Source organism: Streptomyces sp. NRRL S-1022 (assembly GCF_000720135.1).
Lineage (GTDB): Bacteria > Actinomycetota > Actinomycetes > Streptomycetales > Streptomycetaceae > Streptomyces.
Window position 1 is genome coordinate 57,672 of the sequence record NZ_JOIU01000026.1, and the last position, 57,671, is coordinate 115,342.

39 protein-coding genes and 3 pseudogenes (2 of these 42 cut by a window edge) are annotated in these 57,671 nt (G+C 70.7%); 11 read left to right on the plus strand and 31 right to left on the minus strand.

Annotated elements, in window-relative coordinates:
- From IG05_RS0131795 to IG05_RS0131825, 7 genes are all read right to left on the minus strand, one after another.
- Nucleotides 1-509, minus strand: partial view of an ABC transporter substrate-binding protein gene (locus IG05_RS0131795; RefSeq protein ID WP_030347505.1) — the 5' end (the start) only. 571 nt of this gene lie to the left of the window's left edge; the window shows 509 of its 1,080 coding nt (coding positions 1-509); its start codon is at nt 507-509; the stop codon falls past the left edge of the window.
- A 184-nt stretch (nt 510-693) separates the two neighbouring features.
- The gene (locus IG05_RS0131800; RefSeq protein ID WP_030347506.1) at nt 694-1,341 is read right to left on the minus strand and encodes a sigma-70 family RNA polymerase sigma factor; all 648 of its coding nucleotides are present in this window, start codon (nt 1,339-1,341) and stop codon (nt 694-696) included.
- A gap of 179 nt (nt 1,342-1,520) precedes the next feature.
- Nucleotides 1,521-2,207, minus strand: coding sequence for a hypothetical protein (locus tag IG05_RS0131805; protein WP_030347507.1), 687 nt, complete (start codon nt 2,205-2,207; stop codon nt 1,521-1,523).
- Between the two features lie 170 nt (nt 2,208-2,377).
- Nucleotides 2,378-2,899 (minus strand): copper chaperone PCu(A)C, encoded by a 522-nt coding sequence (locus tag IG05_RS0131810; protein ID WP_030347508.1) that lies wholly within the window; start codon nt 2,897-2,899, stop codon nt 2,378-2,380.
- A complete protein-coding gene (locus tag IG05_RS0131815; protein WP_030347509.1) occupies nt 2,896-5,169 on the minus strand; it encodes a heavy metal translocating P-type ATPase in 2,274 nt (757 codons plus the stop codon). Before IG05_RS0131815 ends, IG05_RS0131810 begins: the two co-directional genes overlap by 4 nt.
- On the minus strand, nt 5,169-5,414 hold the full coding sequence (locus IG05_RS0131820; RefSeq protein ID WP_030347510.1) for a hypothetical protein: 246 nt from the start codon (nt 5,412-5,414) through the stop codon (nt 5,169-5,171). The genes IG05_RS0131815 and IG05_RS0131820 overlap by 1 nt, the downstream gene beginning before the upstream one ends.
- 190 nt (nt 5,415-5,604) lie before the next feature.
- The gene (locus IG05_RS0131825) at nt 5,605-6,345 is read right to left on the minus strand and encodes a YcnI family protein (RefSeq protein ID WP_030347511.1); all 741 of its coding nucleotides are present in this window, start codon (nt 6,343-6,345) and stop codon (nt 5,605-5,607) included.
- Nucleotides 6,346-6,992: 647 nt separating this feature from the next.
- On the opposite strand from IG05_RS0131825, the pseudogene IG05_RS50715 reads away from it, so the two are divergent.
- Nucleotides 6,993-7,220 (plus strand): annotated as a pseudogene (locus tag IG05_RS50715) (hypothetical protein); the annotation flags it as partial.
- A 603-nt stretch (nt 7,221-7,823) separates the two neighbouring features.
- A complete protein-coding gene (locus tag IG05_RS0131840; protein WP_030347513.1) occupies nt 7,824-9,332 on the plus strand; it encodes a cryptochrome/photolyase family protein in 1,509 nt (502 codons plus the stop codon).
- A 123-nt stretch (nt 9,333-9,455) separates the two neighbouring features.
- Here the strand turns inward: IG05_RS0131840 and IG05_RS0131845 are convergent, their stop codons facing one another.
- The 8 genes and pseudogenes from IG05_RS0131845 to IG05_RS48035 all read right to left on the minus strand — a co-directional run bounded on the left by IG05_RS0131845 (nt 9,456) and on the right by IG05_RS48035 (nt 29,778).
- Nucleotides 9,456-10,217: a thioesterase II family protein gene (locus tag IG05_RS0131845; RefSeq protein WP_051790467.1), complete on the minus strand. Its 762-nt coding sequence runs from the start codon at nt 10,215-10,217 to the stop codon at nt 9,456-9,458.
- Nucleotides 10,214-11,179, minus strand: a complete 966-nt coding sequence (locus IG05_RS43880; RefSeq protein ID WP_051790469.1) for a phosphopantetheine-binding protein — start codon at nt 11,177-11,179, stop codon at nt 10,214-10,216. The genes IG05_RS0131845 and IG05_RS43880 overlap by 4 nt, the downstream gene beginning before the upstream one ends.
- Complete coding sequence (locus IG05_RS42665; protein WP_051790472.1) at nt 11,155-12,960, minus strand: type I polyketide synthase; 1,806 nt, start codon at nt 12,958-12,960, stop codon at nt 11,155-11,157. Before IG05_RS42665 ends, IG05_RS43880 begins: the two co-directional genes overlap by 25 nt.
- Nucleotides 12,957-14,231, minus strand: coding sequence for an MFS transporter (locus IG05_RS0131855; RefSeq protein WP_051790507.1), 1,275 nt, complete (start codon nt 14,229-14,231; stop codon nt 12,957-12,959). Before IG05_RS0131855 ends, IG05_RS42665 begins: the two co-directional genes overlap by 4 nt.
- A 2-nt stretch (nt 14,232-14,233) precedes the next feature.
- The gene (locus tag IG05_RS0131860; protein WP_030347516.1) at nt 14,234-23,593 is read right to left on the minus strand and encodes a non-ribosomal peptide synthetase; all 9,360 of its coding nucleotides are present in this window, start codon (nt 23,591-23,593) and stop codon (nt 14,234-14,236) included.
- Nucleotides 23,590-25,383 (minus strand): acyl-CoA dehydrogenase family protein, encoded by a 1,794-nt coding sequence (locus IG05_RS0131865; RefSeq protein WP_030347517.1) that lies wholly within the window; start codon nt 25,381-25,383, stop codon nt 23,590-23,592. The genes IG05_RS0131860 and IG05_RS0131865 overlap by 4 nt, the downstream gene beginning before the upstream one ends.
- 1,669 nt (nt 25,384-27,052) lie before the next feature.
- A pseudogene (locus tag IG05_RS42670) lies at nt 27,053-29,212 on the minus strand (TerD family protein).
- A gap of 104 nt (nt 29,213-29,316) precedes the next feature.
- On the minus strand, nt 29,317-29,778 hold the full coding sequence (locus tag IG05_RS48035) for a hypothetical protein (RefSeq protein ID WP_158839058.1): 462 nt from the start codon (nt 29,776-29,778) through the stop codon (nt 29,317-29,319).
- A 731-nt stretch (nt 29,779-30,509) separates the two neighbouring features.
- Between IG05_RS48035 and IG05_RS0131885 the strand changes: the two genes are divergently transcribed.
- The 5 genes from IG05_RS0131885 (at nt 30,510) to IG05_RS43890 (ending at nt 33,603) form a co-directional block, all read left to right on the plus strand.
- Nucleotides 30,510-31,025: a hypothetical protein gene (locus IG05_RS0131885; RefSeq protein WP_063760112.1), complete on the plus strand. Its 516-nt coding sequence runs from the start codon at nt 30,510-30,512 to the stop codon at nt 31,023-31,025.
- A gap of 41 nt (nt 31,026-31,066) precedes the next feature.
- On the plus strand, nt 31,067-31,546 hold the full coding sequence (locus IG05_RS0131890) for a stress protein (protein ID WP_158839060.1): 480 nt from the start codon (nt 31,067-31,069) through the stop codon (nt 31,544-31,546).
- Between the two features lie 21 nt (nt 31,547-31,567).
- A complete protein-coding gene (locus IG05_RS48540; RefSeq protein ID WP_051790480.1) occupies nt 31,568-31,993 on the plus strand; it encodes a hypothetical protein in 426 nt (141 codons plus the stop codon).
- 18 nt (nt 31,994-32,011) lie between these two features.
- Nucleotides 32,012-32,419, plus strand: a complete 408-nt coding sequence (locus IG05_RS0131900) for a hypothetical protein (protein WP_158839062.1) — start codon at nt 32,012-32,014, stop codon at nt 32,417-32,419.
- Between the two features lie 335 nt (nt 32,420-32,754).
- Nucleotides 32,755-33,603: an AraC family transcriptional regulator gene (locus IG05_RS43890; RefSeq protein ID WP_158839064.1), complete on the plus strand. Its 849-nt coding sequence runs from the start codon at nt 32,755-32,757 to the stop codon at nt 33,601-33,603.
- 143 nt (nt 33,604-33,746) lie between these two features.
- Here the strand turns inward: IG05_RS43890 and IG05_RS42680 are convergent, their stop codons facing one another.
- From IG05_RS42680 to IG05_RS48040, 4 genes are all read right to left on the minus strand, one after another.
- Complete coding sequence (locus IG05_RS42680; protein ID WP_234336097.1) at nt 33,747-34,376, minus strand: trypsin-like serine peptidase; 630 nt, start codon at nt 34,374-34,376, stop codon at nt 33,747-33,749.
- A 357-nt stretch (nt 34,377-34,733) separates the two neighbouring features.
- On the minus strand, nt 34,734-37,349 hold the full coding sequence (locus tag IG05_RS0131915; RefSeq protein ID WP_078894637.1) for an AAA family ATPase: 2,616 nt from the start codon (nt 37,347-37,349) through the stop codon (nt 34,734-34,736).
- A complete protein-coding gene (locus tag IG05_RS0131920; protein ID WP_030347526.1) occupies nt 37,286-39,724 on the minus strand; it encodes a LuxR C-terminal-related transcriptional regulator in 2,439 nt (812 codons plus the stop codon). Before IG05_RS0131920 ends, IG05_RS0131915 begins: the two co-directional genes overlap by 64 nt.
- Before the next feature lie 468 nt (nt 39,725-40,192).
- The gene (locus IG05_RS48040) at nt 40,193-40,546 is read right to left on the minus strand and encodes an RlpA-like double-psi beta-barrel domain-containing protein (protein ID WP_051790483.1); all 354 of its coding nucleotides are present in this window, start codon (nt 40,544-40,546) and stop codon (nt 40,193-40,195) included.
- Nucleotides 40,547-40,876: 330 nt separating this feature from the next.
- Here IG05_RS48040 and IG05_RS47215 point away from each other — a divergent pair.
- Nucleotides 40,877-41,334: pseudogene (locus IG05_RS47215) on the plus strand (FUSC family protein); the annotation flags it as partial.
- 450 nt (nt 41,335-41,784) lie between these two features.
- Here the strand turns inward: IG05_RS47215 and IG05_RS0131945 are convergent.
- The 12 genes from IG05_RS0131945 to IG05_RS0132000 all read right to left on the minus strand — a co-directional run bounded on the left by IG05_RS0131945 (nt 41,785) and on the right by IG05_RS0132000 (nt 55,562).
- Complete coding sequence (locus tag IG05_RS0131945; protein WP_051790485.1) at nt 41,785-44,142, minus strand: ATP-binding protein; 2,358 nt, start codon at nt 44,140-44,142, stop codon at nt 41,785-41,787.
- Between the two features lie 566 nt (nt 44,143-44,708).
- Nucleotides 44,709-45,209, minus strand: a complete 501-nt coding sequence (locus IG05_RS0131950; protein WP_037815091.1) for an Hsp20/alpha crystallin family protein — start codon at nt 45,207-45,209, stop codon at nt 44,709-44,711.
- 48 nt (nt 45,210-45,257) lie between these two features.
- Nucleotides 45,258-47,072 carry an FAD-dependent oxidoreductase gene (locus tag IG05_RS0131955; RefSeq protein WP_030347532.1) on the minus strand — a complete coding sequence of 605 codons (1,815 nt, stop codon included), beginning with the start codon at nt 47,070-47,072 and terminating at the stop codon, nt 45,258-45,260.
- Nucleotides 47,072-47,335 (minus strand): UBP-type zinc finger domain-containing protein, encoded by a 264-nt coding sequence (locus tag IG05_RS0131960; RefSeq protein ID WP_030347533.1) that lies wholly within the window; start codon nt 47,333-47,335, stop codon nt 47,072-47,074. Before IG05_RS0131960 ends, IG05_RS0131955 begins: the two co-directional genes overlap by 1 nt.
- A 5-nt stretch (nt 47,336-47,340) precedes the next feature.
- Nucleotides 47,341-47,787: a thioredoxin gene (gene trxA / locus IG05_RS0131965; protein ID WP_030347534.1), complete on the minus strand. Its 447-nt coding sequence runs from the start codon at nt 47,785-47,787 to the stop codon at nt 47,341-47,343.
- Nucleotides 47,784-50,423 (minus strand): ATP-dependent chaperone ClpB, encoded by a 2,640-nt coding sequence (clpB, locus tag IG05_RS0131970; RefSeq protein ID WP_030347535.1) that lies wholly within the window; start codon nt 50,421-50,423, stop codon nt 47,784-47,786. Before clpB ends, trxA begins: the two co-directional genes overlap by 4 nt.
- On the minus strand, nt 50,414-50,821 hold the full coding sequence (locus tag IG05_RS0131975) for a chaperone modulator CbpM (protein WP_030347536.1): 408 nt from the start codon (nt 50,819-50,821) through the stop codon (nt 50,414-50,416). Before IG05_RS0131975 ends, clpB begins: the two co-directional genes overlap by 10 nt.
- Nucleotides 50,818-51,768, minus strand: a complete 951-nt coding sequence (locus IG05_RS0131980) for a DnaJ C-terminal domain-containing protein (RefSeq protein ID WP_030347537.1) — start codon at nt 51,766-51,768, stop codon at nt 50,818-50,820. The genes IG05_RS0131975 and IG05_RS0131980 overlap by 4 nt, the downstream gene beginning before the upstream one ends.
- 6 nt (nt 51,769-51,774) lie before the next feature.
- A complete protein-coding gene (locus IG05_RS0131985) occupies nt 51,775-52,383 on the minus strand; it encodes a nucleotide exchange factor GrpE (protein ID WP_030347538.1) in 609 nt (202 codons plus the stop codon).
- An 8-nt stretch (nt 52,384-52,391) separates the two neighbouring features.
- Nucleotides 52,392-54,293 carry a molecular chaperone DnaK gene (dnaK, locus tag IG05_RS0131990; RefSeq protein ID WP_030347539.1) on the minus strand — a complete coding sequence of 634 codons (1,902 nt, stop codon included), beginning with the start codon at nt 54,291-54,293 and terminating at the stop codon, nt 52,392-52,394.
- 81 nt (nt 54,294-54,374) lie between these two features.
- The gene (locus tag IG05_RS42690) at nt 54,375-54,902 is read right to left on the minus strand and encodes a general stress protein (protein ID WP_030347540.1); all 528 of its coding nucleotides are present in this window, start codon (nt 54,900-54,902) and stop codon (nt 54,375-54,377) included.
- Nucleotides 54,903-55,112: 210 nt separating this feature from the next.
- Complete coding sequence (locus IG05_RS0132000; protein WP_030347541.1) at nt 55,113-55,562, minus strand: DUF1931 family protein; 450 nt, start codon at nt 55,560-55,562, stop codon at nt 55,113-55,115.
- Between the two features lie 636 nt (nt 55,563-56,198).
- Here IG05_RS0132000 and IG05_RS0132005 point away from each other — a divergent pair.
- From IG05_RS0132005 to IG05_RS0132015, 3 genes are all read left to right on the plus strand, one after another.
- Complete coding sequence (locus IG05_RS0132005; RefSeq protein ID WP_030347542.1) at nt 56,199-56,576, plus strand: DUF2267 domain-containing protein; 378 nt, start codon at nt 56,199-56,201, stop codon at nt 56,574-56,576.
- An 8-nt stretch (nt 56,577-56,584) separates the two neighbouring features.
- Nucleotides 56,585-56,860: a glycogen debranching N-terminal domain-containing protein gene (locus IG05_RS0132010; protein WP_030347543.1), complete on the plus strand. Its 276-nt coding sequence runs from the start codon at nt 56,585-56,587 to the stop codon at nt 56,858-56,860.
- A gap of 101 nt (nt 56,861-56,961) precedes the next feature.
- Nucleotides 56,962-57,671, plus strand: the 5' portion of a protein-coding gene (locus tag IG05_RS0132015) for an LLM class oxidoreductase (RefSeq protein WP_078894651.1). The gene runs 262 nt beyond the window's last position; the window shows 710 of its 972 coding nt (coding positions 1-710); it begins with the start codon at nt 56,962-56,964; the stop codon falls past the right edge of the window.

The following is a 57,671-nucleotide window of genomic DNA, read 5'->3' on the forward strand; positions in this document are numbered from 1 at the left end:
GCGCAGGCGGTGGACTTCAGGTAGATGTGCTTGATCCCGGCGGCCTCGAATTCCTCCGCCGTCGGCGCGTCGCCCATGCCCGAGCCGCCCATGCTTCCCATGGAGGCGAAGGTGTCGATGTAGAGGTCGGCGCCGGAGCCGAGCAGCTTCTCCTTGGGGATCACGGTCTGGCTGAGCACCTTGACCTTCTGCGCCTGTGCGTCGAGGGCGCCGGGCAGCGTGCCCTTGCCGGGCGGGAAGCCGGTGCCGATCACCTGGCCGCCGGCGCCGAGGCGGAGCAGCAGCTCCAGGCTGGAGGCGTTGCTGGTGACGATTCTCTTCGGGGCACCGGAGAAGGTCGTCTTGGCGCCCGTGCAGTCGGTGACGGACACCGGGTAGCCGCCGGCAGCCGCCTTCCCGGCCTGCCCCGCGTTCCCGTCCGCCGTGTCCTTCCCCCCGCCGCCGCAGCCCGCCACCAGCAGGCCGACCAGTACGACGGCCGCGGTACCGCCCCACACACGAGAACGCATCGAACAACTCCCGGATCCACTCGGTACACGGGCGAGCCTCCGCCACCCGCTCCAGTAGTCGGAGCGAAGGTGCCCCTGGTTCCCGGCCCGTTCGCGATCCGGCTGGGGTGCACCGCTCTCGGCGCTCCGGCGGCGAGGGTGCCGGTGCCGTTCTTCCGGCCGGCACCGGCACCCTCCCGGAGCGTCAGGCAGCCAGCGCAGTCGGCTGGTCCTCCCCCACTGCCTTGACGGCGTGGGAGGTGCCCCCATCGTCCAGGAGGTCCATCAAGGTCGCGCGGGCACGGGCCACGCGGGAGCGGACCGTGCCGATCGGGCAGTCGCTCACCTCGGCTGCCTCCGCATACGGCAGGCCGAGCAGCTGCGTGAGGGTGAACGCCTCCCGACGGTCATCGGGCAGTGAGGCCAGCAGATCCAGCAGGGCGATGCCGTCGTCAAAACCGGGCAGGTCGCACGGCTGGGCCAGTTCGGCGGCCAGCTGCCAGTCCGGTACGTCGGCCAGGCGCGGGCGAGCGGCGGCGTACCGGTAACTGTCGATCACCGCTCGGCGGGCGATGGACAGCAGCCACGCCCGGGCCGAGGAACGCCCCTCGAACCGGTGCAGGCTGCCGAGCGCACGCAGGAACGTGTCCTGCGCCAGATCGTCCACCGCCTGGGGATCGCCGCACAGATGGGCGACGTAGCGCCGGACGTCCCGGTGCAGGGCGCCCACGAACTGCTCGACCGCGTGCGCGTCACCGCCTCGGGCGGCCAGCGCCCACGCGGTGATCGATTCGTCGGGCGCCGCCGGTTTGTGGCTCTTGGCGCGCGACGTGGGCAGGGCAGAGGAAATCACCTGGTGTCCTTCTCGGGTCAACCGTGATCCGGACCAGGGCGCGCCGAAGCGCGCGGTCCGGTGAAAGTGGGAAAGACGGCCCTACGACGCCGCTGAGGCGTCACCACGCCTGTGCGGTCGTACGGCCGTGGCCCGAGGCGCACACGGGTAGCCGGGCAGCCTCGGGGAACCAGCTGTCTTCAGGCGACAGCCGTTCCCACGGGCGGACCCCGAGAAGTGATCGCGTGGATGAGGAGGAGGAGGCGCGGCGCCCGGTCCGAGCGGCGGCGCCTCAGGTGGACGCGCGGGCGGTCGGGGGTCTCGGGCAGGGCGAGCAGCAACCGCAGCGGTGCCGCCAGCCATCCGGCCGCCGCCCGCAGGATCCGGAAGGCGGCCTTCTCGCCGTACGCCAGCCACAGGCCGCACAGCACCGCGGCGAGCAGGTGGGCGGCGAGCATGCCGAACGACGACGAACCGCCGTCCATGGAATGCCCCATGTGATCCATGGGGCTCATGCCCGTGTGGTCCATGTGCATGGCGCCCATGTCCATGGAGCCCATGCGCATCGAACCCGTACCCATGGAGCCCATGTCACTCATGTCCATGAAGGCCGAGCCGTCGGACGTGCCGGACGCCGACTGGGCGTAGGAGAACGCCTCGTGCAGCACCGTCTGTGCGGCGACCACGACCGTCACGACCAACGGCAGCCCGCGCTCACGCCCCGCCAGACACCAGCCCACGGCACCCGTGACGGCCCCGCCGGCGGCCAGCGCCCACGCCGGCACGTCGCTGCCGGACATCAGGACGTGGCCCAGGGCAGCGAGCAGCACGCACACGGCCGCGAACACCGCGGCCCGTATCGCGCGAGCACACCACCCTGCTGTCATGGCGCCTCATCCTCGCATCCGGGCTTCGGTCGTCATGCGTGGGTACGGACATCCACGGGGGACCGTACTCACCCCGCAGGCTGTGATCCAGCCCACGGCAACAGGTGGGAACTCGACGACACTCTGCCCCGACGTCCAGGAAGAGGATCCTCGACCTTCAGGGCGGGCGATCACGGACCGCTGCCGCCCGGGCGGATCACGACCGCGGTCGTCTCGACCGGCGCGCTGTGCTCGAAGTGCAGCGTGAACGGCACGAGACCACCCGCCCGCCAGCCGGCCCCGGCCCGCAGCGTCACGTCCACACCGCGCGGCGACATGGACAGCACGCCGCCCGCAGGGACGCCGACCGAGGTCACGTCCAGCTTGTAGGCGGCCCGGCCGCCCAGCATGCGGTGTCCGCTGAGGGTTATCCGGCCGTTGGTGGCGGTGGACGTCACGTTCACCAGCCGGTCGTCCGCGCCACCGACGTTGGCGATGTCGAAGAGCGCAGCGGTGTCCGTGCTGTCCCCGTACGGCAGGAGGACCCGCCCGTTCGAGACGGTGATCCGGGGCGGGCTACCCGCTTTCCCGGCCCCGGCCCAGGTAGTCAGCCCGCCCAGGGCGAGACTGCACGCGGCCACGGGCGCCAGCGCGGCGAGGAGGGTGTCGGTCAACCGGCCGCGACTGGGTCGCCAGAGCTTCTGTTCGGTCATCGGGTACGCCTCCGGTCGGGAGCGGGCGAGGGCTGCCAGGTGCGCAGCCGCAGGCTGTTTCCGACGACCAGCAGCGAACTCACCGACATCGCCGCCGCCGCGAGCATCGGATCGAGCAGGCCGACCATGGCGAGCGGCAGGGTCACGACGTTGTAGCCGAAGGCCCAGACGAGGTTGGCGCGGATCGTGCCCAGTGCGCGCCGGGCGAGCCGGACCGCGTCCCCCAACGCCTCGATGTCCCCGCGTACCAGCGTCACGTCGGCGGCCCCGATGGCCACGTCCGTGCCGCTGCCCATGGCGATGCCCAGGTCGGCGCCGGCCAGGGCCGCGGCGTCGTTCACTCCGTCGCCGACGACCGCGACGCGGTAGCCCTGCTCCTGCAGGTGCCGTACGAGGTCGGCCTTGGTCTCGGGAGCGCAGCGGGCGTGCACCTCGTCGATGCCCAGTGCTGCGGCCACGGCCCGCGCGGGTGCCTCACGGTCACCGGTGGCGAGCACCGGCCGCACGCCGAGGCGCCGCAGCCGGTCCACGGCGCGATAGCTGCCGGGCCGCACCACGTCCCCGACCTCGATCAGGGCCTCGGCCACACCGTCCACCCGGACCAGGACGGGCGTGTGGGCGGCGGCCTCGGCCACCGTCAGCGCGTCTGCCAGGGCGGTGGGCAACTCGCCTTCGGAGGCGAGGACTTCCACCAGCCGGCCCTCGACCAGGCCGCGCACCCCCCGCCCCTCCACGGCGGCGAACCCACTCACTTCCGTCAGCGACCCCTCGGGGAGTTCCCGCCGGGCGTAGGAGGCGATCGCCCGGCCAAGGGGATGCTCCGAGCCGTGCTCGACGGCACCGGCCAGCCGCACCAGCGCCTCCTTGCCCAGACCGTCGGGTACGGCCGTGACCCGGGCGACGGTCATGTGGCCGGAGGTGAGCGTGCCCGTCTTGTCCAGGACGACCGTGTCGATGTGCTGGAGCCCCTCCAGCGCCTGGGGTCCGCCGACCAGGACGCCGAGTCGGGCACCGCGGCCGGTCGCGGCCATCAGCGCGGTCGGCGTGGCCAGGCCGAGCGCGCAAGGGCAGGCCACGACGAGGACGGCCACGCACGCGGTGAGGGCGGCCTGCGGGTCGGCCCCGGCACCGAGCCAGAAGCCGAGACAGGTGACGGCCAGCGTCAGCACGACGGGAACGAAGACGCCTGCCACCGTGTCGGCCAGCCGCTGCGCCCGCGCCTTGCCGGCCTGGGCCTCGGTCACCAGCCGAGTGATACGGGCGAGCTGGGTGTCGGCGCCGACAGCCGTGGCCTTCACCAGGAGCAGCCCCCCGGCGTTGACGGCGCCGCCGACCACCGCCGAACCCGGCCCTACCTCGACGGGCTCGCTCTCCCCGGTGACCAGGGACAGATCCACGGCGGAACTGCCCTCCACCACCTGTCCGTCGGTGGCTGCGCGCTCCCCCGGCCGTACGACGAAGACCTGCCCCGGCCTCAACCACTCGATGGGAACGAGCCGTTCGTCATCGCCTTCCCGGATGGTCACTTCCTTGGCGGCGAGTCGGGCCAGTGACCTGAGCACTGCCCCGGTCCCGCGCCGGGCCCGCGCCTCCAGGAACCGCCCCGCCAGGACGAACAGCGGTACGCCGACGGCCGCTTCGAGATAGAGGTGCGCCGCACCGTCCGAAGCCGAGGGCACCAGAGTGAACGGCATCCGCATGCCGGGCTCCCCGGCACCACCGAGAAAGAGCGCGTAGGTGGACCAGGAGAAGGACGCCACCACACCCAGCGACACCAGGGTGTCCATGGTCGCCGCCGCATGCCGAAGCCCACGCGCCGCACGCACATGAAAGGGCGAAGCGCCCCATACCGCGACCGGGGCCGCCAGCGCGAAGCACAGCCACTGCCAGTTCGGGAACTGCAGCGCGGGCACCATCGACACCACGAGCACGGGCACCGCGAGCAGCGCGGTGATCAGCAGCCGGTCTCGCTCCTGGCGAGCGTCCTCGGGCTCGCCCGCGTCCTTGCCCTCGCGTGTCCCGGGCTGTTTGGGCGGTTCGGCAAGGGCGGCCGTGTAGCCGGCCTTCCCGACGGCGGCGGCGAGTTCCTCGGGGCTGATCCGCGGTGGGTGGCTCACACGCGCCCGCCCGGTAGCCAGATTGACGGTCGCCGTGACCCCGTCCAGCTTGCCGAGCTTCTTCTCGACGCGCCTCACACAGGCCGCGCAGGTCATGCCACCGACGGTCAGGTCGGTCGTCACCAGGTCGACGGCCACCGGTTCCCCGCCCATCAGTGGCCACCCCCGTGCATGCCCCCCATGTCGTCCGTGCCGCCGCCCCCGCCGGGATCGCCGTCCCCCCGGCTCGTGCCGGTGCCGTGCATGCCGGGCGCGACGGGCCCTGCCGCGACACCGACGGCGTACGACACCGTGAACATCAGCGCCAGCAGGAGAAGGAATCCGCACAGGGCGGGCGGAGGCACCAGCTTCCGCAACACCGCACCCGTGTCGGAGGAGGATTGCCGGGACTCGTCCATCAATCGCGTCTCCAGATCACGTCGTACGGCGCCGGTCGGATCGCGCCGTACTGCATCAGGAGTCGGGGCCGCCGGGGGTCGAGTTCCGGAGCAGCGTTGTGGCCCGCGTCACGTGAGGGACGACTGTGCTCGAGGGCCACGGCGACGGAGCGCTGCCCTGCCGACGGCTACCGTCGGCAGGGCAGGTGGGCTACTCCGCCCGGGATCCGGCGGAACGGCCGCGCACGATGGCGAAGCCCGCCGCAGCGAGCCCCAGCACGCCGACGACCAGCCCGGCGATGCCGAGGCCGCGGGCGGTCGAGTCGCTGGCCGAGGCGGTCGGCTTGGCGCTGTCGGAGCCCTTCGAAGCCGCCGCGGAGGCGGTCGCGGTGCCACCGCCGTCCTCCGTGCCCTTGGCGGTGAGCTTGAGCACGGGCGCCGGGTTCTCCGGCTCCTGGCCGCCCTGGGCCTCCTCGATCCAGCGGACGGTCTTGCCGTCGGAGTACGTCTGCAGGGTCTTGAATGTCAGCTGGTCGGTGTCGTCGGGCAGCTGGCCGAAGGCGACGTCGAAGTCCTCGTACTGCCCGGACGCGATCTTGCCGCCGGTGAAGGTGATCTCGGAGGCGGCGTCGGTGATGGTGCCGTCGTCGGTTTTGACGGGCGTCTTGAGCTTGGTGTTGGTGACCTTCACGGTCCAGCCGTCCTGCGGGTGCACCAGCACGCCGAGGACGGGGTGGTCGGTGGGCAGGAAGACCTGGACCTTGGTGGTGGAGGCGTTGTCCTCCTCGTTGGGGACACGGAAAGTCAGCACGCCGTCGGTGGTGCCCTTGGCGTAGCTGTCGGGGTGGACGGTGACGTGCGCGGAGGCGACGCCCGCGGCAACGAGAAGTCCGGCGGCGGTCAGGGCCGTGACGGCGCCGGCGCGGCGCAGGGTGGTGCGGGTCCTGGACATGAGGTGAGGGATCTCCGTACGGAAGAAGGGATGTCGGGTTCGGATCGCGTACGACGGCGCGTGCGACATCCCGGGCGGCGGCCCCCGTCGGTGAATCGCGTACCTCAGCCGCACCTGCCTGGGCGCCCACGGCTCAGCGGCGGCCCGACGCACCAGCCCTGGCCCGGCCGGCGCGCGCCACGCCTCGCCGGCCTCCTGCCACCAGGCGACGAGCCCCGGCACGAACGCGACCGCCCACCGCAGCAGCGACCACAGTGCCGCCTCACCGCGCCGCAGCCACCAGGTCAGCAGCAGGGCCGCCCCGGCATGCGCGGCGGTGGCGTGCGGTGTCAGTGCATGGGGCGCTTGGGTCATCCGCATGCCGTGCATGACCGTCGCGGCGTGATGGGGCTCGGCGGCGTGGAAGGCAAGGTGCAACCCGCCCTGGGCGGCCAGAGTCCCCGTGCCGATGGCGGCCAGCGACCGCTCGCGGCCAGCCAGCAGACAGCCGGCCGCGAAGACCGGCACGAACCCGGCGGCCTGCACCCACAGCGACGGCGCCATGCCCGTGGCCATGGCATGCCCTCCGGCAGCGAGCAGCACGCACAGCACGGCGAACACCGCCGCGCGCACGCTCCGCACCACCAGGGACACACTCACGGCACCTGATGCTGCCACGCCTCCAGAGGATCTCTCCCCCGGCCCAGGCACACGCATCACCGCCCACGGACTCCTACCTGGCCGACCTGCCCCCTCCTTACGAGTCGGACGCGAGTGCCGTTCAGTTCCCAGCCACCTTGGCGAAATCGAAGCCGGCGCTGGCGGTGGACGGCAACGCCACGAGCCGATGGGCGGTTTCGAAGGCGGACCGGCGCCGGGCGGACAGCTGGATCGCCGTCGACCTCGGCGCGGCACACCTGGTGGATCGTGTCACCCTCCGCTGGGAGGCCAGGGCCGGCCTCGTCGTCCGGGGATCCAGGCAGCCGCTCGCGGTGTACGGCGACACGATCGTCCTGGCCGACGGCGCGGCAGCGCCCCTGCTGGTGGAAGGCCTCCCCGGCATATCCACCGACAAGCTCCGCGACCTCTCGCACCGTGCCGCTCCGCAGGCCGAGGACCACAGCGTCCGCGCGGCTCTCACGGAAGAGCACCTCAGCCTGTTCAACCTGTCCGAGCAGCAGGTGACGACGCGCGTCGACATCCCTCAATCCGGCGCGCGTGGTCCTGTTCGAGGGACGCCAGACCCTCACCGCGCAAGGCACCGTCTACGAGGCCGATCTGGCCCTGTGGACGTCGGCCGGGTCCGGCTGACGCAGGAAAGGTCCGCGGCACACCGAACAGTTTTCCGGCGGTGGACGCCTCCTGCCCGACGCCGGCCGTCCTTTCCGGGAGGCGGCCGGACGGAGGACATGTGCGCCGCCGGGCGGGGTAACGGCCGGTGTCGGGGACCCCGCCGGGGGCGTGCGGTGGGAGCCTGCGGCGAAGGAGGTGTCCCTGACGTGACCACCCCGCACTGGATCTTCGGCGACCAGCTCGGACCGCACTTCCTCGCCCCGGCCGGCGCGGACGGGCCCGGCCCGGGGGCGCCGGTGGTGATGATCGAGGCCCGGTCGGTCTTCCGGCGGCGCCGCTTCCACCGGGCCAAGGCGCACCTGGTGCTGTCCGCGATGCGGCACCGCGCGGCGGAACTGGGCGGCAGGGTGACGTACGTCCGGGCCGAGACGTATCGGGAGGGGCTGCGCCGCGCGGTGGGCGGTTCACCGGTGACGGTGTGCCACCCCACCTCGCACGCCGCACTCCGGCTGGTGCGCTCCCTGCCCGGGGTGCGGGTGCTGCCCGCACGGGGCTTCCTCGTGGCGCGCGAGGAGTTCACCGCCTGGGCCGAGGAGCGCGGTGGGCGGCGGCTGCTCCAGGAGGACTTCTACCGCTGGGTGCGCCGGCGGCACGAACTGCTCATGGAAGGCGGCCAGCCGGCCGGCGGCCGGTTCAACCACGACCACGCCAACCGCGAGCCCCCGCCGAGCGGTGTCCGCCGGCTCGACGTGCCGGCTCCCTACCGGCCGCGGGAGGACGACGTCGACGCCGAGGTGCGCGCGGATCTCGACCGGTGGGAGCGCGAGGGCGGGGTGCGGTTCGTCGGCCGGAACGGCCCCCGCCGCTTCCCGGCCACGCGGCGGGAGGCGCTGTCGGCCCTGCGGCGGTTCGTGGATCACCGACTGGCGTCGTTCGGGCCGTACGAGGACGCGATGCTCGACGACGATCCGGTGATGAGCCACAGTCTGCTGTCGTCCTCGCTGAACCTCGGGCTGCTCCACCCTGCGGAGTGCGTGGAGCGGGCGGAGCACGCCTGGCGGGAGGGCGCGGTCCCGGTGAACAGCGCGGAGGGTTTCGTCCGGCAGGTCGCGGGCTGGCGTGAGTACGTCTGGCAGCTGTACTGGCACTTCGGCGAGGACTACCGGCGAGGCAACGCGCTCGGGCACACTGCGGAGCTGCCCGAGTACTTCGCCGAACTGGACGCGGACGCGGTCACCGCGCGCTGCCTGGCCACCGTGCTGGCGCAGGTGCGCGACACCGGGTGGACGCACCACATCCCCCGGCTCATGGTGCTGGGCAGCCACGCGCTGCAGCGGGGCTGGGACCCGGGCGCGGTGACCGACTGGTTCCACCGCTGCTTCGTCGACGGTTACGACTGGGTGATGGTGCCGAACGTGGTGGGCATGTCCCAGTACGCGGACGGCGGCCGGATGACCACCAAGCCGTACACCTCGGGCGGCGCGTACATCAACCGCATGAGCAACTTGTGCGGCGGCTGCGCCTACCGGCCGACCGAGCGCACCGGTCCCCGCGCGTGCCCGTACACCGCCGGATACTGGATCTTCCTGGACCGCCACCGGCGGCTGCTGTCCGGCAACGCGCGCATGCGGCGCGCCGTTCAGGGGCTGGACCGGCTCGGTGACCTCGACGAAGTCATGCGCGAGGGGCGCCGCGGCGCCTCGGAGGTGCCGTGAGGCTCCCGGCACGTGCCGGGACGGCGCGCGGGCGGGCCGGCAGACGATGTCGTCGACGGGGACGGGACCCTGGCGCCGCGAGGTCGGGGCGAGCCCTCTCCTCGCGGCGCCGAAGGTGGGGGCTCAGGGAGCCAGTACGGCGGCGAGCGATGCCATGGCGTCACGGAAGTAGAAGTGACCGCCGGTGAAGGTGTGCCGGCGCAGGGGCGCGGTGCCGTGCCGGTCCCAGGCGTCGAGCTGGTTCGGGGTGACGCTGTCGGCGTCGCCGCCGAGGACGACGAGCGGGACCGGAAGCGGCCCGGACTCCCGGTGCCGGTAGTTCTCCAGCAGGGCGAAGTCCGCACGGAACGCGGGCAGCAGCAGCGCCAGCAGGTCGGGGTCGGCAGCGATCTGGGGCGGGATGCCGCCGTAGCGCTCCTTCAGGACCGCGATCAGTTCCTCGTCCGGCAGATCGGACAGCCGGGCCCCGTGGCGCGGCAGGTGGGGGGCCGGGAAGGCCGAGACGATGAGCCGTTCGGGCAGGGGGCGGTCACGGGCGGCCAGTTCACGGGTCACCTCGTAGGCCACCAGTGCGCCGAGGCTGTGTCCGAACAGGTCGTAGGGTGCGGCGAACTCCGTCTCCGCCAGCAGGGCGTGGACCACGGAGTCCAGGTCGGTCAAGGCCGGTTCGGCGGCGCGGCCGCCGCGTCCCGGCATGCAGACGCCGTAGACCTGGGTGCCCTTCAGGTACTGGCTCCAGCGGACGTACTCGCCCGGGAGGCCGCCCGAGTGGGGGAAGCAGTACAGATGGCGCTCGGGGGCCGCGGTGGGAGGGCGGCCGTTCAGCCAGGGATTGCGCCGGGCGGGGGTGCCGCCGAGCAGCGGGGCGGGAAGGGACGTGGTCATGTGGTGGGGTTCTCCTTGGGCTCGGCGGGAGCGCCGGCCCCGCGCTCCTCGATCAGCGCGGCGAACGCCGACGGGGTCTGGAAGCGCAGGACGTCCGAGGCTTTGAAGGTCACGTGGAAGGCGGAGCCGGCCCAGGCGGCGAGCTTGGTGGCGGTCAGCGAGTCGCCGCCGAGGTCGAACAGGCCGTCCTGCGGGTCGATGTCCGGGTAGCCGAGGGCCTGTCCGAAGGCGGTGAGCACGGCCTGGAGGACGGGCGGGTGCTCCGGCGCGGGGACGCCGGCCGGTGTGTCGGCGACAGGATCGGCAGGAGCGGTGGCAGCCTCCCCCGGCACGTTCGGCGGCCCGGCTGCCGGCGCCGCGGTCGTGGAGGGGGACGGGGCCGTGGGCGGATGCGTCGCCGTGAACGGGGTCGTCGGCGGCACGAGGTGGTGGCGGCGTTCGAACGGGTACGTCGGCAGGGCGATCCGGCGCCCGGGCTCGTCGCCCCGCAGGGCGGCGAAGTCGGGGTGCGCACCCCGGGCCCACATCTCGCCGACGCCCGCGAGCAGCACCGCCTTCTCGGACGCCTCCTCCGCCGGGTGCGGGGCGAGGCGCACGACGGTCTGCTTGCTGTCGTAGGCGGCGTGCTGGCGGGTCAGCGTGGCCAGGGTGCGGCCCGGACCCATGTCGACGAGTACGCGGTCCGGGGTGCCGAACAGGGTGTTCAGCGCCTCTCCGAAGCGGACGGGTTCACGCATGTGCCGCACCCAGTACCGCGACGTGCGCACGGCGTCCGGGTCGGCCCATGCTCCGGTGGTGTCCGACAGCACCGGCAGGGCCGGCCGCTCGCGCGGCAGTGCTTCGATCGCCTCGGCGAAGCGCGGGGTGACCGGGTCGACCAGGGGTGAGTGACCCGCGGTGGCGATGCGCAGCACCCGTGCCTCCAGCCCGCGGTCGGTCAGCTCCTGCGCGAAGCGCGCCACGGAGGCGGCGGGACCGGTGACCGTGCACTGGCCGGGGCCGTTGACAGCGCTGCGACCGCCTTCTCGGCGTCCGTGCGGGGATAGAGGACTTCGCGCAGGTCGAAGCCGAGCGTACCGGTAGCGGCGTCGGCCAGTTCGTCCACGGCACGCCGGAACGCGGGCTCACCGTCGTACAGTTCGGCCGTCATGCCCGTGTGCTGGCCGCCCTGGCCGGGATACATGAAGACCAGTTCGGCGTCGGAGGGGGCACCCGCCCCGGGGGCGGTGGCGCGACCGCGCAGCGCGGTCACCGCATCCTGGGTGCCGGACGCCACCACGAACCGGCGGTAGGCGTGGTGCGTCCGTCCCGCCTGGAGGGTCCGGGCGGCGTCGCCCAGGTGTGTTCCGGGGTGCGCGGCGAGGTGGTCGGCCAGGCGGTCCGCGGCGGTCTCGGCGGCGGCCGGGGTCTTGCCGGAGACGAGCAGGAGCTCATGACCGGTTGGGGGCGCCGACTCCTCGCGGTGCGGGGCCTGTTCGAGGACGACGTGGGCGTTGGTGCCACCGACGCCGAGCGCGTTGACGCCGGCGATGCGCGGCCCGTCCGTCGGCCAGGCGCGGGTGGTGGCGTTGACCTCGAAGGAGGCGGTGGCGAAGTCGACGGCCGGATTGGGCCGCTGGTAGTGCAGGGTCGCCGGGACGACACCGTGCTCGACACTGAGGACGGCCTTGATGAAACCGGTGACGCCCGCCGCCGCGTCGGCGTGCCCGATGTTGGTCTTCACCGAGCCGATGAGGCAGGGGGCTTCGCGGTCCTCGCCGGTCCCGAAGGCGTGGGTGAGCGCGGCCACTTCGATGGGGTCGCCGAGCGCGGTGCCCGTACCGTGGGCCTCGACGTAGCCGACCTCGCGGGGTTCGATGCCGGCGACCTCGTGGGCGGTGCGGACCACTTCGGCCTGGCCCACGATGCTGGGGGCGGTGAAGCCCGCCTTGTGGCGTCCGTCGTTGTTGACGGCCGAGCCGCGGATCACCGCGTGGACGTGGTCGCCGTCGGCGAGGGCGTCCGCCAGGGGGCGCAGGACGACCACGCCGACCGCGCTGGCGGAGACCGTGCCGTCGCTGTCGGCGTCGAAGGCGCGGCAGTGACCGTCGGCCGCGACGATGCCGCCGGGCGTGTAGCGCATGGCGGGCAGGTGCGGCACCACGGTGGCGCCGCCCGCGAGGGCCAGGTCGCACTCGCCGTTCAGCAGTGCCTGCACGGCGAGGTGAACGGCCACCAGCGAGGTGGAGCACGCGGTCTGCACGGTCATCGCGGGACCGGTCAGGTCCAGGTGGTAGGCGATCCGGGTGGCGGCGAAGTCGGGGGCGGTGGCCTGGCGCACCCGCCACTCGTCGAGGAACGGCATCTCGTCGAGGCGGGCACGCACGGCCTCCGCGTAGCCGTTGCCGCCCGTCCCGACCCACACGCCGGTCACCGGGCGGTCCGCGCCGGCGTGCCCGGCCCGTTCGAGGGCTTCGTGGGCGCACTCCAGCAGCAGCCGCTGCTGCGGGTCGGTGATCAGCGCGTCCTGGGCGGACAGCCCGAAGTAGGCGGCGTCGAAGTCGCCCACGCCGTCGAGGACGCCGTAGGCGGGGACGAACTCGGGGTGGGCGGGGTCGGCGCGGTCGGGGAGCACGGTGATCGTCTCCCGGGCCGCGAGCAGGTTTTCCCAGAAGCGCTTGACGTCCGGAGCACCGGGGAACCGGCCGGCCATGCCCACCACCGCGACGAGGTGGTCCTGGTCGTCCTGTCGGCTGTCGGTCATCGAGAGTCCTTCCTGGGGTGTGCGGAAGAGGCACCGGGGGCGGCTCCCCGGGAGCCCAGGGCGCCGGTGACGAACAGGACGGCGGCGAGGGCCTGGAGGGCGGCCAGGCCCCAGAAGACGGGAGTGATCCCCGCCCGCTGGGCGACGGTGCCGGACAGGACCCAGCCGACCGTGCCGCCCAGGAGCGCCAGGGCCGTCGCGACGGTGAGCGCCTCCGGCCGCCGGTCCTGCGGGATCCGCAGGACGCGGACGGTCGCGACCGGTGCGTTGGAGACGCCGTTGAGCAGACCGGTGAAGACCAGCAGGCACACCAGCCCCGGCAGTGCGAGGTGCAGCGGCAGCGCGAAGAACGCCACGCCGAGGCCGATCCTGCCGGTGAGGGCGAGGGTGCGCGGGGGTACCCGGCGCATGAGCCGGCCGGCCAGGAGGGTGCCGGTCAGGGCGCCGCCGCCGAACGCGGTCAGCAGGCCGCCGGCGACGACGGAGGAACCGCCCTCGCGCGTCACGGCGATCACCGGGAGCAGGGCGAACATCGCCTGCCAGGCCATCTCCCCGAGCGCCAGGCCCGCCGACCAGTTGCTCAGCAGCCGGTCGGACAGCAGCAGGCGCAGCCCGGCCGTCGGAGACCGTCGGGGCGCCGGCGCCTGCGGCGGGGTGTGCGGCAGAAGCCGGCTCAGCAGGAGAGCGGAGGCGGCGAACGACACCGCGTCCACGAGGAGCACCGTGGGAGCGCCGAACAGGGAGATGAGGAGGCCGCCGAGCGTGGGGCCCAGCAGGACGCTGAGCCGGGTCGCGCTGTGCAGGGCGGCATTGGCCCGGCCGAGGAGTTGCTCGTCCTCGCCGACGACGCTCGGCAGGATGGCCTGCTGACTAGCCAGGTAGGGCGCGTAGAAGGCGCCGATGGCGAACATGACGACCATGAAGGTGGCCGTGTTCAGGCAGTGCAGGTAGTACAGCACCGGGAGGAGCGCCACGAGCGGGCCGCGGACGGTGTCCCCGATGAGCATGATCCGCCTCGGCCCGATCCGGCCGGTCCAGGAGGCGCCGAAGAAGCCGAACACCGCGATCGCGGCGAGCTGGGCGGCCATGACCAGGCCCATGTCACCGGCGTCGCCGGTGAGCTGGAGCACCAGCCAGGGCATGGACACGGCGCTGAGCTGGGTGCCGAGCATGGACGTGATCTCCGCGGCGAGGAGCACGCGAAGGGTGGGGTGGCTCCAGACACCGGGCGGGGAGCCGGCCGGAGTGGCCGGGGTGGTTTCCGTGGTCACGGTCACTCGCCTCCTTGCGTGCCGGGGCGCCGGCGGCCGCGACGGACGGGCCGGCCCGACCGGACGGGGCGTTTGGGGTGTCCTGGCCCGTCCGGGGTCCCGGCCGGGCGGCCGGGTTCGGCGGCCGCACCGAGCGCGCGGGCCAGGGCGGACACGGTCGGGTGCTCGAACAGCGTGGTGATGGGCAGTTCCCGGCCGAAGGCGGTGACGATCCTGCTGTGCAGCTTGGCCAGTGCCAGGGAGTTCCCGCCCAGGTCGAAGAAGGTGTCGTGGACCGAGATCTCGGGCAGCCCCAGGACCTCCGACCAGAGGGCGGCTACCTTGCGTTCGGTGTCGTTGCCCGGCGCGACGTGTCCGACGGTGCCGACCAGGTCGGCGCGCTCGGGGCGCGGCAGGGCGGCGTGGTCGACCTTGCCGCTGGTGGTCAGGGGCAGGGCGGCCAGGACCACCACCGCCTCCGGCACCATGAACGCCGGCAACTCCGCCCGTGCGCGGCGCAGCAGTCCGGCGCTGTCGGGGGTGTGCTCGCCACGCGGGGTCACGTAGGCGACGAGGGCCGGCGTGCGGTGTGGGTCCCCGGTGACGGCCGCCTGGGCGACCTCGGGCTGCTGCTGGAGGAAGTGCTCGATCTCGCCGGGCTCGACGCGGTACCCGCGCAGCTTGAGCTGGCGGTCGGCCCGGCCCAGGTACTCGACGGAGCCGTCGGGCAGCCTGCGGCCGAGGTCACCGGTGCGGTAGACCCGCAGCCGGCCGCCGTCCAGCTCGATCGTGCGGAAGCGCTCCTCGGTGAGTTCGGGCCGGTGCAGGTATCCCTCGGCGAGGCTGTCACCGGCGAGGTGGATCTCGCCGACGGTGCCGAGCGGGACACGTTGCACGGCCTCGTCGAGGACGAGCATCCGCACCCCGGCCAGGGGGCGGCCGATGCAGTTCAGCGGGGCGGTGCCCGCACTGTCCACGATGTGCTCGGAAGAGGCGACGGTGTTCTCGGTCGGGCCGTAGGAGTTGAGCACCCGGTAGGGCAGCGGGGCCGGCGGGCGCTGGGAGAGCGCGGCGCCGCCGATGCCCAGCCAGCGCAGCGCGCGGGGCGTGGTGGTGCTGCTGCTCCACATGGCCTCGGCCAGCGCGGTCGCGCAGAACGCCGCCGTCACGCCCTTGGCGTCCAGCCACGCGCCGAGCGTGGACGGAGTCACGGGCTCCTCGTGCGGGATGAGGCAGGCGCCGTTGGCGAGGGCCTGCCAGACCTCCATCTGGGAGGAGTCGAAGCTCACGCTGAGCAGGTGGGAGCAGCGGTCCCCGGCGCCGAGGCCCATGGTCGAGGCCGCGGAGCGCACCAGGTTGGCGAGCCCGCCGTGCCGGACGGCGACGCCCTTGGGCTTGCCGGTGGTGCCGGAGGTGTAGATGACATAGGCCCGGGAGTCGGCGGACCAGTCGGGCAGGTCCTCGGTGTCCTTGCCGTGTTCGGCGTCCGCCACCTCGGCGATGTCGACCACGGTGGCAGCGCCGGTCGCCGGCAGTGCGGTCCCGGTACGGGTCAGCAGTACGTCGGCGCGTACGTCGTCGAGGACGTATTCCTGCCGTGCGGCCGGCCAGGACGGGTCGAGTGGGCAGAATGCGGCTTCGGCGAACCAGGCGGCCAGCATCGCGACGACGAAGTCCTCGCCGCGTTCGAGGAGCAGGGCGACCGTGGGCGCCTCGTCCGACAGGTGTGGCTTCAGGGCCGCGGCGAGCGCGCGGGCGCGGCGTACGAGGCCGCGGTAGTCGAGCGTGCCACGGGTGCTCTCCACGGCCGGGGCGCCGGGACGGGTGCGGGCCTGGTGCAGGACGAGCGCGGGGACGGTGGTGACCGGTCCCGGCCGTGGTCCGTGTTCCCAGGCGCGGATGCGTTCCGCTTCCTGGGGCGGGAGCAGGTCGAGTGCGGCCACGGGCGTGTCGAGGCTGTCGGGCAGCCGGTCCAGCAGCGTGGTCAGGGTGCCGGCCATCTCTTCGACGTCCGTGCGGCGCAGCAGGCCGCCGTGGTAGGAGATGCGGCCGCGCAGGTGGGCGCCGTCGAGGACCAGGGCGACCGTCAGACCGAGCTTGCCGGTGTAGGCGGCGTCCTCGCCGTCGAGCGGGACGGCACTGAGGGTGCGCCCGCCGAGGGTGCGGGGACGTGCCGCGGCCGTGCTGAAGGACAGGCTGACGTCGCCGTAGGGGGTGCGGCCGGGCCTGCGGGGCGGGTTGATTCGGTCGATGACGTCCTCGAAGGGGACCTCGCCGTGCGCGAACGCCTCCAGCGTCTCGTCCCGCATGGCCTCCAGCATGTCGCGCACCGTGGCACCGGGCCGGAGCCGGGAGCGCAGCGGGACGGTGTTCAGGCAGGGGCCGAACACCTCCGCGAGTCCGTTGCGTCCCCGGTTGGTCATGGGACCGCTGATGACCACGTCGTCGGTGCCGGTGCGGCGGTGCAGCAGGACGGCCAGCGCGGTGGCGGCCGTCATGAACGGCGAGATGCCGTACCGCTCGTGGAGGGTGCGCAGGCGCTCGCCCGTTCCCTCGGGCAGCACCAGGTCGACCACGCCGTGCGGGGCGGGTTCCTCGGGCGCGGGCAGTTCGAGGTAGGCGGGCGCGCCCTCCAGTCGCTGCTGCCAGTGGGCGAGAGAGGCCTCGTGCCGGCTGGAGGAGCGGGCCGTGCTCTGGGCGCGTACGAAGTCCCGGTACTGCGCCGGCAGTACGTCCGTCGCGAGGTCGACGAGGTAGGCGGCGACGGCGTCCGCCAGGCGGGCGGCATCGGCGGCGGACACCCGGTCGCCCCGGTGGGAGAGCACGGCACTCAGTTCACCGTCCTGCTCCGTCACGGTCAGGGTGGCACCGAACTTGACCTCGCGGAGCCACATCGACTCCGTGGAAACGGGCCGCAGTTCGGCGTCGCCGAGTACCGCGCGCCGGTCGCCGCGCAGATTCATGTTGAGGACGACGTCGGTGTAGGGCGCGCTGCCGGCCGTCTGTTCCGGCCGGAGCCGGGCGAGGACCTCGTCGAAAGGAGCGTGGGCGTGTTCGAAGGCATCGAGCACCTCGGTGCGCATGGCGGTCAGGGCGTCGCGCGCGGTCGTGCCGGCGGTCTGGGCCGAGCGGAGCACGACGTGGTTGAGGCAGGGACCGAGCAGGTCGGCGGAGGCGGCGTCGCGGATGCTGGCGGGAACGCCGAAGGTCAGCGCCGGCATACCGCCGCAGCGGTGCAGGGCCGTCGCCAGGGCGGCCGCCATGATCATGAACCAGCTCGCGCCGTGTTCCGCCATGACCGGCCGCAGCCGGCCCAGCAGGCCGTCGGGCAGGGCGATCGGGACGGCTCCGTGGGCTTCGGGCCGCTCGGGGGCGGGCAGGCCGAGCCGGGCGGGCCAGCCTTCGAGCCGCTCCTGCCAGAAGGCGAGGTCGGCCTCGCGACGGGCGGCGCCGGTGACTTCGGCGGCGGCGGTGAAGGGGCCGTACTGGAGCGCGGGTGGCGCGGTGGGCACCCCGGCGAGGCTGTCGCGGTGGCAGCGTTCCAGCTCGCGGATGAGGACGCGTACGGACTCGCCGTCCACCACGAGGTGGTGCACGCAGAGCATGAACGCCGTACCGCGTGGACCGCAGTCGGCGACGGCGGCGCGCAGCAGTTGCCCCGACGCGAGGTCGAAGGGGCGGCCGGCGGCCTCGTCGAGCCACCGCGCGGCGGCTTCCTCGGGACCGTCGCCGTCCTCGGCCACGAAGGTGTGGACGTGCGGCCGCCAGGGCTGCTCGACGACCTGGCGGACGGTGCCGCCGCGCATGCGGAAGGCGGTGCGCAGGATCTCGTGCCCGGCGACCAGGCGGGCCAGCGCGTCCTCCAGGACGTCGATGTCCAGGGCACCGGTGACGGTCCAGCCGAGGGAGACGTGGGCCAGCGCGCCCTGGCCCATCTGTTCGGCCAGCCACATGCGGCGCTGGAACGCGCTCGCGGGCGACTCGTCGCCGGCCGCCGAGGGATCGGGGCGGGCCGCCACGGGGCGGCGCGCGTCCGCGGTGGACGCGACCGGTGCGGCGGGGGCGGGAGCGGCGGGGGCCGGCTCCTGCCGTACGGCGGGTGCGGGAGCGGCGGGTGCCGTGCCGCGACGGCCGGGGGTCGCGTCGATGAGGTCGGCGAGATCGCCCAGACGCGGTGTCTCGAAGAGGATCTTGATCGGCAGTTCGGCGCCGAACCGGTCGGCGATCTCCCCGATGAGGCGGACGACGAGCATGGAGTGCCCGCCGAGGGCGAAGAACGAGTCGTCCTCGCCGACGGCAGGCACGTCGAGCAGCTCGCGCCAGACGGCGGCGAGTTCGGCGGCGGTGCCGGCGCGTGGCTCGCGCCGCGCGGGGACTGCCAGGTCGGCCGTCCGCGCCCGCAGTTCCTTCACGTCGACTTTCCCGTTGACCGTCAGCGGGATGGCCGGCACGACGTGGAACAGCGAGGGCACCATGTACGAGGGCAGCCGCTGCGCGAGGTGGCTGCGCAACTCCGCCGCGCCCAGCTCTCGTTCGCTCTGCACGACGCCGACGAGGCGGTCGTCCTCGGCGAACACGACCGCGTCGGAGACGTCGGGGTGGCCGCACAGCACGGTCTGTACCTCTCCCGGCTCGATGCGGTAACCGCGCAGCTGTACCTGGGAGTCGGCGCGGCCGATGAACCGCAGGGAGCCGTCGGGCAGGTAGGCGGCGAGGTCGCCGCTGCGGAACAGGGTGCCGTCGCCGAACGGTGAGGGCACGAAGCGCTGGGCGGTCAGTTCGGGCCGGCCGAGATAGCCGCCGGCCACTCCGTCGCCGGCGACGTAGATCTCACCGACGGCGCCGACGGGCAGCAGGCGACGGCCGGTGTGGCGGTCGAGCAGGTAGAGACGGGTGGTGGGGATCGGGGTGCCCACCACGCTCGTGTCCGTCTCCATGTCGGAGCGGGTGACGGTGCGCACGCTGGCGTGCACGGTGGTCTCGGTGATGCCGTACATGTTGACGAGGCGGACGTGCGGGAAACGCTCCGACCACTCGGTCAGCATGCCCGGGCGCAGGGCCTCGCCGCCGAAGACGACGCAGCGCAGGGCGGACAGCCCGTCCGGGGTCGTGGGGTGCAGGCCGAGCAGGCGGCGGAACGCGCTGGGGGTCTGGTTGAGCACGGTGACGCGTTCGCGTTGGAGGAGGTCGAAGAAGAGGCCCGGGTCCCGGGTCTCGTCCTCGGAGACGAGCACGACCCGGCCGCCGTGGACGAGGCCGCCGAACAGCTCCCAGACGGAGAAGTCGAAGGCGTAGGAGTGGAACATCGTCCAGACGTCGGCCGGCCCGAAGGAGAACGGCAGCCGGTCGTTGACGAGCAGCCGCACCAGGTTGCGGTGGGTGAGCACGACCCCCTTGGGCCGACCGGTGGTGCCGGAGGTGTAGATGCAGTAGGCGGGCGAGTCCAGGGGCACGGCCGGAAGCGCGGTCTCCTCGCCGGCGGGGGCCGTGAGCAGCGCGTCCAGCGCGAGCACCGTCCCGTCGAAGTCACCGCCGGTGCCGGCGCCGGGCGCGAGTGCGAGGCGCACACCGGAGTCGGACAGGATGAACGTGCGACGCTCCGCCGGGATCGCCGGGTCGATGGGCAGGTAGGCGGCACCGGCCAGCAGGGTTCCGAGCACCGCGCGCACCTGGTCGGCGCCGCGCGGGAACAGCAGCGCGACGAGTTCGCCCGGGCGTACGCCCGCGGCCAGCAGGCCCCGGGCGACCGCGCGGGCGTCGGCCATCAGGTCGCCGTAGCTGACCATGACCTCGCCGTCGGTGAGCGCCGTGGCCTCGGGCCGGACGGTGGCCTGTCGTGCGATCAGCTCGTGGGCGGGGGTCTCCGCGTACGACGCCCCGGTGGCGTTCCACACCTTCAGCTGGACGTGGCGCTCCCGCTCCGAGAGCGGGTCGATGCCGGACACCTCACGCTCGGGGCGCTCGGTCAGCTGCCGTACGGCCTCGACGTAGTGCTCGGCCATGGCGGAGATCTGATCGTGGTCGAAGTACAGCCCGTTGTACACGAGATGGCCGCGGTGGCCGTCCCCGTCGGGCTGGAGGGCGAGGTGCAGGTCGTACTTGCCGCGGCCGCCGGCCGTGTCCACGACGTGCGCGAGGGTGCCGTCCGGGCCGGTCAGGGGCGCCGCGGCCGGCAGGTAGCTGTAGAGCACGTCGAAGAGCGCCGTGCGGCTCATGTCCTTCGACGGGTCGACGGCGCGTACCAGTTCGTCGAACCGGGCGCGGTCGTGGGCGCGGGCGTGCGCGGTCTCGGCGGCGGTGTGGGCGACGAGGTCGGCGAACGACTGCCGGGCGCGCGGGCGCAGGCGGACGGGCAGCAGGTTGCCGAGGGGGCCGACGACGTGCCGGTCCCGCTCGTCCCGTCCGGCGTGGGACAGGCCCAGCACCATGTCCTCCTGGCCGGAGTACCACTGGAGCAGCGCCGCGAAGGCGGCGAGGGCGATCTCCGGCACGTCGGCGCCGAGCCGGTCGGCGGCGGTGCGCAGTCCGAGTCCGGACGGGAGGCTGAAGGCCACCGACCGCTCCTCGTAGACGTGGACGGCGTCGCGGGTGCGGCGCTCGGGGAGCCGCAGCGGGTCGGCCGGCGGCTGGAGTACGGCGGCACGGGCGGCGAGGTGGGCCTGGTGGGTGTCCTCGTCAGCGGCGTCGAGCCAGGTCCGGTAGCTGCTCGGCAGGGGTGCCTCGCCGGCCGGCCCGGCGAGGATCTGCTCGGCGACGGTGAGCAGGGAGACACGGTCGACGACGGCCTGGTGTCCGCTGAGGGCGATCCAGCCCCCCGGTGTGCCGGCGTCGGGCTGGACGGCGACCCGCAGCAGCGGTCCGGCGCACAGGTCGAACGGCTCGCGGCCCCAGGCGGTCAGGGCGTCCGGGACGGACCGGTCGCGGTCCGTCCCCCCGGCGGGTGGCAGCCACTCGGGGACCACGGCCGCCCCGGGCCGCACGTGCTGGACGGGCCGGCCGTCCACGTCGAGCAGTTCGGTGCGCAGCACCTCGTGGGCGGTCACGACGGCGGTGACGGACTCGGCCAGCCGGGTGCGGTCCGGCAGGGCGTCCAGCCGCAGGAACAGGGGCAGGTTGTGGTAGGTCGGCGCGGCCGGGTACAGGTATCCCGTCTCGAAGCGGTCGACGAACCACATGCGCTCCTGGTGCGCGGAGGCGGGGTGGGTGTCCTCGGCGGCGGGGGCCGTCGCGTCGTACCCGGACGGCCGCTCGGCAGCGCTGCTGGCGCTCGGCTGGGTGTAGTGGGCGTCGAGCTCCTTGAGCAGGATGTTCTCGCACTCGCCGTCCCACAGCAGGTGGTGCAGGCAGACGAACAGCACCTGTCCGGCGTCACCGAGCTCGATGAGGGCGGCGGTCAGCAGCCGGCCGGTGGTGAGGTCGAACGGCTCGTGGGCGGCGGTGCGGATCCAGGCGTTGAGCGCCTCGTCGGAATCGGGGTGGCCGCTGAGGTCGACCCGTTCCACGTGCGGGGTCCAGGGGGCGCGTACGGTCTGCATCAGGTCGCCGTCCACCTCGTGGAAGGCGGTGCGCAGGATCTCGTGGCGCGCGATCGTCGCGGCCAGCGCGCGAGTGACGGCATCCGCGTCCAGGGGTTCCTCGACGCGCCAGGCGAGGGGCACGTTGTACGCCGCCGGATCGCCCGCGACCCGCTGGGCGAGCCATATCCGGCGCTGGAAGCTGGAGGCGGGGAAGGTGTCCCCGGCCGGTTCGGTGTGCGGCATCCGGGCGGGGGCCGGGGCGGTCCGGGGGGTGCCGGTGGCGGGCAGGACGCGGGCGGTGAAGTCCGCGAGCCGCGGGTGGTCGAACAGGGTGCGGATCCGGGCCGACGTGCCCGGGAAACGGTCCCGTACCGCGGCCACCAGCGTCTCCGCCAGCAGCGAATGTCCGCCCAGCTCGAAGAACGAGTCCTCCGCGCCAACGGGGCCCGAGCCGAGGACCGACTGCCAGACCTCTGCCATCTCCCACACCCGGGCGTCCCATCCCGCCGAGCCGGCCGGCGCCTCGGCGGACGGGGTGGCCGTGCCGGCCCGGGCGGGGCCGTCGGATGCCGGCACCTCGGCGAGAGGGGCGTCGGGGTCGGCCGCGATCGCGCGCAGGATGGACGAGTAGTCCTCGGCCATGGCGCGCACCACGGCGGCACCGAGGGAGCCGGCCGGGTCCTTCCACAGCAGATGCGTGCCGCAGCTGTCCTCACGGACCATCAGGGCGAGGCGGAAGCCGGCGGTGCTCTCCATGTCCATCAGACTCAGCCGCGCCTCGCCTCCGTCATGGCTCAGCCGGACATCGTGGACATCGATGTCAGCGTGCAGCCCGGCGTGCCAGTACTGGAAGACCGCCTGGTGGGTGCGTCGCTGCGCCTCGGGGCCGGTCAGTCCGGCGGCGCGCATGATGGCGGGCAGCGGCAGGTCGCCGTGAGCGAGGGCCTCCTTGACCCGGCCGCGCACCCTGGCCAGCAGGTCGCTGTAGCGGTCGTCGGCGTGGACCGGGACGCGGACCGGCAGGGCGTTGACGAAATAGCCGACGCGGTCGCGCACTTCGGGCAGCGCGCGGCCGTGGTAGGGGAGGAACGACAGCACGTCGGTGCTGCCGCTGTGACGCCGCAGCAGCGCGTACCAGGCACCCATCAGCACGGTCACGAAGGACATGCCGGCCTCGGCGGCACGGTCGCGCAGCGCGGCGGCGAGGTCCGCCGGCAGTGCCTCGCTGACGACCGTGTAGCGCGGATCCTCCTGTCCTGCGGGCAGGGTGAAGTCACCGCCGCCGTCGGCGAGGATCTCCTTCCAGTGGAGCCGGTGCTCCTCCCCCTGCGGACCGTAGGCGAGGTTCCGCGTGTGGGCGGCGAAAGCGGCAAGCGCGGGGGCGTGGTCCTCTCGCGGCAGGCTGTCGCCGCGGTAGGCGGCGCGCAGCGCGTCCAGGAACAGCAGGACGGAGGCACCGTCGTGGACGAGGTGGTGCACGGCGATCAGCAGGACCGTGTAGTCCGGGCCGTCGATGAGGTCGACGCGGGCCAGGGGGCCCTCTCGCAGGTCGAACGGGGTCTGCCAGGCGGCCCGGACAGCACTGTCGCGGTCCTGCACCGTACGCGTGCGTCGGACGGGGATCGCCCGGGCCTCCGACCAGTCCAGGACCGCTCCGTCCGCTCCCGGGCGCACCCGGGCGCGCAGGTGCGGGAACGCCTCACCCGTCTCGGCGACGGCACGGCGCAGCCGGTCGAAGTTCAGGGTGCCGCTCACCTCGAAGGGGGTGGGAATGATGTGGGTCCACTGCTCGGGGTCGAGTTTCCAGGAGATCCACATCGCCTCCTGGCCCACGGTCAGCGGGACGTGCGGGATGGGGGTGCTCATGAGGTGCTCTTTTCAGTGCTGCCACCGAGGGACGGGCGTGGGGCGCCGTCGGCGGTGAGGAATGCGTAGGCGGTACCGGACATCCAGGCGGAGGCGACCGCCTCGATGTCCGGTCCGGGCTGGCTCTGGAGCCGGCCGAGGAGATCGGTCACCCGCTGCCGGGCGGCGGTGCAGAAGACGTCGGCCAGTGCCTGGGCGCTGTCGTCCCCGGCGGCCGAGAGTGTGGAGGCGCGGGCGAGCGTGAGGGCCACGCCGAGGATCTCCCGCGTGACCGCGGCGAGTTGGATAAGGGTGCGTTCCGCGGCGTCGAGCTCCGCCCGGTCGGGGTGGCTGCGGGCCAGGTCGAGGCAGGTGCGTCCGAAGGCCCGGGTCTGCCGCGCCGCCCAGCGCAGGTGGCCGAGGTTGCGGTCGCTGAGGACCGTGCCGGTGGTGTCCAGGGGGACCTCGTCGCCGCCTTCGAGTTCTGCGGCGTGGTCCGGCTCGGGGTAGTAGTACGAAAGGATCGCCCGCTGGCCGATCCAGTTGTCGATCTGGAAGTCGACACCGCCGGAGATGCGCAGGTTGCGCAGGTCCCGCAGGAAGCGTTCCACGGGAACGGGAGGAGCGCCGCGCAGCCGCTTGCTGGGCGCGGTTTCGTACCCCTCCCCGGCCAGCAGGGACATGGCGCGCTCGGCGACGTCCCAGGCGAGGAGGGAGGAGGCGTTCTTGACGGCGTTCTGCTCGAACCGGAGGTTGAGGCCCCGCCCCTGGTCCTCGGGGAGCAGGCACCACTGGGCCATGGTCTCGATGGCGAAGGTGTCGGCCAGGCTCTCGGCGAGCCGCCGCCGTACCTCGTCGTATTCCGCCAGCGGCCGTTCGTCGATGAGGCGGCGGGCGGCGAAGTCACGCATCCAGCCGACGCACAGCCGGGCGACGGCGAGCGACGGGGCGGCGATCAGGTGCATCCGGCCGCGGCCGACGAGCCGGGCGGTGGCGGGGGTGGTGCGGACGACGTGGCCGAGGTCCCGCTCGACGAGCATGTGGCCGCCGCGGACCCGCACGTCCCTGAACTCCAGCCAGCCGTTGGGGAATCCCCTGATTCCCATGTACGTGTGCCAGTCACCGCTGGTCACTCCGGGGCTGTCGGTGCGCACGAAGAACATCCGCACCCGGTCGACGCCGTCCTCGTTGACCGTGGCGGAAACGCTGACCACCTCGGCGACGGGCGCGTGTCCGACGAAGACCTTGCTGCCGTTGAGCAGGTAGTCGTCGGTTCCCTCGATGCGGGTGGCGGTGGTGAACCGGCGCTGGTTGGCGGCCCCTTGCGGTTCGCTGTCCGCGCTGGCGGAGCGCGCTCCCCGGCGCACCACGTCACCGAGCAGTTCACGCAACGGGCCCTCGGGCGCCACGGTGAGGAACGCCCCGGCGCCGAGCGCGTTCTCGATGGCCAGGGACAGGGCCACCGGTGTGCTGTGCGCGGCGGCCGTCGACACCATGCGGAAGGTGTTGTAGTGCGACAGGGCGTGTCCGCCGAGGGCGGGGTCGGCCTGCAGTGCGAAGTAACCACGCCGGCCCAGCTCGTCGAGGAACCCGTCGGGCAGGGCGGCCCGGGCGTCGACGTCGTCGGGGTCGATCTGCTCACGTAAGAGGGCGGTCAGCTCCTCGGTCAGCTTCTCCCCGGTCGCGGCGTCCGCGGGGTCCTGCACGGGGAAGTCGCGGACGAGGTCCCAGCGGAAGCGGCCCTGGTAGAGCTCCTCCAGGAAGCTGACGCGGTCCGGATCACTGGTCGCATTCCGTGTCGTGGTTGCCAAGTGGCGTTCCTTACCTAGGGAAAGACGGCCGTACGGCGGGGGAAGGGCCGGGCGGCGAGGGGGGAGAAAGAGCGGGGTTGCGGGGGCTCAAGCCAGGGCGACGCGGAGGCCAGGGAGCGGAGCGAGCGCGGAGAGGGGTCGCGCGCCGACGGGCGTGGGGCGGGGCGGGCACGGGGAGTCCCGGTCCGGCGTCCGGCGCGTATGCGGGGCGAGTTCGCCGGGCCTTGCCCGGCGATGACGGCGGCGCGAAGCGTGTCGAAGGTCGGCGCGGACTGCCGACGGTGTGTCAGGTGGAGAGGTCGCCGCCCAACGGTGCGCTTGCCATGGTGTGCCGTTGTGACGGCCGGGGACGACGAGCGCGACGGGCATCTGCTCGGCGCAAGGACCTAACGACTCGACGGCATTCTGCCGTTCGAGCCAACCGGCTGAGACGTACACACCAATCCTTGCGTTCTGACGTGGGAGTGCGGTGGCTCAGAATGGTCGATGCTTCCGCGCCGCGATAAGCCTCGCATGGGAGGGGGCGGCAAGAATGACGGAGCTGACCGCTTCTTTTCATGATGCTAGTCGGCCACTTGATGTCATGTCTGTGAGCCATCTCACCATGCGGAATGGAACCGGAATGGCCCGGAGATGCTCGCCCCGTCGCAGATACTCGGCGCGCAACTTCGGGGAAGCGCAAGGCAATTACACGCCATTCACTTGACGTTATTCCCCCTGTTCCAGATTGCTTCCGCAACGTTCGGCCGAACTGGTGCCGGTGCGGATCGCGCTGCCCCGAGCCGGTGCCGCCGTACCGGGACCGCGAGGTCGGTGGCGTGGAGGCGGCGGAGTACCAGCGTGTGCTGAAAGGCCGCCTACGCGGGCATCAACCCCAAGACCACCAAGGACAACCAGGGCGGGCAGTTCGACCGCCTCCACCTTTCCGTCACCGGCGACGAGTCGAACTCCGTCACCCTCAAGCTGTCGCAGACGGTCACCGTCGACCGGCCCGTGGCGACCAACTGGCACGCCGACCCGGCCGACGCCGTACCCTTCTCCGCCTGACGAGCCGCGCCGGGCACCCGCGCGGGTGCCCGGCGTCCCGGCCCCACCGACGCCCCGTCGCCCCGGCCTCCTCGCCATGCCGTCAGGGGTGGTGCCCGCATCCCTCAGTCGTGGAGTACGCGGTCGTGCTCGGCTCGGTGGGGGTCGCTGCGTACGTTGAACACCCCCAGGCCGCCGGAGGGCGGCCGGCCGTCGACCGACAGCCGGTAGTCCGTAGCGGGCTCGTAGATCGTGTTGCGGACCTGGATGTCGCAACGCCCATTGCCTGCACTCGTCCGCCGATCGCCGCCGAACGGCATCTTCCGCGCGCGTCGTACCGCAGAATTCACCGCCCCGACTTTTCCATGCAACAGTCCGGAAGTGGCATACGCAGGCAGTGGTGTGTAACCACTCGAAAACCGGGCCGTCGCACTTGTCTTCGACGTCCGGGCGAGCCCTGCGGCGCTGACGGCAGGCGGGAATGCTCCCGGGTTCCGGGGGCACCGGCGCACAGGTGAGCTGGGGAGCGCCCGGCGGGCGCCACCCAGTCGGAGTCGGCCGCGAGGAAAGCGAAGAGACTCGTTTCGACAGAGAAGTTGAGAAGGAAGCCCCTTCATGGCCTCGCCGTGGGTAACGGTAGCAGTCAGCTGGGGATCAAGTCGCGCAGGTTTTCGAGGGTGATGATCCGTGAGTCCGGATGGAGTCCCTCGGGATGTTCGAGGCCGATGTACGTCACCGGCTCGTCCGGGGCCGGCCCGCCGTCCCACAGGTTCACTGCCGGCGGACATCAGGTCGACCAGGTATCCCATCGTCAGGGACTCGCGTTCCACGAACGCGCGCACCGCCTTCGACACGGACACCTGGTTCTCCTCGACCCGGTTGGCCGAGGAGATGCCCCTCAGATACAGGTGCAGCCACTTCGCGCGCCACCGGCCGTCGTCGCCGCGCTGGAACACCAGTGGCAGCGCCACCCGGCCCGCTCCACGCAGCTCGGACTTCATCCGTACCGTGCGTGGCTCGAACGGGCGGCCCTTCTGCTCCCCGTCGCGCAGCATGAAGCCGAAGAACGACTCCTCGACCTCCTCGAAGCCCTCGCCGGCGTAGATGTTGACCTGCGGGACGATGAAGGTGCTGCGCACGCGGTCCAAGGACAGGTTGATGAACTCCGATGCCCCGTCGGGCGCCTCGGTAATGTCGCCCGAATGCTCGCCCCCGACGGCTGTGAGGGAGGTGTAGGAGAGCCAGGAATCGGTGCTGTAGTCGGTGTCGAGAAGCAGCGCCGAGAGGTCGTAGTCGGTCCTTCTCCCGGTCTCCTTCCAGTACACGAAGAAGCGCAGCTGCTCGCCGTCGACCCGGCAGGTCGACCCGCGCGGCAGTACGCCGAGGCCGGCCGCACTCGCCCGGCCGCTGAGCGGGAGCGCCACGTCGAGGACATCGGGGTCCAGCAGCAGTGGGCCCGGCACGGGGAGCCGGCGGCGCAGCTCGGCGTCGAGGGCGGCGATCAGACGGTCGCGGTCGGCGGCCGGCACCGGCGGCCGGAGGTCCGGACTCACCCAGGCGCGGCCGCGGCGGTTGACGAAGATCCGCGGTTCGCCGCTTTCCCGTGCCCGGTTGTGGAGGTGCTCGCGCACCGACAGCACGACCCGGCCGGAGACCTGGGGAGCGACCTTCATAGCGGCGGCCACCACAGCATCCCGTTCGCCCTGGTCCGCGGCGATGCGCAGCAGGAGGTCCAGGGCGCGGAACAGCTTGCCGGGAGCGGGCTTCAGCAGCTCCACCGCGCCGGGGACGTCGGAGGCGACGAGCAGTTCCTCGATCCGGCTGTCGAAGGACCGTGCTTCCTTCTCACCCCGTGCGACCGCGAACACGTCGGCGGCGTGCGGCCAGCGGGGGTACTCGTGCGGGTGAAGGCGTTCACCGAGCCGCTTGAAGGGCTCCCGGTGCGCGTGCACGTCGGCGAGCTTCCCGGGGTTCGCCGCGACCACGGCGTCCAGGCCTGCGAGCAGTCCCCGGCGCACCGGCCGTGGCAGCGACCGGAACCGGGTGCGTTCGCGCAGCGTCACGTCGCCCCCCGACAGCGCGCAGGCCAGCCGGAGTACGTCGGTGACGGTGTCCAGGAGGAGGTCGGCCCCGACACCGAGCCGGGCCTCGTTGACGACCGCCCGGTTCTCCCGTACCGGGATGGCCTCCGGCTGGGGGCCGAGCGCACACCGCTCGGCGAGCATCTTGAGGTCGCGCAGGTCGTCCTCGCCCAGCGGTGTCGTGCTGCCGGCCAGGGCCAGGTACAGGTCGGTGAGCTCCTCGTCCAGATCGCGGCCGAGATGCAGGACGGTGACCCGGTCGCCCGCCGAGGCGATCAGTTCCGCCTGTGCCGCGAGCATCTCCTCGTAGGTGTGCTGGTACGAGCCGTACGCGGGGAGGCTGAGCAGGTCCAGCACCCCCCTCCCCAGCTGCCTCACCACGCTCTCACGTGACGTGTCGTCACCGAGGGCCTTCCCCACGCACCGCGTCCAGAACTCCTCGGTGTCCGGCACGTTCGCCGGGAAGTCGATGAAGTACGAGTTGTGCCGGACGTGGTCGCCCACCATCTCGCTCACGGTGCGCAGCGTCCGCCTGGCGGCGTGCACGACCGTGCTCTCGGACAGCCTCGACAGCCGCTCCAGCAGACCGAGAGCTTGAAGCCCACGGAGGTCAGTGCCGCGTCGAACTGCCGTGCGGCGACGGCTCCTTCCCCGGCGGGGCCCTGGGGAGCAGGGAGACGGTGAGTGTGCCGGATGACCGGCGATTCGAGACTGTGCGTCATTTCAGGATGACCGCGGAGGTGCACGGGTCGGGGCACAGGGGTTTAGTCGAAGGCTTGACAGAGGTCAGGGCCGGAATCCGGCTTGGCGGGAGTACTGGCCCTGTTCAGGTCCTGCGCCGCAGTAAGCGGCTGGCGAGAGTCGGCGTGGTGATTCTCAGGCGGTCTCGTGACGCCTCGGGCCCTTCGAGGCCGCGATAGAAGGCATATCGTTCGCGGATCACCGCGGCTGCCCGGGACAGGTCGACGAGCGTGCCGCTCCCGTCGGGTGCAATCAGCCAATAGGGTGCCCGCCTGCGGGGAAGCGCCGCTCTGGCCGTTCTGGCGGCATAGGGTGCAGGGCAGGAGATCACTCCTCCCGTCAGGAGGACGCCGTGCCCGTCGGCGACGGGTTGTAAGAGACGCCACGTGCCGAAGAATTCGACCGTCCCCCGGTCAGCACTGTGCAGCACCGGGCCGACCGGGTCCATCAGCTCCAGCGCCTCTCGACCGAACGTGGCGCTGACCCGCAGTACGGAAAAGAACCCCAGTGGGATGTCGACTGGCTGCCCCGCATCCCACACGCTCAAGCACGCGGTGGGGACAGGATGGAAGCCGGCCAGCCACCTGGCTCCGGCCGAGGCGTCCCGTTCAGTAAGAGCCGGTTCGTGCACTGTCTTCTCTCTGTTCGTCAGGCGCCGGCATCAGCGGCGTGGGGGCGGATCGGGACGCTGGGCGCGGGCATCCTCACGGTCTCCCGGCACGGGTGTGTGAGCGGCGCAGCACGATGTGCGCACCGAACCGGCGCATCGACCGCAGCTTCACCGGGCTGCGGAGCCGCTGCCCGTGTCATTGGCGTATCAGCCCCGCCCGGTCGTGGACGTGCGCGACCGTACATCCTGCCGAAGCTGCGCCGCCCAGAAGTCGGCGGGCGGAACGCGTGACGACCTCCGGTCCGGAGCACCTTCGGGTACCAGGACGTGGACGACGAACAGGTTATGACTGGTCGCCGTGATCCGACGCATCGCTCGGGGGGAATCCCTCACGAAAGGGCTTCTTTGCGAGAGTGATGGTTACTGCGTTCGGCCACGACTACGCGGTCCTGTCCGCGTAGTCGGGACGCTTGCAGCGCGATTGCCGGCGGCGAGGAGTGCGGCCGGATCTCCGGGGTGGGCACCCCGCAGACGGTGTTCGTGCGGGTTATCCCCTCCTACCGAATGCGGCCACGACGAGGCTTCTACTCTCAACCGTGGATCAGCGGTCTGTGTTCATCGGATCGCCGAATCCGCAAACCCTCAACTCGTCGGAAAGGAAGTGGGACATGCCGAACTCACCGCTCACCCGAAGTATCTGCGCGAGCGTTGCCGCCGTGGCCATCGGTGGTGCGCTGGTCCCCGCGAGCGATGCGGCTGCGGCACCGGCCATGGAGGCCCACGAGTCGGCCGCGATCAGCCGGCAGGCCACCGTGCAGGGCGTCGGGCTCGATGTCTTCACGAAGGTCGTCGATGTCAGCGGCAAGCTGTACGACATCATCAACGAGGCCATCGCCGTCAAGCAGAATCGCGGCGGATACGTCAAGAGCCTGATGGAGGGCGCCTTCTACGACGCTCGCCAGCGGTACAACGTCCTGGTGATCAAGTGGGACCACCCCTACACCTTGAATGTCAACGGTGTCGTCTACGACGCCCGGGTTCACGCCAGCGGCTACCCCGACTTCCACGTGGTCGTCTTCGATTCGGGGACGGTCGTGAACCGCGGTGACGCCAGCTGGATCAACTGGGCCTTCCAGGGCTGGTTCGACCGCAACGGCAACACCGTCAACTTCCACCGCTCGTAGCACGCCCCACCCGGAACTACGTCCGTTCGAGAGGTTGATCCATGAAGTTCAGAATCGCGTGTGCTACGGCGTCCCTGGTCGCGCTCACCGTCCTTGGCGGGGCCGTGCTGCCGGCCCAGGCAGCGTCGACAGCATCCGGGAAATCGGTGTCGGCAACCGCGAACGCACCCCGAGTCACCGTTCACTACGACGTCGGCGCCAATGGTCTGCAGATCGCCGCGGCCATCAGCGGCATCAGGGAGGACAACCGCGGAAGGTTCGTCCAACGGGTCGTTGACACCGCGTTCGACGTCAGTGGCGGCCGCTTCGATGTGGTTGTCATGAACCTCTCCCAGAACTACAGCGAGCGGCTCGACGGCAAGCACCTCTACGCCAACATCCAGTGGGGCAACGTCTACTACGGCCTCTGGCTCGCCGAAGCCGGCCAGTTCACCAACAGCGGAGATGCGGGATGGATCAACTGGGGCGTCCGCGGCTGGTTCGACCGCAACGGCAACACCGTCAACTTCCACCGCCGCTGACCGATGAGACGAGGAACCGGCATGAAGCTCCAGCGTCGCACCGTACTGGGTGCCACCATGGTCGCCGCGCTCAGCACCCTGGCTGTCGTCGCGCAGCAGCCAGCACTCGCCGCCCCGTCCCCCGGCCACGTGTCCACCGCCTCGCTCAACGTGTGCGACCTCAGGTCGAAAATCGACGAGATCAAGGCATGGGACACCAACGGGCAATACAACATCATGGTCTGGAAGGAGTCCGCGAAGGGCTTCGCCCACTTCAACGGCGTGGTCTACCAGGGCCAGCAGAACGCCCAGGAGTGCGGCAAGGCGTTTCCGCAGAGCGTCAACTACTTCTGGGCTGTGTTCCGTGACGGCGAGTTCGACCTCCAGGGTGACGGCGGTTACCGGAACTGGGCGTTCCACGGTAACTGGGAGCGTCAGGGCAACCGCGTGGTCTTCCATACCCGCTGAACTCGAGGAGAGGCTGTGATGAAGAAATTCTGGCGCGCGTGCGCTCAAGGCGTGGCCGCCCTGGCGGTAGCCGGCACACTCACGATCGAAGTGCCCCAGGCAGCGTCCGCGAGCGACTGGGTGAACGCCTGTGATCTGCGCACGAAGGTCGACGAGCTCCAGGGGTGGGGCTCCGACACCAGCAACAACATCGTCGTCTTCAAGGCATCCGCCCAACAGTCCGCCTGGTTCCATGGGGTGGTGGCCGAAGGCTCGACCAAGCAGACGCCTTGCGGTGCCGTGCTGGGTACGGCCGTATACCGATGGGTGGTCTTCAAGGGCGACGGCGAGTTCGTCCGCAAGGGCGACGGTGGGTTCCGGAACTGGGCCTACTTCGGCTCCGTCAACCGCGTCGGTGACAACAGAGTTCTCTTCTCGAGCCGCTGACCGGTGACGAAGGAGGCGGGACCGGTGATTCAACCGGTCCCGCCTCAGTTTCATTTCAGCCGGCATCCGAGCGGCTGACAGAGATCCGCCCTGCACGGGATCTATGGGCTCGCTTTTCCTCCGGAGTCCTTGTCTGCGCTGCGCAAAGATCATACGATAAGGCTCAAGTGGCCCACTCGAACATCTTGCGCGAGAAGCGGCAAGGGTGTGCGGATGGCAAAGTCGACGGCTTATCACGCCAGCCCTTGTTCAGCAGGTCGGGGATCGAACTCGGTGCGCCACGTGACCTTGGAGGGTTGGATAGTATGTCTGGCGGTAATCCGATTTTCCGAGCGATGGAAACGGTCGACTCGAAGGTCGCATCCTCGGAAACCTGGAAAGCGCTTGAGGTTGAACGCAAGGTCGTGCACACGACAATCCGCGCTTACAAACACGAGGCACGAGAAGACGTTCGGATCATCGCGCATGTGCAGGCAGCCTACAGGTTGCAGTGCCACGACGGCGAAGGGGCATGGAAAACAGTCACCTGCCGCGCGGGGGACGCTTGCATAGTGCCACCCGGTCGAACCGTTCTGATGCGCTGGCAACTCCTCCAGGACGAACCCATGGAGCACATACACATCACGCTGCCACTGGCCGCGTTCCGGCGGCATCTCGATGAAACATGGCATGGAAGTGAGCCGGACCTGTACAACCTTGCACAGCTCGCCAAACCGGATCCAGTCATCACGTCCGCCGCCGTGGCTCTGGTCGGCGCACAGAAGGCAGGAGCCGGCGAGCTGTACGCGGACTGCACTGCCCAATACCTCATAGCTCACATCTTGGCGCCCAAAACAGTCGAGGCTCATGGTCCCCTGTCCGTGCGCCAAATGGACCTGGTGCGAGACTTTGTCCGAGCGCACCTCGCGGGAGCCATCACCTTGGATGACCTGGCGAGCCAGTTGTCACTGAGCCGGTTCCACTTCCTCCGTCTCTTCAAACAGACCACCGGTGTGACCCCCCATCAGTACGTGACGCAACAGCGGATGGAGGCCGCCAAGTACTGGCTACGTACTCGGCGGGACTCTGTGGCGAGCATCGGCCACATGTGCGGATATACGACTGCCGCCCATTTCAGCCGCGCGTTCCGGAAACATGTGGGAGTTTCTCCATCCCAATACCGGGCGTCGCGAGCCCGCCCCTAGGAGACCGTGCGGCTTCGAGGTGGGCAGACGAATGGTGCGGCGGCGGCAAGGGTACTGCCGCCGCCGGACCGGCGAGCGTCTCCACGCCTCCGCCCGCTCCGGTGAGCGCAGCGGAACGGCCGGCGGAGTGCTGAACTGAGCGGTCAGCTGTGCTCCGCCTGCGTGTACACCGCCTTGGCTACGGTTCCCAGCACCGGACCGTACATCTCGCTGGGCTGGAGCGAATCGAGCTGGCTGTTGACCGAGACCAGTACACCTGTCCCCGTCGCGGCGTCGAAGTCGGCCAGCCAGGGGCCCCCGCTGGAGCCACCGCTCATGTCACAGGGAATGCTCTGCATGTCGTTGTCCTTCTTCGCTGTACCGCTGCAGCGGAGGAGTTGTTCACCGAGCTGGGGGTGGGTCGCAGAGTACCCGAAGGAGGAGACGGGGCCGCCCACCGCACGGTTGAAGGCAATGGCTTGGCCGCCTACGACGTCGGTGAGTTTACGACCGTTCCTGTCGGTGTCGACGACGAGCGCGGACACGTCGTTGGTGGATTTTTCCTCCCAACTGCGGGGGGTCAGAGCGGTGCGGACCGCGAAGGTGCCAAAGGGCTGCTTTCCCTTGCTGTAGTTCGGGACGAACACCATCGTGCTATTGGTGTTGGCCGGTGAGGAGCCGCGGCGGACGCAGTGCGCCGCAGTCATGACGACGGAGCGGTTGGCGCTTTTCGTCGCGGTGGCGGTGCACCAGGTATCCGACCCCCTGGAGTTGACGAAGAAGAGCCGCCCCACGGTCTTGAGCGGGGTGCCTTCCCACGGTTGTCGGTCCGGTCGGGCCGAGATCCACGGATTTCCCGACGGCCTTGATGCGAGCCGGAGTCCAGTAGGCGAGCGCATCGCGGCGTTCTTCAGCCGTGTAGGTCATCAGGGAGACCGGGGAATCGGACACGGATCGGGCCAGGTCGTTCACCGGCGTATCCGACGCGGGGGCGGCGACTGCGAGAGCCGTGCCGGCAACTGCGAGAGCCGTGCCGGCGACCGAGAGCACCGTGATCCGGCGGCGCAAGCAGCGAATGAGCGAAGCGGATGTACTGGACACCGTAGATCGTTCTCCTGATCGTTGAGGGGTGGATCGGAAGCGCGCTGGGCTCAGCGTTCCACGGGGTACCGTCCAGTCATCACCGCAGCGGCGAGTTCGACCCGCGAACGGTAGCCGGCCCGTTGGAAGAGGCGGGTGAGTCGGCTCTCGATGCTCTTCTCCGTCGTCTGCAGTGAATTGGCGAGTTCCCGGTTGGTCAACCCCTGCGCGACCAGCACAGCCAGTAGCCGTTCCGTTTCCTCCACGGTCGCTGCCCTTCCGGGTACGGCTATGGAGCGTTCGGCCATGATCTGACGTATCCGTGCACGAGGCAGGAGTGCGTCGAGATCCCCGTACACCTCATAGGCTTCTCGGAGTAGGCGCGCGCTTCCCGACGGGGTGTGGATCGCGATCAGTTCGAGTGTCTCCGCGACCTCTGCTGGTTGACCACGGTCTTCGACGAGCTCGACCAGTCGGTCCTCGTGTTCCTTGTACACGAGGGCGCGCCCGAGCAGGTAGTTCCGGCATGCGCGACCGGTGCCCATCTGCCCGGCGACTCGCTCGAGCTCGGCCAGTGCGGTGTGTGACTGGCGCGGGCACAGCAGGAGGATCCGGAGCCATAAGTCGTCGGTGTTGAACAGCAGGTTCTCCCGGATGGCGTGTGTCAGGCCGTGTTCGAGGAGTCGTCGCGCCCTGCCGCGCTCACCGAGCAGGAGCGCGATGTCGGCTTCCGCCAGCTTCAGTACGTGGTGAACGGCGGAGTGATCCGCTCTTCCTCGTTCGATGACTCCCCGGGCGCGTTTGAGCCACCCACGTGTCGCGAGGGTTGTGGAGGTCTGGTGGAGCAGAGCGGTGTGGGCAATCGGCTGCCCGGCCAAGGCGCACTCGTCGATGGCCGCCGTCGCTCGCTCGAGGGCGACACTCCATCGCCCTGAGCGCAGCCCGGTCAGAGCGCTGTCGGCGTCTGACACGGTATCTCCGTCGACGCCGTGCCGGGCGAGCAGATGCTCGGCACGTGTCGTCTCGCCAAGACCGACCAGGATCCGCGCCAGATGCGACAGGATGGTGGGTCGGCGGCACGGATCGCGGTACAGCGGTAGTGATTCCGGCATCTCCACCAGGCGGTTCAGGTCTGTGGCGTCGCCGGCGAGAACGGCTGTCTCCACCCGGAGCAGCTCGCCGTACGTGGCGGTCGTGATGTCGGCGGAGGCCCAGGAGGCGTCCGTTCGGACGAGCGTCCGGTGAGCAGCGTTCCAGCGGCCGGTCAGCGAGAGCGCCATCGCCTTGCTGACAGCTCTGCAGCCCTCACCGCCCATGAGCACCCTCGATCCGTGGTCCGCGATGTGCTGCAGGCTCGAAACGTCCCGGGCAGCGGCGAGCGCGGTCAGCCGCGTCAGGTGAATCTCCTGCAGCAGGTCCTCGGAGACGAGGCCGGCCCATCGGTGGAGCACCTCATCCGCAGCAGTCACCGCTTCACTGAATGCGTTGCTCTTTCCGCAGGCCACGGCATGCAGTGCCAGGGCCGTCGCTCGCTCCGCACGGTCGGGGAGGAACCTGGCTGCCGCGCGCAGCCAACGTCGGGCCCGGTACTGATCGCGTCCCATCGCCGCGCAGCCGGCGGCAAGGAGTTCGGCCCCGGCGCGTTCCGTGTCGACCACCGGCCCGGCGTCGACGAGACGGTCGGGGAGGTAGGCCGGGTCGGAACAGGTCGCTGCCCCGTCCCAGAGGGCGACAACTGCCAGTTTGGACAGTTCCTGCCGCTCCCACGGACCGAGCTGCTCGCGTAGGCACTCCTCAAGCAGTGGTGCACGGAAGCGCCAACCGCCCCTCACCTTGGTGATGTACGGGGACAGACGCAGGAGCGCTTCGTGCATGTCCGACGGTGACATCCCCAGCCCGTCTGTGAGGAGTTGCCCGGTGTGACGGCCCAGCGGACGCAACACCGCCAATGCCTTGGCGACACCCCACGCCGCCGGGCCCAGGAGCCGCACTCGCTGGAGCGCCGGGTGGTGCCGGGGCGGGCTGGCAGGCGTGTCGGCCTTCGGGAGGTACGCGATCCCGTCGAGGATGCGCAGTGCACCGCCGGCCCGATGAGCGTCGACGGCCAGGCGCAGGAGCAAGGGGTGCCCGCGGCTGCCGCGATGAAGGATGTTCACAAGTTCGGTCGTCGGCGTGGCCTCGATCATGGCTGTGACGAGACGCTCGCTTTCGCTGCGTCGCAGGGGTCGCAGGGGAATGATCGCGCGCGTCAATTGCGCGAGATCGGCGTGCGCCGGCTTGACGGGAGTGCAATAGGTGCCCACCGCCGGCGCTCGAAGGTGGGACAGAGCTTCGAGTGTTCTTCGACCGGCACGATGGAGATCGTCGAACAACAGCACTGACGATGGTGCCGATGCCCGTGCGGCGACGACCTGTGCGACGAAGTCCTGGTCGTCACGTGGAAGCCGGAAGCGCAGCGTACCCACGTTGTTGGTGCCGAGAGCCTTCATGACGGCGGCAAGGGTGGCGGTACGTCCGACTCCTGAAGGTCCTGTGATGAGGGTCAGCCCTGGATCACCGGAGCCGGCTGCAGCCACGGCGGTCCTGATCGCTTCGGTGTGGAGTGGGAGCATGGCCGGCGACATCACTTCGTTTCCGCGAGCCGGCCGGCGAGATGGGCGGCTGCGAGTTCCACGCGCGATCGGCATCCGGCTCGGGCCAGTAGACGCGTCATGGTGTTCTCGACGACTTTCTCACTGACGTTGAGCTTCATGGCGATCTGTCGGTTGGTCCAGCCCGACGTCACCATCTCGATGATCCCCAGTTCGTGGCTGGAAAATGGTCCGCCGCCGCTCGGGCGTGCGGAGCCTGCCCCGAACCTTGCCAGCAGTGCGTCGATCTGCGCAGGAAGGAGCGAGGACGGCTCGGTCTGCTGGGCGAGCAGGTTCAGCTCGTCGATAACGTGTCGTGGATCGTCGCAGAACCGGGCCAGGATGTGGCAGGCCCACAGGACATCCGGGCGGTGGCCGCGCTGGTGGGCCAGTTCGACCCCCTTGGTGGCGCTGGAGACGTCCCCGTACAGGAGGCCGCGTGCCAGCAGGAGCGTCTGCCTGGTGCATCGGGAGTTCTCTTCGCGGTGGAGGACCGCGATCTCCCGCATGAGAGTCTTGGCGCCGACTTTGTCTCCCGACCGCAGGGCGATCTGGAGTGTCGTCAGCAGCAGACGCTCCCTGCCTGGCCTGAAGCCGAGTCGTCGCGTCTGCTGGAGCGTGCGACGGGCCAGGTCCAGGGCGGCGGCCGAGGCTCCCCGCCGGTGCAGCATCGCGGTCTCCACGGTCGCACGGGCCAAGGCGAAGCGAGGAGCGCCGCTCACGCTCGACAGCCACGGGACGGCATGGCGCAGCTCGCCACGCGCGAGGTGGACGCCGGCCGCGTAGAGGCGGGCCAAGTGGTGGGCGGGACCGTCGCCGTCTCCGAGGAGCTCGAGCTGCCGGATGGCCTGCAGGGAGCCGTTCCAGTCGGCGGAGACGTAAGCGCGCAGGACTCGCTGGTACGCGGCCAGCACACCGGTCCTGGGTACGCGGTAGCGGGGCCCCAGCATGATTTCCAGGGCTGAGGCCACGTCGCCCTGGGCACCCGCCTCGATGAGTTCGTCGAGTCTCGCGAACGCTTGCCGCTGTCTTGCGGAACGCAGAGCATCCGCGCATTCCCGGGGACGCGTACTCAGGGCGTGATAAATCGCGTTGAGTTCTGCTGTGGACATGAGCCGCTCACTGTCGTCGGCTCGGGGTGGTGCCGGTTCCCACGACCCATGTCGTCCCCTCCACCAGCCTGCCAGGCGGCAGGGCGGCTCCTCGGTCAGAGCCGGCACCGGCTCGCCGCCGTCCAGTTCGACGAGCATGGCCAGGACGGCGAGGTCCCACCGGAGTTCGGGGCCGGCGGTAGCCAGCCGGGCATCGCAGACTTCGTGAAGAATCCCGTACGTCCCGGTGTCGAGCGCGAACCGCAACGGATCGACGTCGGCACCGAGGCGCCAGGCGGCGATCCACCACGCACCAGCCCGGTCCGCGTCGTACTGCGCGACTTCTTCGGCTCGTTCCACCAGCCAGGCCGGGACGTCACCGGCCTCCACGAGGTCGGCCCCACAGGCCGCCAGGTGGTCGGCGAGTGTGTCCTCGTCGATCGGTTGTCCCCTTCGGCGCTTCGCGATAAGGCGTCGTGCACACCGTTGGTGAATGGCGCGTACATCGGCAGGACGCTGACGGTCGCTCACCGCGGCCGCGAGTGCGGGGAACGAGATGCGCAGACGACCCTCCCGGTCGGCCTCCAGTGCGCCCGTCTCGACGAGGGCGTCGACGGTGCGACCGGTGACCGCTGCGTCGGCGCGCACGACGTGCGGAAGGTCGACGAGGTCACACTTCCCCAGTGCGGTGACGGCCTTCAGTACGGACTGCGTCGGGCCGGCCAGGTTCGCACTGCGGCGGAGCACGAAGTGGCTGGCCGGCAGGGCGATCGGGGCCTCGGGGTCGGCGAGGCACAGGCGATCGCGTACGGGGCGGAGCCGGTTGCGCGCCAGCAGGTCCCTCACGACGGTGACGAGGGTTCCGGGGTTGCCGAACCACGGTCCGAGCGCAGTCCGCAGTGCCGTGACGGCTGGGGCATCAAGGCCGAGATCGTCATGCAGCAGCGCGGCAGCGGTGTCGTCGTCGAGCGGAGGGAGGTCAATGACGAGGTCGGCGGATTCCGCCAGTTCCGCGTTCTCCTCCGAGCACGTGACCACCGTCAGGCAGCCTGGTTTGACGGACGTCCTCAGCGCTTCCACGGTGATGTCCGCCCGGTCGGCCACCAGAACGGTCCCAGGCATGACGCTGACGCCGGGGATCTCCAGGGGGGCGCGAGCCACGCGCAGGCCGTCAGCGCGCCACAGCGGAGCAGCGGCGCGCAGCAGCGCCGAGCGCCCACTGCCGGCCTGTCCACGGAGCGCGACCACCCAGCTGTGCCGACCGCGGATCTCGGCGGCAAGGCGTAGGTTGTTCAGTTGAGCTTGCCTGCCGCGTAGCTGTGACGCGTTGCTGAATCTCATCCTGCTTGGTCCCTCATCAAGGCAAGCCTCTGCGCATCAGGCACGTCACCCACCGGTCGTGAGGTGGCGCCGGCCCCAGATGGCCCAGGCGTACGAGGTGGTGCCCGGTCGGGGCAGTGAGTGGCTTGCCGTAGCGGTTCAGTGCGTACCTCTGGCCCGGCGGGCACCGGGGCATCGGGCCAGCCGGTGCTGCGTTCCCCGCGGTGTCCGGGTGTCGACGGTGCGTAAGGAGACGCCGGCCGGCCGACAGCGGGCGGCTCTCCTCGATCCTCGGTGCCGGGAGCGTCAGCGGTTCACTCGTCTGCCTGCTGTCCAGGGCGCCGTACACCGGCCGGGCCGCCCGTAGGGTACCGGCGGCACGCCTGGTCATGCGCGAACACGTCTGCAGGCCTGTGCAGGTGAACCCGGTGGGGGTCGCTGGTGAGGGGACACCGTCGTGCGCGCCGACGTCCCCTCACCGCCTGTCGATCAGGCCCAAACCCACCGGATCGGCACTCTTCCGGCGCCGAGGTCGGCTATCTGACCGAAGGCGGCCGGACTGAGGTCCAGGTCTTCGTCCTTACAGGTCGGGCACTTGTCCACGATCGTGACGTATACGACGCCCCTCGGTCCGCGCACCTTCAACTGCTTGCCGCAAGCCGGCGAGTTGTTCGGGTTGGGCTGACTGCCGTACCACCGCGGTGAAACGGCGACGACGAGCTGGCTGTCGTTACTGGTCCACCCACAGGCGCCCTGGCCGGTGTTGTACCAAGTGCCGTCCCCGTAATGGACATAGTTCACCGACACGTCGGACGCCGAAGCCGGAACCGCGGCCGCGACCATGGAGCCTGCTGACAGCACACAGGAGACCAGGACTGCAGCCATTCGCACGGGGGCGGGTCGAGCGAATCCGGACATGACACGGAACATGTGTCCTACCTTTTTGTGGGGAAAGGGGGGAGCCAGCGCTTCGCCGGCGCCAGCGCGATTCACCCTATTGGGGGCACACGCGCGGCAATTACCGGTTCTTGCTGTGTTCTTTGCACTTTCAAGCCCAGCTGACCGGCGATGCACTGCCTCAGCCGTCGTCGGGACCATGAGTGCCACGGATGCCCAAGGGGCCGGCCGGTAGGAGGGGTTCACACTGGGCCGACGTAGCGTGTGCGGGCGGTCCCCCGGATGCCGGGCCGGCTCGCGGACTGGCTCGCCGCTAACGGCCGCTACGCGGCCGCGGTGCTCCGCCACTACGCCGAACCGACCCGGGCGCATCACGCCGACATGCGCCGGGCCCTGCTGGCGAGCAGGGAGGCACGTGCCGCCTGGCAGGAGGCATACGACCAGGCACGACAGGAACCGGTCCGCCCCCCAAGGGTCTGACGTCGCGGGAGGCGCAGGAGGCGCTCAAGAGGTTCGGCCGGGCTGCGATGCTCATGGAGAGCCACGTCCCGCGGGCCGACAGCCGTTTCGTCCCCGAGGCGGCGCGATTCGCCGAGGCCCTGGAGACGGACACCTCGAAGGCAGCAGTCGCCTTGCGCGAGCACAGGAATCCGGACTGGGGACGCGTGGAGGAAGCACTCCACGCGTGGGAGGACGCCGTCGGCAACGGGAGCCCGTTCCTGCGGCGCGAAGCCACGTGACCTGATCCGACTGGGCTCTGATACTGCTTGCACTGCACGATCAGGAGGCGATCCTCGTCATCGCGGGCAAGTTATGTCAACGACGATGAGCCCGGTCCACCACCGGTGATCGGCTATCAGCCCCACAGATCTACGGTGATCCACTGGCCGACGTCCTCGGTGAGCCACTCAGAACATCTTGCCGACAGTCAGCGCGCTGACCGCATACAGCAGGAACTTCAGCAACGGATCGAGCGACGCGTCCTCGTCGAACACCACACCTCCAGACGTCTTGGGCAGCGATCACGCTCTTTGCCAGTCATGCCGCACGTTTCCCATGGCAAAGCAAGCTCGGCAACGAGACGGAAATGGGTGTCGAAGCTCCGATTGGGGCCGCCGACAGGAGGCGGGTGTGCTGGTCAAGTCTCAGTGGGGCCAGGGGCGACCCCGGCCCCACTCGGTGGGTCAGACCTTGGTCTCAAGTACGCCCAGCGCCGTATGGAGGACCGGCTCCACGCGCAGGCGCGTCCCGTCCCGGTCGAACACCTGGAGGGCCTCCAGGCAGACGACGGCACCACGCGCCTCCCCGGACGAGAGACCAGCCATCTCGGCCGCCGTGACGAGGTAGGCATCGTCATGCCAGTCGATACCGAGCTGCTCAACGACCCCGTCGTAAACGGCCTTGAGGGTGTCGTTCTCCAGCAGTCCCACGGCGTCGACGAACTGTTCGGCGCCGCTGCCCTGCTCCAGCCACGACGTCAGGTCTGCCAGCACTCGGTCCTGGTCCGGTCGGTGATCACGCAGCTGCAGCGCCTTGTCCAGCAGGTACGGCCAGCCACTGGTCGCCTCCGCCAGGCGCGTCAGTCGTTCCTCCGTCTCGCACAGGCTGTGGCGTTGCGTCCAGTCCTTCAGGCTGCGCAGGTCATGTCGGCGCAGCACCACGACGGTGTCGTGGTCCGCGTCGGGACCGGTGAGTAGGCCAGACCAGAAGCCGAGCTGCTCCACACCCGACACGAGGACCACCGAGCGGGTCGCCTCGGCGGCCTCGGGCAGCACGGCCCTGGCCAGGTCGAAGGACTCCCGGCAGGACTTCTCACTGCTCTGTGAGAGATCGCTGATGAGCAGTCGCCGCTCGCCGGCGCGGCCGGCGGCGAGCTCCTTGCGGAACGCCTTGGCACTTCCGATCGCGGGCACGGACCAGCCCGCCACCCTGCCGGTCACCTCACGCAGAGTCCGTTCCACATCCGCGACGCCGGTCCCCTGCGTGCCGAGAACGACGCGGACCTGGTTGACGTATTCACCCAGCAGGTAATCGATCTGGTTGACGGTGAGCGGGGCCGACCTGCCGTCAGAGAGGTCCGGACGGCTCTCCAGGACAACGGTCTCCTCCAGCCGGGACTCCGTCTCCGCTCGCAGCAACCGTGCCTCGATCTCCTGGGCAGTACCGATCATGCGCAGCGCGTTGGGCCCCCGCAGATGCCAGCCCTGCCCGTCGTTGTTCGGCGCCAGGACACCGAGGCCGACCATCTCCTGCAGATAATCACGGAAACCCTCGCTGTCCAGGTGCTCGAAGCCGCGGGGCCACCAGACGGCACATTCCTCCCGCAACTCCCTGTCACTGAGCCGGGTTTCCAGACCGTTGTCCCGGGCATGCTGGGCAAGGACATTGGCGATGACGTGGTAGCGGTCGTCGAGGGCGAGGGTGTCTTTGAAGGCCGCGGTGATGTCCAAGCGCAGCGAGGTATCCTGCTCCACCGCGTCGACATCGGACCCCTCGATGGTGTACGGAGGCGGCGCGAGTGGTGCGCGCGCCCGCTTGTCCTGCATGACCTGCACCATCCGGCTGCCGAAGATCTGCAGCAGGAGGGGCTGGTACGAGCAGAATCCGAGCACCCGGTTGACGAGGTCGACGTCGGCGAACTCGAAGCCGAGCGCACGCATCGGGTGCACGATCAGGTCGGCGGCGAACTGCGGGGCGAGCGGTCCGACGACCGTCGGGGTCTGCGCCAAGTGGCTGAACGGGCCGTTCCTGGCGAGCCGGGTGAAACGCTGCACCGAGTGCAGACCGGCGAAGACCACCTTGGCCCGCCCACGCGAGTCCTCGCCCAGACCACGCAGCCTGCGGGTCTCCGTGCACTCGGGGACGTCTGCCTCGAAGAAGCGGTCGCACTCGTCCAGGAGGATGAGTAGCCGCCGGTCGGGATCCTGAGCGAGCCACCGTGCGATCCCGTCGGTGACCCGCTGCCATGCCTCCTGTCGTGGGCCCCGGCGTCGAGGCTCCTCCAGGACTCCCTGCCTGATCAGCTCCTGGTCCAGCGTGGGCCAGATGGCTTCGGCACCGAGTGCGGTGCCCCGGCCGATACCGATCTTGTCCAGGTTGAGGTAGAGCTTGCGGTAGGACCCCGGCCGCTGCTCCTCGAAACGGTCCCCCGCGTCGGCGAGCAGGGCCGACTTGCCGAGACCCCGGCCGCCATAGAGGATTTGGGTCCCCGCAGGGTCGTGGATGCTCTTGCGCTCGCGGTCCCGGCCGTAGAACATCTCCCGGCCGATCTGGCCCCGCTTCTCCTTGATGTACGGGTTCACCGCGGAGAACGGCAACAGCGTCTCGGTCGTGGCGTCCACCCGCCGGTTGCCGTGCGCAATGAGGTAGGCCAGCGCGGCGTCGTCCACCACCATGATCGGCTTGGTGTCCTGGGAGGCGGCGGCCAGCTCATTTCGGGTCCTGCTGTCCAGCGTCCCGAAGTTGACGACCAGCAGACTGCTCTCGTCGGGGTCCTGCAGAGCGCGGGTGACATGCCGAACCAGTCGTGTTCCGCGGCCCATATGAGCAGTCGGGCGTCGTGCGCCGAAGCCTGAAGGTGGGAGAAGAGCGCCAAACGGAGCAGGCGGGTACCCCAGCGATCTACGAGACCGGGGCTCATGTCGGCGACCCCGCTCTCAGCGACCACGTGATCGATGTCGTTCATGATCCGGGCGGTGAGATGGGACGCGGCATACGCTAGATCTTGGACGATTCGCATGTTCGGTCAGCTGTCCCCAGGTGTTTCAGCGCTCACACTGACTCGTGGCCATGGCGGACGTACGACTTGCCGTACCCGCGGTGCCGGCCATCCTCAGCGAGTACGGGGTGCTGCCCGGGCGGTGATGGCGGGCTCCGGCGCGCCCCTACTCCCGGCGACGGGCGGTGCGGTCGGCGATTTTCAGGACCTCGCTCACCGTCAGACGGGCAGAGTCCGCTCCCCGCGTACGCCACGAGGAAGGTCAGCGAGGAAGGCAGGAAACCATCAACGGAGAGCCACGTAGCGCGTCCCCGCCGCCGTGAGGGGTGTCGAGTCTCGCCGGCCCGGCCGCAGTGCCGGACGGGTGCCCGGCACTGCCGCGCTCGCGTGTCAGCCGTTGCCCTCGGTACTTCCACTCGTCTCGGTGATCTCGACGTGCCGCGGCTTTGCGACGTCGGCCTTGGGAACGGTGATGCTGAGCACTCCGTCCTGCATCTCGGCCTTGACCTTGTGGGTGTCCAACTCTCCGGGCAGCCGCAAACGGTACTCGAAGGCTCCGACGCGGCGGGTGCTGCGGCGCAGGACACCCTTGCGTTCCCGCTCCTTGATCTCTCCGGTGACCACGAGTTCGGGACCGTTGGCCTCCACGTCAATGTCCTTGCTCTTCACACCGGGGAGTTCGATCTCTATGTGGAACGCGTCCTCGGACTCCGACACGTCCGCGAGAGGCGTCCACGCAACCGCGGGTGCCGCGCCCACCGTCGACTCCAGCAGGCCGCTCATCTGGTTGAGCAGTTCATCGAACTCGACCAGGGGATTGAGAGGGGTGGGTGCCCAGACGGGCCTTTCCTGCAGGCCACCACCGCGGTGGCGCCGGACGGGCGTGGCCATCGCCATCGCCTCCTTCTTCCTTCTCGTGATCTCATCGTCCGCCATTCCTCATGCGAGCCATGCGGACTCCTTGTGACGTATGCGCGGGGAGACGTCCGAGTGGCCCGCGACAGCTGACGTGCCCGTGGTGCCGGGTACGGCCGTGTGCCCCAGGTGCCGGTGCACGAAGTGGATGGCCATCGCGCCCTCACCGGCCGCGGAGGCCACCCTCTTCACCGAGCCGCTACGGACGTCCCCTACCGCGAAGACCCCGGGCAGGCTGGCCTCCAGGGTCATGCACGAGCGCCCGCGGCCGTGCCACACCTCGGGGTAGCCGCAGGCCTCCTGGGCCTCCGGCCCGGTGAGGACGAAGCCGCGGGAGTCGAGGGCGATGATGCCGGAGAGCCACTCGGTGTGAGGGTCGGCTCCGGTGAAGACGAACAGGCTCCGTACCGCGAGCCGGCGGTGCCCGCCCGTGCGGTTGTCGACCACGTCGAGCTCCTCCAGCACTTCCTCGCCGATGACCTCGGTGACCTCGGTGTGCAGCATGACCTCCACCCGCGGATGGCGCTCGACCTGGTCGACCAGGTAGCGGGACATGTTGGCCTCAAGGCCGGCTCCTCGGACCAGCAGGTGCACCTTCGGCGCGTACCCGGCGAGGAACAGCACCGCCTGGCCCGCCGAGTTGCCTCCGCCGACGACGGCCACCGGGTCGGTGCGGCACTGCTGGGCCTCGTAGACGGTCGCCGAGTAGTGCACGCTCGTTCCCTCCAGGCGTTCGATGCCGGGCACCTGGAGCCGGCGGTAGCGGGCACCCATGGCCAGGACGACGGCGCGGGCGGCGATCTCGGTGCCGTCGGCGAACGCCACCACGTAGTGGTCCTCGTCCTTGGGATGGAGACCGGTCGCCTCCAGCGGGAGGCTGATCCTGGCGCCGAACTTGTCGGCCTGGAGCACGGCGCGTTCGGTGAGTTCGGCGCCGGAGATGCCGGAGGGGAAGCCGAGCAGATTCTCGATGCGGGACGACGTGCCGGCCTGGCCACCGGTGGCCATCGCCTCCACCACCGTGGTGCTCAGGCCCTCGGAGGCGGCGTACACCGCGGCAGCGAGGCCGGCGGGTCCGGAGCCTACGATGAGGACGTCGCCGTGACGGTTCCCCGCGGGCAGTGACGGCAGACCGATGAGCCGGGCCAGTTCCGCGTTGCTGGGGTTGCGCAACAGGGTGGTGTCCCGCCAGATGACGAGCGGTGTCTCCTCCGGGCCGACACCGAAGCGGCGCAGCAGCTCCTCCGCCTCCTCGTCGGTCTCCAGGTCGATCCAGCGGTGCGGCAGCCGGTTGCGGACGGCGAACTCGCGCAGCCGTCTGGTGTCGGGCGAGTAGCGCGAGCCGATGATGCGGAAGCCGGCGCCCTGTCCGACGAGCAGCGCGCGACGGCCCAGACAGGCGCGCAGCACGACGTCCCCGATGGTGGAGTCCTGGGACACCAGGTGGCGCAACTGGTCCAAGGAGACGACGAGGACCTCGCCCGGCTCCCTGGCGACAGCGGTGTAGAAGGCCACTTGCCCGTGCAGCAAACCGAGTTCGCCGATGAAGCGACCGGGGCCGTGCACGCGCAGCACGTGCTCCTCCGGAGTGCCGTAGTCCTCGACGACGGCGACGGTACCGCTGAGGACGACGAAGAACGTCTCGCAGCGCTCCCCCTCCCGGATCAGCACGTCGTTCGGAGCCATGGTCCGGCGTTGCCCGTGCTCCGCCAGACGTGCTATCTGGTCCTCCGTAAGACGCGGATACGCGCCGTAGATGTCCGGGGTCTCCCAGAAGGCGGCCTCGTCCGCCTTCTCCGGCACCGGTTCCTCGCCCGGCAGCGACTGGTCGCCGGACATCAGACGAACGCCTCGTGGACGTAGCACCAGCGCCATTCCTCGCCGGGCTGGAACGACTGCACGATCGGATGTGCGTCGGCGGCTGCGTGCTTGCGCGCGTGCTTGTTCGGCGAGGAGTCGCAGCAGCCGACGTGCCCGCAGGTCAGGCAGAGCCTCAGGTGGACCCACGGGGAGCCGAGCAGCAGACACTCCTGACACCCTTCGGGGGTCAGCGGCTGGACCGGCCGGACAAGCGCGAGGTGGGGGTCTGCGTGCAGGGTCATCCGGATCACCCTTTCCGGGTGGTGATCGACTGTTCCACCCACTGGCGCAGAACGGGGGCGGGCGCCGCCCCCGCCTGCCGGGCGACCGTCTCGCCCTGGTCGAGGATCAGCAGGGTCGGTACGGCCTGCACCTCGAAACGTTGCGACAGTCGCGGGTTCTTGTCGACGTCGACCTTGACGAGTTTGATCCGGCCGGCGAGATCGGTGGCGACCTTCTCCAGTGCGGGGCTGACCATGCGACACGGGCCGCACCAGGTGGCCCACAGGTCGACCACGACGGGGACGTCGGCCCGCTCGGCGACCTCGGAGAAGTCGTCGTCGCCCGCGTCCACCATCCACGGGAGGGGCTGCTTGCAGTGGCCGCACTTGGGGCGGCCCTCCGCGGCCACGGGCACCCGGTTGGTGCGCCCGCAGTTCGGACAACTGACGGTCGTCGCCTGCGTCGTGCTCATGCCGCCCGCGCTCCCTTCACGTCCTCGGGCTGGTCGTAGGTGACCACCAGCTCTCCGTGTTCGGCGTCGACGCGGACCGTCGCGCCGTCCTGGACGTCGCCGCGCAGCAGGGCGCGTCCGACCAGTGTCTCGACCTCGTGGGAGATGTAGCGGCGCAGTGGCCGGGCCCCGTACACCGGGTCGTAGCCCTGGTGGGCGATCACTTCTCGGGCAGCGTCGGTGAGTTCGACGGTGATGCGGCGTTCGGCGAGCCGCTGGCGCAGTTCGTCGAACTGCAGCTCCACGATCCGCTCGATCTGCCGCTCGCCGAGCGGTTTGAACAGCACGATGTCGTCGACGCGGTTGAGGAACTCCGGGCGGAAGTACCCGCGCAGCTCGCCCATCACCAGCGCCCGGGCGTCGGGCTTGATCTCACCTTCGGCGGTGACGCCGTCGAGGAGGTGCTCGGAGCCGATGTTGGACGTCATGATGATCACGGTGTTGCGGAAGTCGACGGTACGGCCCTGCGCATCGGTGATGCGGCCGTCGTCGAGGATCTGCAGCAGGGTGTTGAAGACATCGGTGTGCGCCTTCTCGATCTCGTCGAACAGCACGACCGAGTACGGCTTGCGGCGTACGGCCTCGGTGAGCTGGCCGCCTTCCTCGTAGCCGACGTATCCGGGCGGTGCGCCCATGAGCCGGCTGACGGTGTGCCGTTCCTGGTATTCACTCATGTCGAGGCGGACCATGCTCTCCTCGGAGTCGAACAGGGCCCGGGCGAGGGTCTTGGCCAGCTCGGTCTTCCCGACGCCGGTGGGGCCGAGGAAGATGAACGAGCCGATGGGGCGGCGAGGGTCGCGGATGCCCGAGCGGGCGCGGATGATGGCGTCGGCGACGAGCTTGACGGCCTCGTCCTGCCCGATGACGCGCTCGCGCAGGATCTCGTCGAGGCGCAGCAGTTTCTCGCGCTCGCCCTCCTGGAGGCGGGCGACGGGGACGCCGGTCCAGGCGGCGACGATCTCGGCGATCTCCTCCTCGGTGACGACCTCGCGCAGCAGCCGGTTCTGCCCTTGCTTGGCGGCCAGTTGCTCCTCCTCTGCGGCGAGCCGGCGTTCCAGGTCCTGGAGGCGGCCGTAGCGGAGTTCGGCGGCGCGGTTGAGGTCGTAGGCGCGTTCGGCCTCCTCTGCTTCGTGGCGGACCTGCTCCAGTTCCTGGCGCAGTTCCTGCACGCGGCGAATCGCCTGCCGTTCGGCCTCCCACTGGGCGCGTTTGGCGTCGGCCTCGCCGCGCAGGTCGGCGAGTTCCTTGCGCAGTTCCTCCAGCCGAGTTCTGCTGGCGGCGTCGGTCTCCTTGGACAGGGCCGCCTCCTCGATCTCCAGGCGGGTGACGCGGCGGGTGATCTCGTCGAGTTCGGCGGGCATCGAGTCGATCTCGGTGCGCAGCCGGGCGCACGCCTCGTCGACGAGGTCGATGGCCTTGTCGGGCAGGAACCGGTCGGTGATGTAGCGGTGGCTGAGGGTGGCCGCGGAGACCAGCGCGGTGTCCTGGATCTTCACACCGTGGAAGACCTCCAGGCGTTCACGCAGTCCGCGCAGGATGGAGATGGTGTCCTCCACGCTCGGCTCGTCGACCATGACCTGCTGGAAGCGGCGTTCCAGAGCGGCGTCCTTCTCGATGTGCTTGCGGTACTCGTCGAGGGTGGTGGCGCCGATCATGTGCAGTTCGCCGCGGGCGAGCATCGGCTTGAGCATGTTGCCCGCGTCCATGGCCCCTTCGGCGGCGCCTGCTCCTACGACGGTGTGGAGTTCGTCGACGAAGAGCAGGATGCGCCCCTGGGCGGCCTTCACCTCGGACAGCACGGCCTTGAGGCGTTCCTCGAACTCGCCACGGTACTTCGCGCCGGCGACCAGGGAGCCCATGTCGAGAGCGAACACCGTCTTGTCGCGCAGACCCTCGGGGACATCGCCGCGGACGATGCGCTGGGCCAGGCCCTCGACGATGGCGGTCTTGCCGACGCCGGGGTCGCCGATGAGGACGGGGTTGTTCTTGGTCTTGCGGCTGAGGATCTGGGTGACGCGGCGGATCTCCGCGTCACGGCCGATGACGGGGTCCAGCCGCCCGGACCGGGCCTCCAGGACCAGGTCGCGGCCGTACTTCTCCAGCGCCTCGTAGGCCACTTCGGGGTTGGCGGAGGTGACCCGCTGGTTGCCGCGGACCTGGGTGAGCGCGCTCAGGAACGAGTCCCTGGTGATGCCGGCCTGTTTGAGCAGTCGCCCGGCGGCGGTCGAAGAGCTCTCCTCGGCCAGGGCGAGCAGGAGGTGCTCCACGGACACGTACTCGTCCTTGAGGCGTTTGGCCTCCCGCTCGGCGGCGTCCAGCAGGCGGGACAGGCGCTGGGTGACGAAGACCTGGCCGGGTGCCGCGCCGGGGCCGGTGACCTTCGGGCGTCGGGAGAGTTCCTCGCGCACGGCCGCGCGCAGTTCCGTCGGCTCGGTGCCGGCCTGTTGCAGCAGCCGCGGGATCAGACCGTCCTCCTGATCGAGAAGTGCGAGCAGCAGGTGTTCTCCGTCGACCTCGGTGTGTCCCATGCCGACGGCCACGGTCTGGGCCTCCTGGAGGGCTTCCTGGGACCTCTGGGTGAGACGGTTCATGTCCATGGGGGTGTTTCACTCCTCGTGCCGCGGCCGCGCAGGGCGGCTTCGAGCAGGCTGATGCGGTCGAGCAGGTCGAGCACCAGGCCGATGGATGCGTAGTTGAGGCAGAGTCCGGTGCGCAGCCGCTGGATGCGGGCAAGGACCGCCGGAGCCGTGGGGTCGAACACCAGGCGCCCCGCGCCGTCGCGTTCGGCATCCACCAGGCCGAGGGCGACGAACCGGCGGATCAGATCGGGGTGGAGGCCCGAGCGACGGGCCACGGCGTCGAGGGAGAGCCTCGGGGCGGCCACCAGCGCGTACCGGACAGCAGTCGAGGCGGTGATGTCGGCGCCCGTTCGTACCGGACGGCCACCCACGCCGGCCTGGCCGAAGCCTCCCGCTCCCGCGGGTCGGTCGTTCATCGCGTCCTCCTGGGGTCGAACGAGGAGGTGGCGGCCAGCTCCTCGAACAGTTCGCGCTCCCGGTCGCCGAGGACGGGAGGCACCATGATGCGGAGTTCGGCGTACAGGTCGCCGTTCGCGCCCCGCGGGTTCGGCATGCCCTCACCGCGCAGCCGCAGCCGCCGGCCGCTGGACGAACCAGCGGGCACCGTGACCTTGGCCGTGCCGCCACCGGGCGTGGGCACCGGCACGGTCGCGCCCAGGGCCGCCTCCCACGGGGCGACCGGTACCTGGACGTGCACGTCACGGCCGTCCAGCCGGAACCGGGAGTCGGGCTGGACACGCACCCGCAGGTACAGGTCGCCCGCGGCGGCGCCACCACTGCCCTGGCCGCCCTCACCCGCCAGCCGGATGCGCTGCCCGTCGGTGACGCCCGGCGGCACGTCGACCTCGTACCGCCGCGGCTGCCCGGTGGGACCGGCGAGCGTGACGGTACGACGGCCGCCTCGGTACGCCTCCTCGACAGTGAGCGGCAGTTCGGCCTCCTGGTCCGCTCCGGGGACACCGCCTCGGGCGGCGCCGGCTCCGAACATGGAGCCGAGCAGGTCCTCGATGTCGATGCCCTCCGCGCCGAAGTCGTCGCCGAAACCGGTGGCGTACCGGACGCGAGGACCGCCGCCTGCGGTCCTCCGGCCGCGGAAGCCGCCGCCCGCTCCCGCCGCGACCCGTTCGTCGAAGTCCTCCGGGACCTTACGGAAATCCTCGCCGAAGCGGTCGTAACGGGCTCGGGTCTTGGGATCGGACAGGGCGCTGTATGCCTCGTTGAGGTCCTTGAAACGCTCCTCCGCCCCGGGGTCCTTGTTGACGTCTGGGTGGTACCTGCGGGCGAGTTTGCGATATGCCTGCTGGATCTCGTCCTGGCTCGCGGTCCGCGAGACGCCCAGCACCTCGTAGAAGTCCCGTGCCATGGCCGGTCACTCCCGCTTCGCGACAGTCACGGCGGCGGGCCTGAGCTGCCGCTCGCCGTCCCCGTAGCCGGGGCGCAGCACCTCGACGACCGTGCCCGGTGGGGCGTCGGGGTCCTGGACGACGCCGACCACCTCGTGCCGGGCCGGGTCGAAGGCGACGCCGGTCTCCGCATGCCGCGGGTAGCCGAGCAGTTCGAGGACGTTCACCGCCTGGTCACGTACGGCCCGGATGCCCTCCACGATCGCGCCCGGATCGGCGCCGGCGTGGGTCAGGGCGAGTTCGAGGTTGTCGAGGACGGGCAGGAAGGCGGCCGCCGTCCGGGAGCGCTCGACCGCCCGTTCGCGCTCCAGTTCCCTGGCGTGGCGCTTGCGAAGGTTGTCGAGGTCGGCGAGTGCGCGCCGCCAGCGGTCCTCCAGTTCCCGGATCGCGCTCGTGTACTCGTCCTCGGCAGGCGCGGGGCCGGCGGCGTCGGGTCCCGGTTCGCCGTTCGCCGCTTCGGGCCGGGGCGGTGCCGGTTGGGGCAGGTCCCCGCGAGGAGCAGGTCCGGCGCCTTCCGGGACCCGTGCGCCCGGATCCGACGCGGCCCGGTCGGGTTCCTGGGGGTGGCTGGACATGGCGCGCCTCAGCCCTTGTCGAACTCGGCGTCGATGACATCATCGTCACCGCCACCGTCACTCGTGGGACCGCCGGTGGCGGCGTCCTGGCCGGGGCCGCCGCCCGTGGTGGCGGCGCCCTGATGGGCCGCCAGCCCGGCCAGCACCTGCTGGAGTTCGGAGATCAGGGGCCGCACGCGCTCCACGCCCGCCTCTTCCTTGACCGCCGCCCGGGCGTCGGACACGAGCATCTCGGCGCGTGCCTTCTCGTGCGCGGGCGCTGCGTCGCCCAGTTCGGCGAGACGCTTCTCGACCTGGTACGCGACGGCGTCTAGTTCGTTGCGGGCGTCGACGGCCTCGCGGAGGGCCTGGTCCTGGCCCTGGTTGCGCTCGGCCTCCTGGACCATGCGTTCGACCTCGCTCCGGTCGAGGTTGGAGCTCTCGCTGATGGTGATGCCCTGTTCCTTGCCGGTGTCCTTGTCGCGCGCGCTGACGTTGAGGATGCCGTTGGCGTCGACGTCGAAAGTGACATCGACCTGTGGTTCGCCCCGCGGCGCCGGCCGGATGTCGGTGAGCTGGAACCGGCCGAGCACCCGGTTGTCGGCGGCCCGCTCTCGCTCGCCCTGGAGGACCACCACATCGACGGCCGGCTGGTTGTCCTCGGCGGTGGAGAAGGTCTCGCTGCGGCGCACCGGGATGGTGGTGTTCCGCTCGACGATCTTCGTCATCACTCCGCCGCGCGTCTCCACGCCCAACGACAGCGGGGTGACGTCGAGCAGCAGGACATCCTTGACCTCGCCCTTGAGCACCCCGGCCTGGATCGCGGCGCCCAGCGCCACGACCTCGTCGGGGTTGACGCTCATGTTGGGGTCCTTGCCGCCGGTCAGCCGGCGCACCAGCGCCTGGACGGCGGGGATGCGGGTGGAGCCGCCGACGAGGATGACCTCGTCGATGTCGCTCTCGCCGACCTTGGCGTCGGCCATCGCCTGCTGCACCGGTCCCAGGCAACGCTCCACCAGGTCGCCGGTGATCTGCTCGAAGGTGGAGCGCATGATCGAGTCGGTGAGGTGCTTGGGGCCCGAGGCGTCGGCGGTGATGAACGGCAGGCTGACCTGCGTCTGCGTCACCGAACTGAGCTCGGTCTTGGCCTTCTCCGCCGCCTCGAACAGACGTTGCAGCGCCTGCGGGTCCTTGCGCAGGTCGATGCCGTTCTCCTTCTGGAAGTCGTCCGCGAGGTAGTCCACCAGACGCCGGTCGAAGTCGTCGCCGCCCAGGTGGCTGTCACCGGCGGTGGAGCGCACCTCCACCACGCCGTCGCCGACGTCGAGAATGCTCACGTCGAAGGTGCCGCCGCCCAGATCGAAAACGAGGACGGTCTCGTGCTCCTTCTTGTCCATGCCGTACGCGAGGGCGGCCGCCGTCGGCTCGTTGATGATCCGCAGCACCTCCAGGCCCGCGATCCGGCCGGCGTCACGGGTGGCGGTGCGCTGGGCGTCGTTGAAGTAGGCGGGCACGGTGATGACCGCCTCCGTGACCCGCTCCCCCAGCTGCTTGGACGCGTCGTCGGCGAGTTTGCGCAGCACCTGTGCGCTGATCTCCTCAGGCGCGTACAGCTTGTCGCGCACCTTGAAGCGGGCCTCGCCGTTCTCTCCCGGGACGACGTCGTAGGCGACGGCCTTGGCCTCGTCGGAGACCTCGTCGAAGTGCCGGCCGATGAACCGCTTGGCCGAGTAGATGGTGCCCTTGGGATTGAGGATCGCCTGGCGCCGGGCCAGCTGGCCCACCAGACGTTCCCCGGTGTCGGTGAAGGCCACCACGGACGGTGTCGTGCGGTTGCCCTCGCTGTTGGGCACGACGGACGGCTCGCCGCCCTCCCACACGGCGATCACCGAGTTGGTGGTGCCCAGGTCGATGCCCACTGCCTTGGCCATGAGGAACTCCTTCCGCGGCGGTCGACGTCCGTCGGCGACCGTTCGTCCTCCGGGCCCTGTCCGCCCGGCTTCGAAACTCGTTCAGCTGGGGGCGGGGTCGCCGCGCGGGCGCCGGCTCCCGGAGGAGGCGCTCTCCGTGTTCGCGCCGGACCCGCTGTCCAGCCCGGCGACCAGCCGGACGGCCTCATCGGCGACGTCCTCGTCCGCCACGACGTCGTACCGGCTGGGCTCCATCGAGCGGACCGAGGCGAAGTCCCGGCGGCCGCCCTGGGCCGTGTGCAACAGCACGCCGAGCAGCGCACCGACGACCGCTCCGAAGATCAGCCCGTACAGGGCGAGGAGCAGACCGGAGACGACCGGATTCAGCCAGTTCAGCAGCCCGAAGATCCAGCCGACGAGTGCGCCGGGCAGCGCTCCGGTGGCTGCGCCGTGGAGGGCGGCCTCCCCGTGCCCCACTCGACCGACCACCTGTTCGACCAGGCGTATGTCCCGACCGATGATCGCCACCTTCTGGACGGGAAAGCCCTGGTCGGCGAGGTGATCGACGGCACGTTCGGCTTCCTGGTACGTGGAGTACGAGGCAACGGCCCTGCGGGCCTGCTCGGTCATGGCCACTCCTTCCGCCGACGGACCGCCGAGTGGTCCCGACAGGCCCCAGAGTGGCTGTTCGCCCGGTCACCCCGCCTGCGCCCAGCGGGTCGAAAAGCGGCACCGGCGGTCGGTCTGCGAGGACAGGAGGCGGGACGACGGTTCGGGTTCGGCGGGTAGCTCAGGGTTCGGCCCGGCATGAGGTAGCGGGGCTCACGGATGTTCCGACTGCTACAGCAGCGAGTCGAACACCGCGGTCACGCCGTCCCAGTGGCTGGTCTGCGGGTTCTTGACATCCGGATACATGATTCTGAACGTCTCGGCGAGGGCGACACTGAGACCGCCGATGATCTCGGGGTAGCGCTCTTCGGTCTCCTGGGTGGGTGTCCTGTCGAGGGGAGGGTGCGCGGCGAGCTGTTCCAGGATCGGCTTCAGCTCGACCTCCTCGTCGAGCCGCCGGAACCGGTGGATGCTCTCCTGGAGGCCCTTGGTGATCGGCAGGTCCCACGGTTCGACGGTATCCCGGCCGTTGGCCTTGGCCGACGCCTGGCCGACAACCAGGAGGTCGTAGAGCTTGGCGTCGACGAAGTCGCCGTACCGCTTCAGGTCGTTCTTGTCCACGTCGAGGCCTGCGGCGGCGCGGAAGAACCTCTCGAACTTCGACACACCCATCACGGTCATGCCTCTCGCCTCCTCACCGGGAACCGGACGGCGTCGTTCGCTCCCGCCAGCGCCGCCATCGGCTGTTACCGGTCGAGATTCGCAGAGCCCGCCTGCCGAGCGCCTCCACACCCCGGGCCGAAAAAGAACACCCCCTCCTACCCTGGCAGAGCAGCATGAAATGCGCAGGCATCCCCCGGCCGGCCGCACGGCCGCCCCTCCGCAGGAAGCTGCGCGGCGTTGCAGCGCCTCGAACGAGAGCCGCTGACCGCTTCGAGGGCCCTGGAGGAAGCGGGGCGGGCCAGCACCGTGTCCGACGAGGTCATGCTCATCTCGTGGGTGCGAATGAGAGCCGCGCCGACCGCGCCCACGGACACGGCGCCCTGGCGCACATCCGGCAGACCGGCGCCGGTGTCCCCTTGGCCGTGGCGGAGCCATGTGCACTTGTGCTCGGAGGTCCATGGAGCCCGCCACCTTTCCGCCCGCCGGGAGCAGGCAGGGTGTAGCCCACATGCGGAGCATGGAAATGGCCTCTGCCGAGGCGCATGCACCATGACGGGCATCAGCCCGCCACCCCACACGCACGGCGCACCCTATCCGGTGGCTGTTTCAAGTCCCACGCCAGGCAGTTGCAATGCTTCAGGAAAAGGACGGCTCATGGACTACAACACCTTCCTCGACACCATCACCCGGCGCGCCCCTGTCCCCCCGGAGAAGGCGGAGCCCCTCACCCGCGCCACCCTGGAAACCCTGGCCGAGCGGCTCACCCGGGGGGAGGCCGGGGACCTCGCGTCCGAACTGCCCAAGCCGCTGAAGGAAACGCTGGTCTCTCCCACTCCGGAGGCCGAGCCCTTCGGACTCGACGAGTTCATCAACCGGGTGAGCAGGCGAGCAGGGGTGAGCCCGGACGAGGCCCGCGAGGGCGTACGGGCGGAGCTGAGCACCCTGAGGGACGCGGTCAGTGATGGCGAGTTCCGCCACGTACTATCCCAGCTGCCCCGGGACTTCGAGGCTCTCCTCGGCGCCCCGGGCTAGAGGGAGCCATGACCGACGAGGCCGGCGCCATCGTCGAGGAGACGGAACCGGCCGTAGTCACGACGGCCACCGTCACACTGGTCGAGGGGCGGACGTTCTGCGTCTCGGGCACCTCGGGCGACATGGAGGCCGAGGTGCCGCAGGGGCTGTTCCTCCGCGACGTGCGGGTCATCTCCGACTGGCGGACCCGGGTGGACGGCCACCGGCCGCACCACCTCACCGTGCTTTCCCAGGACGCCTGCAGCACCATGCTCGTCTCCCTTATGCGCCTTGACTCGGCATGAGATCGCCGGAGGATCGCATGACACGATCGACAGTTTCTTCAGCCGGCGCACCCGTGGACGTCGAAGGCGGGGCGCAGCGGCCGTTCTCCGAGCACGCTGCCATGGCCAGGGCGTATCCGGGCGGCAGGATGACCGTTGGCGCCATCACGCCCCTGGAGGGCTTCGAAGGGCCCGTGCCGTCCCTGGCCGGGCACATCGAGCGGATCCAGCAGGCCGAGCGGGCCGGCTTCGCCTCGGTGTGGGTCCGTGACGTGCCGCTGCTGGACCCGAGCTTCGGGGACGCCGGGCAGGTCTTCGACCCGTGGGTGTACCTGGGGCAGCTCAGTGCCCGCACCACCTCGATCACACTGGGGACCGCCAGCATCGTCATGCCGCTGCGGCATCCCTTGCACACCGCCAAGGCGGCCGCCTCGGTGGACCAGCTGTCAGGCGGACGGCTCCTGCTCGGGGTGGCCACCGGTGACCGGCCCGTGGAGTTCCCGGCCTTCGGTCAGGACCTGGGCGGCCGGGCCGAGAGGTTCCAGCAGTCGCTGGAGTACTTCTGTATCGTCCTGGAGCACCGTTTCCCGCACGTGGAGTCGCCGCTCGGCCGGATGCTCGGCACCGATCTGCTGCCCAAGCCGGTGTACCGGCGGATCCCCGTACTGATGACGGGACGTGGCAGGCAGGACGTCCGGTGGATCGCCGACAACACGGACGGCTGGCTGTACTACACCCCGCCGCTCCAGCAGCAGGCCGAGAACATCGAGCGGTGGCGGGAGCTGACCCGGGGCGATGGCGGTGGGTTCAAGCCGTACGCGCAGGCCACCTA

Excerpts from the sequence above, each read along its gene's own strand:
- IG05_RS0131805 (WP_030347507.1), bottom strand. The coding sequence starts at position 2,207 with ATGACAGCAGGGTGGTGTGCTCGCGCGATACGGGCCGCGGTGTTCGCG.
- IG05_RS0131810 (WP_030347508.1), bottom strand. The coding sequence starts at position 2,899 with ATGACCGAACAGAAGCTCTGGCGACCCAGTCGCGGCCGGTTGACCGAC.
- IG05_RS0131815 (WP_030347509.1), bottom strand. The coding sequence starts at position 5,169 with ATGGGCGGGGAACCGGTGGCCGTCGACCTGGTGACGACCGACCTGACC.
- IG05_RS0131820 (WP_030347510.1), bottom strand. The coding sequence starts at position 5,414 with ATGGACGAGTCCCGGCAATCCTCCTCCGACACGGGTGCGGTGTTGCGG.
- IG05_RS0131825 (WP_030347511.1), bottom strand. The coding sequence starts at position 6,345 with ATGTCCAGGACCCGCACCACCCTGCGCCGCGCCGGCGCCGTCACGGCC.
- IG05_RS0131845 (WP_051790467.1), bottom strand. The coding sequence starts at position 10,217 with ATGACCACGTCCCTTCCCGCCCCGCTGCTCGGCGGCACCCCCGCCCGG.
- IG05_RS42665 (WP_051790472.1), bottom strand. The coding sequence starts at position 12,960 with ATGACCGACAGCCGACAGGACGACCAGGACCACCTCGTCGCGGTGGTG.
- IG05_RS0131860 (WP_030347516.1), bottom strand. The coding sequence starts at position 23,593 with ATGAGCACCCCCATCCCGCACGTCCCGCTGACCGTGGGCCAGGAGGCG.
- IG05_RS0131885 (WP_063760112.1), top strand. The coding sequence starts at position 30,510 with ATGCCGAACTCACCGCTCACCCGAAGTATCTGCGCGAGCGTTGCCGCC.
- IG05_RS0131890 (WP_158839060.1), top strand. The coding sequence starts at position 31,067 with ATGAAGTTCAGAATCGCGTGTGCTACGGCGTCCCTGGTCGCGCTCACC.
- IG05_RS48540 (WP_051790480.1), top strand. The coding sequence starts at position 31,568 with ATGAAGCTCCAGCGTCGCACCGTACTGGGTGCCACCATGGTCGCCGCG.
- IG05_RS0131900 (WP_158839062.1), top strand. The coding sequence starts at position 32,012 with ATGAAGAAATTCTGGCGCGCGTGCGCTCAAGGCGTGGCCGCCCTGGCG.
- IG05_RS43890 (WP_158839064.1), top strand. The coding sequence starts at position 32,755 with ATGGAAACGGTCGACTCGAAGGTCGCATCCTCGGAAACCTGGAAAGCG.
- IG05_RS0131915 (WP_078894637.1), bottom strand. The coding sequence starts at position 37,349 with ATGCCGATCGCGCGTGGAACTCGCAGCCGCCCATCTCGCCGGCCGGCT.
- IG05_RS0131920 (WP_030347526.1), bottom strand. The coding sequence starts at position 39,724 with ATGAGATTCAGCAACGCGTCACAGCTACGCGGCAGGCAAGCTCAACTG.
- IG05_RS48040 (WP_051790483.1), bottom strand. The coding sequence starts at position 40,546 with ATGGTCGCGGCCGCGGTTCCGGCTTCGGCGTCCGACGTGTCGGTGAAC.
- IG05_RS0131945 (WP_051790485.1), bottom strand. The coding sequence starts at position 44,142 with ATGGGCCGCGGAACACGACTGGTTCGGCATGTCACCCGCGCTCTGCAG.
- IG05_RS0131950 (WP_037815091.1), bottom strand. The coding sequence starts at position 45,209 with ATGGCCACGCCCGTCCGGCGCCACCGCGGTGGTGGCCTGCAGGAAAGG.
- IG05_RS0131955 (WP_030347532.1), bottom strand. The coding sequence starts at position 47,072 with ATGTCCGGCGACCAGTCGCTGCCGGGCGAGGAACCGGTGCCGGAGAAG.
- IG05_RS0131960 (WP_030347533.1), bottom strand. The coding sequence starts at position 47,335 with ATGACCCTGCACGCAGACCCCCACCTCGCGCTTGTCCGGCCGGTCCAG.
- trxA (WP_030347534.1), bottom strand. The coding sequence starts at position 47,787 with ATGAGCACGACGCAGGCGACGACCGTCAGTTGTCCGAACTGCGGGCGC.
- clpB (WP_030347535.1), bottom strand. The coding sequence starts at position 50,423 with ATGGACATGAACCGTCTCACCCAGAGGTCCCAGGAAGCCCTCCAGGAG.
- IG05_RS0131975 (WP_030347536.1), bottom strand. The coding sequence starts at position 50,821 with ATGAACGACCGACCCGCGGGAGCGGGAGGCTTCGGCCAGGCCGGCGTG.
- IG05_RS0131980 (WP_030347537.1), bottom strand. The coding sequence starts at position 51,768 with ATGGCACGGGACTTCTACGAGGTGCTGGGCGTCTCGCGGACCGCGAGC.
- IG05_RS0131985 (WP_030347538.1), bottom strand. The coding sequence starts at position 52,383 with ATGTCCAGCCACCCCCAGGAACCCGACCGGGCCGCGTCGGATCCGGGC.
- dnaK (WP_030347539.1), bottom strand. The coding sequence starts at position 54,293 with ATGGCCAAGGCAGTGGGCATCGACCTGGGCACCACCAACTCGGTGATC.
- IG05_RS42690 (WP_030347540.1), bottom strand. The coding sequence starts at position 54,902 with ATGACCGAGCAGGCCCGCAGGGCCGTTGCCTCGTACTCCACGTACCAG.
- IG05_RS0132000 (WP_030347541.1), bottom strand. The coding sequence starts at position 55,562 with ATGACCGTGATGGGTGTGTCGAAGTTCGAGAGGTTCTTCCGCGCCGCC.
- IG05_RS0132005 (WP_030347542.1), top strand. The coding sequence starts at position 56,199 with ATGGACTACAACACCTTCCTCGACACCATCACCCGGCGCGCCCCTGTC.
- IG05_RS0132010 (WP_030347543.1), top strand. The coding sequence starts at position 56,585 with ATGACCGACGAGGCCGGCGCCATCGTCGAGGAGACGGAACCGGCCGTA.